We start from the raw sequence: 56,525 nt of genomic DNA, 5'->3' as shown, positions 1-56,525 counted from the left end.
GGGCAGGCGCTGCATTTTAGAGAACAAGTCGTCCCGAATGTCCTTGAGAATGCTTTGGGAGATGTCCACCATCAGCCAGTTGTAGAAAAAGGTGGAGCCCGCCCCCAGCAGGTAGATCAGGCCCATTATGCCAATGGCCCGCAGAAGCCCGGTAAACACTGGGTTCGGGGCAGCCAGCAGGGGGGTAATGTAGTCGTCGATAAGGGTCTCTAAAAACATAGACCCCGCCACGCCCGCCACGGCACTGACTAAAATACACACCAGCACCACGCCCATGCGGACGCGGTTGGGCAGGCTCATGTAGCTAAGCAGGCGTTTGATCACCTTGCCCTGGTCTTTCGCTTTTGGCCGGTCTTTGGCAAAGGCCGCGCCCATTGGTCCTCTAGGAGGCATTCGCGCTCTCTCCCTTCTGCTGCGATTCAAAAACTTCCCGGTAAATGTCACTGCGTGCCAGCAGCTCCTGGTGGCTGCCTATGTCCGCCACCCGGCCGCCGTCCAGCACGACGATCTGGTCCGCGTCTTGGACGCTGGCCACCCGCTGGGCAATGATAATCTTGGTGGTGTCTGGAATCTCCTCTTTAAAAGCCTGGCGTATCAGGGCGTCGGTGTGGGTGTCCACCGCGCTGGTGGAGTCATCCAGAATCAGGATCTTGGGCTTTTTCAGCAGGGCCCGGGCAATGCACAGCCGCTGCTTCTGCCCGCCGGAAACATTGGTGCCGCCCTGCTCAATATAGGTGTCGTACCCTTCTGGAAACTGCTGGATAAAGCTGTCGGCCTGGGCCAGGCGGCAGACCCGCTCTATATCTTCATCCGTGGCGTTCTCGTCGCCCCAGCGCAGATTTTCCTTGATGGTGCCCGAGAACAGCTCGTTCTTTTGCAGCACCATGGCCACCTCTTCCCGCAGGGCCTCTACATTATAGTCCCGCACGTCCTGGCCCCCTACCAGCACCCGGCCTTTTTGCACATCGTAAAGCCGGGGAATCAGCTGCACCAGGCTGCTTTTTCCGCTGCCGGTGCCCCCCAGAATTCCCACGGTCTGGCCCGCCGGAATGCGAAGGTCTATCCCGGAAAGGCAGGTGCGCTCGCTCTTTTGGTAGTTAAAGTCCACATCCTCGAACACAATGGAGCCATCCGCCACTGTTTGCAGGTTTTCTTTGCCATCGGCAATATCGCTTTTCTCGTCCAGAATTTCCACAATGCGCTGGGCAGAGGCCCTGGACATGGTGGTCATAATAAAAATCATGGTCAGCATCATCAGGCTGCTTAGGGCCTGCATGGCATAGCTCATCATGCTCATCAGCTGGCCGGTGGTCATGGTCTGGCTCACGATCATCCGGGCGCCAAACCAAGAGATGAGCAGGATCACCCCGTACATGCAAACCTGCATTAGGGGCGAGGTAAAGGCCAAAATCTTTTCCGCCAGGCTGGAGTCCTTTCGGATCTGTTCCGAGGCCTCTACAAACTTCCCCGTCTCGTAGTCCTCCCGCACAAAGGCTTTCACCACCCGTATTCCCCGCAGGTTTTCCTGCACCACGGTGTTCATCCGGTCGTAATGCTTGAACATCCGCTCAAAAGCCGGGTATGCCCGGGTAGAGATCAGGGCCATCCCCGCCCCCAGCACAGGCATGGCCGCCAAAAAGACCAGCGCGAGCGGGGCGTTTACCATAAAGGCCATGACCATAGAGAATATCAGGGTCATGGGGGCCCGCACGGCAATGCGGATCATCATCTGAAAAGCGTTCTGCACATTACTTACGTCTGTGGTCAGCCGGGTAACGATGCTGCCGGTGGAGAACTTGTCAATGTTGGAAAACGAATATTTCTGCACCGCGTAATACATGTCCTGGCGCAGGTTGCGGGCAAAGCCCGTAGAGGCCCGGGCCCCATAAAAGCCCGAGAGAACCCCGAACGCCAGAGAGATAATGGCACAGCCCACCAGCAGCAGGCCCGTACCCAGGATGACGTCCATATTCCCCTTGTCAATGCCATCGTCAATCAGAGTGGCCATCAGCAGGGGAATCAGCACCTCCATCACCACCTCCAGTGTGGCGGTCAGAGGCGTAAGCAGGGTATCTTTTTTGTATTCCCGGATGCACCGGGAAAGCTTTCGTATCATTCCACTGTCCCTTCTTTCTTCGCTTTATCTTCCGTCTCGCGCTTTTCAATGTGGCTGTACAGCTTTTGGCACAGACGGATAAACAGGGCTTTCTCCTCTGGGGCCAGCCCGGCGTCCAAAAAAGCCTCGGTGCGGCGGATGCCCTCCTCCACCTTCTGGTGGTGGTCCACAGCCTTGGGAGTAAGGCAAATTTTCTTCAGCCGCTGGTCCCATTCCACCGGTTCCCGGGTAATCAAACCGTTTTTCTCCATCAGCTGCAAAATGCCGGTCATGGTAGACCTGCCTACAGAAAACTGCTCTTGCAGGTCCCGCTGGTACAGGTCCCGGTCCTGGTTTACATACAGGTAGCCAATGAGCCAGCCGTGGCCGGCCGGGCTCTCGCTGATCGCGGCGTAGCGGTTCATCAGCCGGCGGGTCAGGTGGTGCAGGCGGCTGATTTGAAAACCTATGTCGTCCTGGTGCTCCGGCGGGGGCAGCCTGGGGGGCCTGGGCGGGCGCTTTTCCTGTTCCCCGTGGTTCATGGTCATCCTTCCTTTTCATTTGCTTCCACAAGCTGTACGTACGCGGACTATTCGCCCTCATACTGTTCGCTACCGAACTGTTCATGTCCTAACAATTATATTTCAGCTTGAAAAAAATGTCAAGAGGGAAAAGAATTTTTTTCAGAAGGGGCTGTCACAGAAAATTCACTTGTTTTTCTTGATTTTGCCACATATACCGTTTAAAATAAGTATGGAGTATTCTAGAGTCTGTTTGAAAACTTCGAAACACGGTCTGTTTTGCCCAGAAACGGCGGCTTTGGCGTCAAAAATTCTCGAAAGGCGCCAGCATTTCTCCCATTTTAAAACAGACTCTAGGGAACCACCCACCGGAGTTACCTAGCGCCTGACGGTTTGACACGCCTCTCGCGCCACCGGAATTAATCCGTGCTTCCATAACATAAAAAACACTGGAGAGGTGCAAACCATGGCTTCTGGAAAAATATTAATCGTGGACGACGATACCAATATTTGCGAACTTTTACGTCTCTATATCGAAAAAGAGGGCTTTGACGCCGCCCTGGCCCACGATGGCGAGAGCGCCCTTAGGAAGTTCGAGTCCTTTTTCCCAGACCTGATCTTGCTGGACATTATGCTGCCCGGTTTAGACGGCTGGCAGGTATGCCGGGAAATCCGCAAGCGCTCTTCCTGCCCCATTATTATGCTCACCGCCAAGGGCGAGGTCTTTGACCGGGTGCTGGGCCTGGAGCTGGGGGCCGACGACTATGTGGTAAAGCCCTTTGAGACCAAAGAGGTCATTGCCCGCATCAACGCTGTGCTGCGCCGCAGCGGCAAAGCGGCCGACCGGCAAAAGGACCAAAAAGAGGTGGTGTACGAAAACCTGCTTATCAACTTAACCAACTATGAGCTAAAGGTAAAGGGCGTGCAGGTGGACACCCCGCCGAAAGAGATGGAGCTGATCTACCACCTGGCCTCTAACCCCAACCGGGTATTTACCCGGGACCAGCTTTTGGACGAGGTGTGGGGCTTCGATTACTATGGCGACAGCCGAACTGTCGATGTGCACATTAAGCGCCTGCGGGAAAAGCTGGAGGGAGTCTCAGAGCAATGGAGCCTAAAGACCGTATGGGGCGTGGGCTATAAGTTCGAGGTCCGGGACTGAGGTGCGGGGCTATGCAGAAAAGTCTTTTTAAACGCTACCTGGGCCAAACCATGCTCATTGTATTCCTCAGCTTCGTCATTTTGGGCGGGGTTATGATGGTGTTTTTCAGCTACTACTGGCGGCAGGAGAAAAAAGAGCTGCTTACCCAAAACGCCACCTCCATTGCCAATATTGCCAGCCGCTTCCTGACCAAAGAGAGCGCCAGCGTGTATAAGCTGCAAGGAGATGCCCTGCAGGGCTTTATCGACAGCTTTTCCGCCAGCATTGACGCGGATATATTTATTACCGAGCTAGACGGCACCGTGCGCCTGGGCAACCCTGTGGGCAGCGGCCTGGAGGACTTGAAAAAGGTGCCCGCCACCTGCGCGGCCCAGGCCGCCCAGGGCCTGTACGAGGGCCGGGGCAGCTTTGGCGGGCTGTATCAAGAAAGCTATTATATCATTGGCGTGCCCATGTACGCCAGCGAGGACGGGCCCTGCGTGGGGGCGGTGTTCGCCGCCACCAGCCCCGCCTCTATGAGCGCCATGCAGCTGGAAGCTTTCAAGATCTTCCTTTTGGCCGCGGTGGCGGCCTTGGCGGTAACCTTCTGTGTAATGGGCGTTTTCGCCTACCGGCTGGTAAAGCCCCTGCGGCAAATGTCCCTGGCCGCCCGCAGCTTTGGAGCAGGGGATTTTTCCGTGCGGGTGCCTGTCACCAGCCAGGACGAGCTGGGCCAGCTTTCCCTCTCTTTCAACCATATGGCGGACTCCCTCTCAAACTCCGAGGGCATGCGCCGCAGTTTTATTGCCAATGTCTCCCACGAGTTAAAAACCCCCATGACCACCATCGCGGGCTTTGTGGACGGCATTTTGGACGGTACCATTCCCGCCGCTGAGGAGAGCAAGTACCTGCACATTGTCTCCGACGAGGTAAAGCGCCTGTCCCGGCTGGTGAAGTCCATGCTGGACCTATCCCGTATTGACAGTGGGGAGATGAAGATACACCCCCGCAGCTTTGACATCACCCATACCAGCGTAGCCACCCTGCTTACCTTTGAGCAAAAAATTAACGAAAAACAGATTGAAATTCATGGCCTGGAAGAGGCCGCCCCGGTTACTGTGTACGGCGACCAGGACCTTTTGCACCAGGTGGTGTATAATCTGGTGGAAAACGCGGTAAAATTTACCAACCAGGGGGGCGGTATTACCCTGCGGATTATAGACAGTATTGACCGGGCCACTGTGATGATTGAAAATACCGGCCCGGGCATTGCCCCCGAGGACCTTCCCATGGTGTTCGACCGCTTTTATAAAGGGGATAAGTCCCGCAGCCGGGACAAAAACGGCATGGGCCTGGGGCTGTATCTGGTGCGCACGATCTTGCAGCTGCACGGGGGGAACATCCAGGTAACGTCTGTGCAGGGACAGTTCTGCCGGTTCGAGTTCTACCTGCCCAAGCCCCAGGAGGCCCCCCGCCTAAAGGAGCCCCAGTCCAAAGAATCTAAAGCGCGGGACACGCGGAACAAAGAGTCCCGGTCCGGCCATCTGCGGCTGAAAAAGCCCAAGACCGAGCCCAACCAAAAGACGGAACCTGAAAGGAGCAAGGAAGATGATGGATAATTTGCGAGACCCAAACGGCCAGGAGGAGAGGGAGCCTCTCCAGCCCGGGGAAGATAGCCAGCCCATGGAGGAAACCCTGGCCCGGGAAGAGGGCTTTGCCCAGCCAGCCGGCCCCGAGACCCCGGAAGAGCTGGAGCCCCTGCCCCCAGAGGACAGCGCCCCGGCAATGCCTCCCCTAGAGGAGGCCCCTGGAGAGGACCCCGCCAGCCCCCAAGAGGCAGCGGCCGACCCCACGGCCCAGCCTGCCCAGCAGGAGCCTGCGCCCAGCGCCCCCGCCGGCGCGCCAGCGCCCCCTTACCCAGCACCGGCCGCCAGCGTCTGGCAGTGGCCCGCCCCTGGATATGATCCGCGGCAAAATCCAGCTCCGCCGCCCCCCTACCCCCAGCCGCTTCCCCAGGGCTATCCATATCCCTACGCCGGGCAGCCGGGCGCAGCGCCTTATCCCGCTCCACCTTACGGGCCTGGGGTGCCTCAGCCCTACGCCGGGGCCCAGCCCTCTCAGCAGCCCCCCGCCTCGCCCTATTACTATGCGCCCCAGCCCCCAGCCCCCCAAAAGCGGAAAAAAATGGGCCTGGGACTAAAGGTTTTTTTGTGGATTATGGGCCTGCTCTCCGCAGGCGCGGTCAGCGGCCTTTGTGTGTACCTGGCCATGGCCCAGCCCAGCGGCGGCTCCCAGTATCCGGGATTTGGCTTTGATTTTTCCACTCCGGAAAGCGGCGCCCTGCCCGAGCCCACCCAGCCCCCTCAAGAACCGGAAGAAGAGGCGGCCCCCACCCCCAATGTGGACGTGACGCCCAATACCGAGGGCATCCACATGAACGAAAAACCCCTAAGCCAGCCCCTGGACGCTGAGAGCGTCTATAGGCAGGTGGCCCCCTCTACGGTAACTGTGGCGGCGGAACTGACCCGGGAGGGCCAAACCGGCGAGAGCACCGGTACGGGCATTATTGCCACCAGCGACGGGTATATTATCACAAACTCCCATGTGGTGCTGAATTCTAAAAGCTCCAGCGTCACGGTGACCACCTACGACGGCCACGAGTATGAAGCCGTGGTGGTGGGCGTGGACCGCACCACCGACCTGGCTGTACTGAAAACCAACGACCACGGCTTTACCCCAGCCCAGTTTGGCGACGCGGCCGAGCTCTCTATGGGCGAGTGGGTGTTGGCCATTGGCAATCCCGGGGGCGCACGGTTTTCCAACTCCCTGACCCGGGGGGTCATCTCCGGCCTGGACCGGGAAGTGGGCAAATACAGTGAAAACGGCATGACCTATATTCAGACCGACGCGGCCATTAACCCCGGAAACTCCGGCGGCCCTCTGGTGAACATGTACGGCCAGGTGGTGGGAATCAATTCTTCCAAAATTATCACCGATGGCTACGAGGGGATGGGCTTTGCCATTCCCGTCAGCCGCGCCCAGCCCATTATTAACGAGCTGCTCTCCGGCGGCTATATCAAGGGCCGCACCCGGCTGGGCATTACCTGCCGGGAGGTAACCAAGACCATCTCCGCCGCCTCCGGCCTGCCCAGAGGCCTACAGATTAGCACGATTGACCCCGAAAGCGGCTTTGCGGGTACACAGGCCCAGGAAGGGGACGTTATTACCGCTATAGAAGGCGAAACCGTAGAAAGCCTGCGGGAAGTTTCCAACCTTCTCCTGCGCTATGCCCCCGGCGACCGGATCAAGGTAACCCTGTACCGCCCTGGCAATAATTTTTCCGGCGGGCAGGAGCTGGAGATTGAAATTGTCCTGCTGGAAGATAAAGGCGAGACCCAGAAATAGACGGAAAAAAATTTTTTTGAAAATTTTGAATGGATTCCTCTTCCTCAATCGTATTCATGATGAAGTCGGAAACGACTCGGCCTTGTTTGAAAATAGAGGAAATGCCGGATTTTTGCTTAAGACGAGGCGGTTTCAAGGAGAAAACCGCCAGGAGCACTTTTCTATTTCAAGAATTTTCGACACAGAAATCCGCCCGTATGGGGCATAAAGACGGTATTTCCGATTTTTCAAACAAGACCTAACAAAAATCATGGAGGAATCGTCATGTATCAAGTATTTTTAGGAGCCCTGGCCACATCCATCGCCCTATCTATGGGCGCCACCAGCACGTTGGCCGCTGATTCCACGGCTAAGGTCTCCCAGTCCTTAGCGCCCGTCTATGCCAATGCGGCCTGCGCCTATGTGGACGCCGACGGCGACGGTATCTGCGACAACTGCGACTTTGCCCATGGCCAGGGCTGGGGCGGAAACTTTGTGGACCAAGACGGCGACGGCGTCTGCGACAACTTTGCCAACGGCCAGGGCTGCGGCCAGGGCAACGGCTTGGGAGCCGGATGCGGTGGAAACTTTGTAGACCAGGATAACGACGGCGTCTGCGATAATTTCGGCAGCGGCCAGGGCCGGGGGTATGGCCGGGGCAATGGTCAGGGCAGGGGCTGCCGGGGTGGACGCTGCTGGTAACACTAAGGGAAAAATTTTATGCGGAGCGAGCAAGAGGTGAACAGGGCCATTGAACAATATTCCGATACGGTTCGGCGGCTCTGCGTGGTACATCTGAAAAACCCTGCCGATGCAGAGGACATATTTCAAACCGTGTTTTTGAAGTATGTCCTTAGCTCTGTTTCCTTTGAAAATGACCAGCATGAAAAAGCCTGGTTTATTCGGGTGACTCTTAACGCCTGCAAGGACCTGCTGAAAAGCTTTTTTCGCAGCCGCACCGTAGCTTTGGACCAGGTGCTGGACCAGCCGGCGGAGATTCCCCCAGACCACCGGGAGGTCTTAGAGGCCGTGCTCTCCCTTCCCCCAAAATATCGAGAGGCCGTCTATCTGCATTATTATGAAGGTTATACCGCTCCGCAAATCAGCCAGATTTTAGGCAAAAACGTGAACACTGTGTATACGCTCCTCACTCGTTCCAAACAAATGCTCAGGGAAAAGCTGGGAGGTGACGCCTATGAGTGACACAATCAAAGAGGCCTTCCAACAAGTGCGGGCTCAGGAAGCGCTAAAAGATAGAACAAAAGCGTTTCTGGCGCAAAAAACCCAGGAATATACCCAGCCCGCCCGGCCTGCCCGGCGCCTTCTGGGCGTTTATGCCGCCGCCTGTGCCTGTCTGTTATTTTTGGTGGCAGGCGGAATCTGGTTTTACTTTGCTCCCACTGTGGAGATCAGCATTGACATAAACCCCTCCATAGAACTTTGCGTCAACCGGTTTGACCAGGTGGTTTCGGTGAATAGCTATAACCAAGACGGGCGGGACCTCTCGAACAGCCTGGATATAAAATTCAAAAACTATGCCGACGCTGTGGAACAGATCATGAACCACGAGCAGGTCGCCGCCCTGCTCTCTCGGGATGCGTTAATGATCATTACCGTCGTAGGGCCGGACGGAGCCCAGGCCTCTAAAATCTTTTCCGATATGGAGGCCTGTGCCGCCCAGCGGAAAAACACCCACTGCCATTCCGCCCAGCCGGAAGAGGCGGCCCTGGCTCATCAGTTGGGTTTATCCTGCGGGAAGTACAGGGCCTTTTTAGAGGTACAGAAGCTGGACCCCAGCGTCTCACCCGAGACTGTTCAAAACATGACCATGCGGGAGATCCGGGAATTGATTATACAGCTGGGGGGCAGTAGCGAAAGCCTCACCGCCACCTATGGCCACGGGAACAAATCCCAAGATCGGGATAGCTGCCCGAACCCTGGGCAATGTCAAAAACACGGCCAGGAAGAGGCGCTAAGCCCAAACTCTAGCCTAGCGCAGAACCAAAGCCAAAAGCACCAAGGCGCGGGCCACGGCCAGGGAAAAGGCCAGGGAAAGCACCAGGGGCGGCAGACGCATTGACAACCTGTCCGGAATGTGCTAAAATTTTTCCATATTAACCGGATTGGAGCGCTTCATCTTATGAAAACCTACAAGATCACTGTTCTAAAGGGTGACGGCATTGGCCCTGAAATCGTAGACCAAGCCATCAAAGTGCTAAATAAAGCCGCAGAGAAATACCATTTTTCTATAGACTATCAATACGCCCTCCTGGGCGGCGCGGCCATCGACGCCACCGGCGCCCCCTTGCCCCAGGCCACTGTGGAGGCCTGCCAGGCAGCGGACTCCGTCCTTCTGGGCGCTGTGGGCGGGCCCAAATGGGACAGCCAACCTGGGGGCAGCCGGCCTGAAGCCGGCCTTCTGGGGATTCGCAAAGCACTGGGCCTTTATGCCAACCTGCGCCCTGCGGTAATTTTCGCCCCCCTGCGGGAGGCCTCGCCGCTAAAGCCTGAAATTATTGGCGACAGCCTGGACATTATGGTGGTCCGGGAGCTGACCGGCGGCATCTATTTTGGCGACCGGGGCACAGAGGAACAGGACGGAGTCCCCACCGCCTATGACACAGAGCGCTATAGTGTGCCCGAGGTGGAACGCATTGCCCGGGTAGCCTTTGATATGGCCCAAAAGCGCGGCGGCAGGCTGTGCAGTGTGGACAAGGCCAATGTTCTGGATAGTTCCCGGCTGTGGCGGGGCGTGGTGGACCGGCTGGCCGCAGAGTATCCAGCAGTACAGGTCAGCCACATGTACGTGGACAACTGCGCCATGCAGCTGGTGCGCAACCCGGGGCAGTTTGACGTGATACTGACCTCCAACATGTTTGGCGACATTCTTTCAGACGAGGCCTCTATGATCAGCGGATCCATTGGGATGCTGGCCTCTGCCAGCCTGGGCCAAGGGGGCCTGGGGCTGTACGAACCCATCCACGGCTCCGCGCCGGACATTGCCGGCCAGGATGCGGCCAACCCCCTGGCCACCATTCTTTCTGCGGCCATGATGCTGCGGTATTCTCTGGACCAGCCGGAGGCCGCCGGGGCCATCGAGGCGGCGGTGGCCAAGAGCCTGGAGCTGGCCCGCACCCAAGACATCTATTCCCAGGGCTGTGGGGCAAAGCTGGTGGGCTGCCAGGAGATGGGCGACACCGTAGCCGGACTGGTGTAAGATTGGCCCATGTAAACAATGCGGAAAGCGTCAGAGTCATGCGCTCTGGCGCTTTTGTGTGGGTATAAATTTTTTCCAGCTTTTCAGCCGTTTCTCATCATTTTACCACTTTTATGGGGGTGCGCTATGCCTTCTCTATTTGATACCGATGTCCGGCGGCTTAAAGGCGTGGGAGAACGCCGCGCCTCTCTTTTTGCCAAGCTGGGCGTAGAGACCCTGGGCGACCTGCTGCGCCTCTATCCCCATAGTTACCAGGAGTGGGCCCCGGTCCTCCCCCTTTCCCAGGCCCCGCCCGACGCGCCCTGCGTGGTCCGCGCGGAGATTACCCGCGCCCCCCAGGAGACCCGTATTCGCGGCGGCCGCCTGCTGTACCGCGCCACCGCCTATGACGGGGAGAGCAGCTTTCAGCTCACCTTTTTCAACAACCGCTACATCCCCTCTCTGCTCCGGCTGGGCCAGACCTACCTCTTCCGGGGCAAGGTGCTTCAGCGTCCCCTGTCCATGGTCTCGCCAGAGTTTCTTCCCCTGGACCGCGCCGCTGGGATTCTTCCCGTCTATCCCGCCACCCAGGGACTCACCAGCCGCAATATTTCCTCGGTCATGAAAAATGCCCTTGCCCTGTTACCCGAGGTTTTGGAGGACCCCCTGCCCGCCCCCCTGCGGGACCAATACAAGCTCTGCCACCTGGGGTTTGCCCTGGAGCGCGTCCACTTTCCCCGGGAGCACGCGGACCTGGAAATTGCCCGGCGGCGCTTGGTGTTCGAGGAATTCCTGGTGCTACAGCTGGGCCTAATGCAGATCAAAAGCGGCCGCCGCCAAGAAAACCCCCACCCCGCCAGCCCCGGCTACCCCGAGGACTTTGCCGCCCTGCTGCCCTTTCGGCTAACAGGCGCCCAGCAGCGGGCTATCTACCAGGGCGTCCAGGACATGGCTGGCTCCAGCCCCATGAACCGTCTGGTGCAGGGCGACGTGGGCAGCGGAAAAACCGCTGTGGCCGCCGCCCTGTGCTGGAAAGTGATACAAGCGGGCTGGCAGGCCGCCCTGATGGCGCCCACAGAGATTTTGGCCGCCCAGCACTACCAGTCTCTCTCTGCCCTGCTGGAGCCCGCCGGGGTGCGCTGCGCTCTTTTTACCGGGGGAGGCTCCGCCCCTGTCCGCCGGGAACAGCGCCGGGCCCTGGCTGCGGGAGAGATTCAGCTAGCCATTGGCACCCACGCCCTTCTCAGCGGTCCGGTGGAATTCCGGGAGCTGGCCCTGGTCATTATCGACGAACAGCACCGCTTTGGGGTGGAGCAGCGGATGGCCCTTACCCAAAAGGCAGCCAGCCCCCATCTGCTGGTAATGAGCGCTACGCCCATTCCCCGCACCCTGGCCCTAATGGCCTACGGCGACCTGGACATCTCTGTACTGGACGAGCTGCCCCCAGGACGGCAGAAAATTGAGACCTATCTGGTGGGTCCAGACAAGCGGGCCCGGGCCTTTCGGTATGTGCAGAAGCATCTGGACCAGGGGCGGCAGGGGTACCTGATCTGCCCCCTCATTGAAGAGGGGGACAGCGGTGTAATGAGCATTGAGGAATACGCCCATCTGGTGCGGGCAGCCTTTCCCCAAACAGCGGTGGGGGTGCTGCACGGCAAGCTGAAAGCCGCTGAAAAGGAGCGGGTGATGGAGGACTTCGCCGCGGGCAGACTACAGCTGCTGGTGGCCACCACGGTGGTGGAGGTGGGGGTGGATGTGCCCAACGCGGCCATTATGCTTATTGAGAGCGCGGAGCGCTACGGCCTCTCTCAGCTGCACCAGCTGCGGGGGCGCATTGGCCGGGGTGAACATCCCTCCACCTGCATTCTCATCACCGGCAGCCAGAACCCGGACACCCTGGAGCGGCTGCGGCTCTTTAAAAGCACCAGCGATGGATTTGCCATAGCGGACGCGGACCTGAAGCTGCGGGGCCCTGGAGACTTCTTTGGCCAGCGCCAGCACGGCCTGCCCCAGCTGAAGATTGCCAATATGCAGATGGACTTAGACGTGCTGCGAGAGGCCCAGAAATGCGCCCGAAAGCTGTTTCATAGCGGAGCGATGGAACAAGAGGCCTACCAGGCCCTGGGCCAGGAGGTACGCCGTCTTTTTGCGAAAACCGGCGGAGACCGGGTGGCCCTATAGCAAAACGGAAGGGCCGCAAAAGAAAATTTCATTCTCAAGCGGCTCTCCCTTTTGCAAAAAATTGACAGTACCCCTTGACAAACCGCCCCGCTGGTGGTATAATCTAACCGTATTCTGATAGCACGAAAATGTACTCACAGTTTCTGTAAGTCGTTGGGCGTCTGATGATTTACACAAGCTGTGAGTTCTCTTTAGTCAGGCAGCACCGTGCACGGGGCACCTGGGCCGGAAAAGTTTTTTCGGCCTGCTAGGCGGATACGAAAAATCTAGGGAGGTGCCGATATGAACGGTACAGTTAAGTGGTTCAATGCAGAGAAGGGCTATGGATTTATTTCCAACGACGAGGGCGGCGAGGACGTTTTCGTGCATTTCTCCGCCATCCAGTCCGAGGGCTTCAAGACCCTGGAAGAGGGCCAGAAGGTGACCTTCGAGACCGAGCCCGACCCCAAGAACAGCGAGAAGCTGCGGGCTGTGAACGTGGTTAAGCTGTAAATTTTTACGCCAAGCCAAAAAAGGCGGCGCGCCGGGGCAGTCCCCTGGGCGTGCCGCTTTTTTGTTTTGCCAATCAATAAGCCCCCGGCTTGTTTTTCGCGGCCGGGGGCAGGGTTTATTCTTCTACACGTTCAGGGTACTGCTGTAGCTTTGCCAGTATTTCTTCGCTTTCCTCTTTCGTGATAAAGCCGCTTTCCAGGTTGGCCTTCATGTTTTCCATCATTTCTTCGTACTCCCAGTTATAGTTTACCGGGTACTCCTGGTCCAGGGCCTCTATTTCCTGGGCAAGGGTCTGTAGGCTGGTCTTTTCGCCGCCGTCCTCGGCCACGGCCATCATGGTTCCGGCGGTTTCTTCTACGGCAAAGACACCCTGGTTGTATCCGACTAGCCAGTAATAATCATCATCTGTTACTAATCCATACCCTGGCATAGGCCGATAGAGGTAAAGAACATATTCTTTGCCTAATTCAAATTCTGGACTACCGCAACAAACGGTTCTCCTGTTTCCTACCTGTCCTCCTTCTTGGCTCAACACCACTTCATCCTTCACTTCACCGCGGTAGGTCTCTTTCACACGAAACACATAATTCGTGTATATTGAATTTCCTCCGTTTTCTGTATCTACCCAAGCCGCAGGTGAAATTTCCGTTAATTCACCTTTAATGACAAGATGTGATTTTTTAATCATGTCCTCAGTGGAAAGCTCTTGGACCAAAAAATCTAATTCTGTTACTAAGACAGGTTTATCATTTGCTTCTATAGTTGCTGATTGACTAAATGCTTCCAAGTCCAGCCGTTCCGCATCGTCCGCACTAGCTTGTACTGACATTGAAAACCAAACCCCGCAAACTGCCAAAACAATGACACCAATCACAACCACAATTGCAAGTCGGTTTATACCTTTTTTACTGATCATTACTATTCCTCCAATCTATATTTTATTTATATATATCTTTCAAAACTTTCTGTTCCGTTAGCGTTATCGACCTTTTCTCTGTCCCGGTTGTGATTTGCGCACACATAACAGCCTGATTATAGGCAACGGGGTCCATATCATTAAAACCAAATATGTGTCCCGCCTCATGTAGGAAAACTGACCACACGTCAACATGGTCTTTTATTCCACTATTAGCAAATTTGTAGTATGTATTCATACATACATCTGCTTCGAACACAATATTCTTTTCAAAAGGCATACCATCTATAATATAATATACTCTCCGTGTCACAGCAACCTTGTCATCATATGAACCAAGATTCTGCCGATATATAAGGCTTTTCCCATCATTTTCACTTTCTGCTCTGATATGATAATTTGATAAACTGTGACGCAATGTTGGCTCACGCTTTACTCCATGCACCCCACTAGGCAAATACTTGTTCCATTCATACAGTGCATTATTCATATGGGCAATGGTTGTAGCTCCAAAATCTTTATGAGGGGTTAACATAAAATCATATGTACCTTTTATTCTCTTGCCACTCTTCCAGCTCTCATAAAGCGCCGTAGCATAGTTTGAAAACGTCCCACAGGTAAACAAAGCTACCGCCAGACTGGCGCACAGCAGCTTTTTCCATCCTCGTGCTTTGACAAATTTTTTCTTCATTGTATGGCTCTCCTTTCGTTTCCAAAACAGCCATGGCATTTTGCTTGATTCTATTATACAACCAAGAAAGCAATTTGTCAATATAAACGGTTATTTTTTATGGGTCGCAAACCATTTTTTATTTAGCGCTATCTTTGCCCCATAGCGACTGCAAAACTCTCCTACCATACTATTTTAATCGGCCTGGATCAGTTCCTGATCCCTTTCCCACCCGGGCCTCTTCCAGGCATATCGCTAGGCGTATCGCCTTGTGATACGCCTTGTGTACCGCCTTTAGGACAAGGCCACCCAGACTTTTGGGCTTAGCTACAGCCCGATTCCCCTTGCTCTCCTCCACAAGCCCCATCCCGGCAGGTTCTTTCCTTTCCGCACCGGCCGGCAGCCGCGGGCTCTTCCCCGCAGATTATGTCAAAAGTGTAGCTGTCCAGCTCCTGGCGGACGTCCTGCGAAACCTTCTCATAGATGCTGTGCAGGCGGCAGTGCTCCCGGCCGCAGCTGTACTCTTCCTTTTGGCAGCGGCTTAGCATATAGGGGCCCTCCACGCTTTCGATGACCTGCAGCAGGGTGATCTCCCCCGCGGGCCGGGCCAAACTGTAGCCCCCCTTTGCCCCTTTAAAAGAGCAGACCATGCCTGCCTGCACCAGGCCCCGCAAAATCTTTAGGCAAAACCGCATGGGCACCTGCATCCCCTCCGAAACGGTTTTGGCGTCCCAGCGGCCGGGGTTTTTCGTCAAATATTCTACGATGCGCACGGCGTAGTCCGCCTCTAACGTCATTACCATGTTACATCTCCCAGCTGCCCTTAAGGTCGCGAGACGCTGTCTCGCGCTCTGCAAGCTTTTGAAAAAGCTTGAGCAAAACTTTTTTTATTCGACTTTTTCCGATTCCGTATGGCAAAGCCCTGCCGCGATGCCGTAAGCGACATAAAACTTCAACCCCTTCGGGAAAGGGCCTTTACAGGCCCCACGCGCCCAGCGGGGTGGGCGAAGCTTCGGCAGCACGCTGGCAGCCCGTTGCCCCACCTAAAAAATCCCCGCTACGGGCAGGGCGGCGCTTGGCTGGTCAGTCCAGAAAATCCTTCAGCTTCTTGCTGCGGCTGGGGTGGCGCAGCTTGCGCAGGGCCTTGGCCTCAATCTGCCGGATACGCTCCCGGGTCACGTTGAACTCCTTGCCCACTTCTTCCAGGGTGCGGCTGCGGCCATCCTCCAGGCCAAAACGCAGGCGCAGTACCTTCTCCTCCCGGGGGGTCAGGGTGTCCAGCACATTGCCCAGGGTCTCCTTCAGCAGGGTGTGGCTGGCCGCGTCCTGGGGGGCGGGGGCGTCCGCGTCCTCTATAAAGTCTCCCAGGTGGCTGTCCTCCTCCTCGCCAATAGGCGTCTCCATAGAGACCGGCTCCTGGGCCACCCGCATAATCTCCCGCACCTTTTCCACGGGCATTTCCAGCTCTTCGGCCACTTCCTCGGCGCTGGGCTCCCGGCCGTTGACATGCAGCAGCTGGCTGTTGGCTTTTTTCACCTTGTTGATGGTCTCCACCATATGCACTGGAATGCGGATGGTCCGGGCCTGGTCCGCAATGGCCCGGGTAATCGCCTGACGGATCCACCAGGTGGCATAGGTGGAAAACTTAAACCCCTTGGTATAGTCAAACTTTTCCACTGCCTTAATAAGCCCCAGGTTGCCCTCTTGAATCAAGTCCAAAAACTGCATGCCCCGGCCCAGATACCGCTTGGCAATACTCACCACCAGACGCAGGTTGGCCTCGGAAAGGCGCTTTTTGGCGGCGGAGTCCCCATTTGTAATGCGTACCGCCAGGTCCACCTCTTCCTCTGGGGTCAGCAAGGGCACCCGACCAATCTCCTTCAGGTACACCTTCACGGGGTCGTCAATGGCAATCCCTTCCGTGCCACCGCCGCCCTCCATCTCCGCCGCCTCACCGGCTTTCACCAGTTCCACGTCGTCCAGCTGCATTTCGTCAAAGTCCTCCACAATCTCTACCCCCTGGGTCTCCAGGGTGTCGTAGAACTTTTCTATGTGTTCAGGGTCAAAATCCAGCTCGCCCAAAGCGTCCAAAATTTCCTTTGTGCTTAGCTGGCCCTTGGCCTTGCCAATTTCCACCAAATCTTTAATCACTGTTTTTTTATCCGGCTGTGCGCTCATTTTTATTACCATTCCTTTCTATTTCCCTGTGCCGCGTTTTCTATTCCCCGGGTAAAATCCTTTATAAATTTTCTTTGGGCCTCCAGCGGTTCAAAGCTGGCCCTGCCAGCCCTTGGCGTCCCGTCGGCTAAGACCAGAAGGCCGCCCCGGTTTGTCCCCTTTTGCCTTTAGGGCTTGTTTGAAAAATCGCAAACACCGTCTTTTTGCCCTGTCCGGGCGGATTTGTGTGTGGAAAATCCTCGTAATACGAACATATTCCTTGCGGTTTTCTTCGTCAAACCGCGCCCGCCAGGGCAAAAATCCGGCGCTTTCTCTATTTTCAAACAAGCCCTAAAAACGATACCGTTCGTCCCTTCTCACTGCTTATTCCTTTTCAGCTCCTCCATATATTCCTTCATCTCGCCGTCACTGGCGGTTTTCATCCAATCAGCGCCTCCCCGGGCGCTCTCGCCCCGCAAAATCTTTATATACTCCTTGGCGTCCGCACCGCTGGGGGGCGCCTCCCGGTGTTGGGCCAGCATCCTGCTTAGGTCAGACATCTCTTCTCCCGTCAGCTCCCCGGCAAGGTCCGCTAGGACGGCCGTGCCATGTATAGTCTTTCCCAATAAGGAAGCATATACTCTGCGGTTCCAGGCCGTCACGAATTTTTCCGGGGGCAGCAGCTCCTTTAGGGCCCCAGCCTTGTCCTGGTGCAGAAAAAGATAGGCGATGAGCCCCTCCTCGGCCAAAGCGGCCCGCAAGTGGTCCTTTTTCTCCGGATTGGCTCCGGCTTCCACAGCAGCCACCTCCATCTGGGACCGCACCAGCTGCCTCTGCTCCTTCCGGCGCTCCCGGCCCGCCAGCCGTCCTACAGTCTCAAGAATACGCCGCTTGTCCACCCCTGTCTCTTGAGAGAGCCGACCCGCGTACACCTCCTGCTCCATAGGGTCCGAAAGCTTTGAGAGCACCTGCTCCGCCGCCTCCCCCAGATACCGCACCCGGCCCTGGTCTGTGGATAGGTCGAACCGCTCCCGCAGCTTTTCCAGCCGGTACTCCACGTCGCTGCCGCCGCCCTCCAGCAGCTGTTTAAACCGCAGGGGGCCGTCTTTACCATAGTTGCGCATAAACTCGTCCGGGTCCTTGCCCCCGGGCACGGTGACTACCTTTACCCGCAGGCCGGCGTTTTTCAAGATAGGGATGGCCCGCTGGGTGGCCTTCTGCCCCGCCTGGTCCGAGTCGTAGCAGATCACCGCCTCGTCGGCATAGCGCTTGATAACGCGGGCCTGCTCCTCGGTAAGGGAAGTCCCCAAAGAGGCAATGGCGTTCTCAAAGCCCGCCCGGTGCAGGGCAATGACGTCCATGTACCCCTCTGCCAAAATCAGCTGGCGGCTGCCCGTGTTCTTTGCCAGGTTCATGGCAAACAGCCCGCCGCTTTTGTGGTACACAGGGGTATCGCTGGTATTGATATACTTGGGTTTCTCGTCGGTAAGCACCCGGCCCCCAAAGGCCACTACATTGCCCCTAAGGTCGAAAATGGGGAACATGACCCGGCCCCGGTAGCGGTCAAAGGGCTTGCCCTTTTTCGAGAGCCGCGCTACGTCCGCCTGAACCATCTCGTCCACCGTATAGCCCTTGCTCCGCAGGTGGTTCACCAGGCCATACCAGTCCTCTGGGGCATAGCCCAGGCCAAAGCGCTTAATGGCAGCCGCGTCCAGCCCCCGGCCCCGAAAATAATCCAGCCCCGCCTGGCCCTGTGGGGACATAAGGGTCTTGTAAAAGAAACGCCCGGCCTCCCGGTTGATCTCCATAATCCGCATCCGCAGCCGGGACATACTGCTGTCCATGCCCTCCTGGGGCAACTGTAGGCCCGCCCGCTGGGCCAGCCACTTCACCGCGTCCTGAAAATCCAGGTGCTCGATCTCCATGACAAAGTTGATAACCCCGCCGCCCTTTCCACAGCCGAAGCAGTAGTAGGAATTATTTCCTGGGTAAAGGTTAAAGGAGGGGGTCTTTTCGTTGTGGAACGGACATAGCCCCAAAAGGTTTTTCCCCCGGCGCTTTAGATTTACATATTTGCCGGCAATGTCCTCAATGCGGCAGCGGTCCTCAAGCTCCCGGAGGAATTCGGGGGGAAAGGGCATGGAAGCCGCCTCCTTCGCAATAATTTTCTAGGGCCCCAGCGAACGACACATAGCGCGGTGAAGGGGCGTTAGGCCCCTTCCGACGGGGTGTGGGGGCGAGAAGCCCCCACTACCTTGCCGCAGGGCGCGCCCTTTGCGCCCGGAGGCCTTCTAGTGCTTCAGCACATTATGAGCATTTTCTTTGAAAATGCTCATGCGCCCTTCGGGCGTTTTAGTGGGTGAGGGCCTACGGCAAGGCCGTGGGGGCTCCTCGCCCCCACACCCCGCCAGGGCGCTGCCCTGGACCCGCAAGGGGAAACCAGTTTCCCCTTGACCCCTACCGCGTCCCGCGGCGTTTTACTCCGCTAGTTATTCCACGCCTTGGGGATAAACAGCTCCCGGTACACTGCCACCGCGTAGCGGTCGCTCATGCCTGCCACAAAGTCGCAGGCGGCGGTGTCCTCCCCCTCCTCTTCGGCAATCCTTCTCATGTACTCCGGCAGATTCTCCGGCTTTCGGTAGTGTTCATAGAGGCTCTCCAGAATATGGGGCACCTTGCGCTCCTCGCTTTTGGCATACTCGTTGCGGTACACCGCGTCGTACATAAACTGGTGCAGGGCCTGGTAGGCCTCAAAAGAGGCGGCGTCCATGCGCGGCTGGCCCTCTTGGCTCTCCCGCACCAGGGACATAATCAGCGCGGTAATCCGCCGGGTCTTGTTATCCCCCAGCTGGGCAGTGATTTCCCTGGGGATGTCCCCCTTGGTAAGCACCCCGGCCCGTATGGCGTCATCTATGTCATGGTTGATGTAGGCAATCCGGTCTGCCCAGCGCACCACCCGGCCCTCGGCGGTGGCGGCCTCCTGGCCCTCTGTGTGGCAGAGAACGCCGTTTTTCACTTCCCAGCTAAGGTTCAGGCCCTGGCCCTCCTTTTCCAGGCGCTCCACCACCCGCACGCTCTGGCGGTAGTGGCGGAAGCCTCCAGGGACCAGCTGGTCCAGGGCCCGCTCCCCCGCGTGGCCAAAGGGCGTGTGCCCCAGGTCGTGGGCCAGGGCAATGGCCTCGGTCAGGTCCTCGTTCAGGCGCAGGGCCCGGGCAATGGTCCGGGCAATCTGAGAGACCTCCAGGGTGTGGGTCAGCCGGGTGCGGTAGTGGTCCCCCTCTGGGGCCAGGAACACCTGGGTTTTGTGCTTCAGCCTGCGAAAGGATTTGCAGTGAATCACCCGGTCCCGGTCCCGCTGAAAGATCGTACGCAGGGGGCACTCTTCCTCTGGCCGGCCGCGGCCCTTGCTTTGGGCCGAAAGGGCGGCCCAGGGGGCCAGGGTCTGTTCTTCCAGGCGCTGATATTCTTCACGAACTGTCACAGCACGCACCTCTCTCCTCAATTTTGGAACTTTTGGCCTCGCTGGAAAACTTTTTAAAAAAGGTTTCCAAAACTTCGTTCATCACCCATTTGGATTCTCGCCGGCGGACCGGGGATTTCCGTAGGCTTTCACAAGCTTTCATTTATATATACCCGCCTGGCCGCGAAAATACTTTTTCCCCCTGGAATTTCCCGGAAAAAATCCTCGGATTTTTTCAAAGGGAATAGGGAAAGTACGCTTCCCCCCGCTCCGCCAAACTTACACGCCCTGCCGTGGCGTCAGCCAGGCGGCGCTCCAGCCCGGCCCGCCGCTGTGGCTCCAGATGAAAGCACAGGGTCACCCGCTCTAAAAAAACCGTGTCGTCCACCACGCCGCCGCACTCGGGCACAAGCAACTGTACCCGGCCGTAGTCCTCATATCCACAAGCGGCCTCCAGCAGCAGGCAGGGCTTCATGCGCACCTTCTCCGCCGCGGCCAGGGCAATGCTGGCGGTGTGAGAATAGGCCCGTATCAGCCCGCCGCCCCCCAACAGGATTCCCCCAAAGTACCGGGTGGCCACCACCACCGCGTCGGTCACCCCCGCCTTTTTTAGGGTGTCGATCACTGGAATGCCCGCTGTGCCCTGGGGCTCGCCGTCGTCCGAAAAGCGCTGGACGCCCCCTTCCCGCAAAATATAGGCATACACATTGTGAGAGGCGTCCCAGTGCTCCGTCTTTTTTTTTGCAATAAAGGCCAGGGCCTCCTCCTCTGTGCTCACCGGGCGGCAGGCCCCCATAAACCGGGACTTTTTTTCCACAAACTGGTCCGCGCCCTCTTGGCGCACTGTAATGTACTCCATTGCCGCGCCTCCTTTTTTCCAAAATCTATCCTTCCATCAATCGCGGAATTGGGCGGCAAAGGCGGCGCACCTCTGCGTTGTCCTTTCACACTCCCGTTTTCTCCGCTGTTTTACGCTTTTCCGGCTTGCCGGTTCCTTCTACAAAGAAGCGGCAAACTTATCCGTATGGAAAAAAGACGGCGCATTCCACGCCGTCTTAAATCGCTACAAAAAAATTTCTTTTTGGGGCGCGTCCGCCGCCAGCCGGTAGGCCTTTCCATAGGAGTCCCGGTCCAAAAAGCGCCAGTCGCAAAGCGTCCGCCGCAGGGTGGCCGGGTCGCCAAAGCTGTGCCACTGGTTCAGCAGCCGGTTCACCTCTTTTTCGGTGTACTCTTGCCCGGTCTGGAACTTTTCCGCCAAATAACAAAGGGCCTCCCACTGCATGGGGCGCTTGGCGGGAAACTTTAACAGCCTGCCGTTCTCGTCTAAAAAATTTTTCAGCTGCTTCATCCGTGTTTATTTCAGGCCGTAGCGCTTCTTGAACATATCCACGCGGCCGCTGGTGTCCACCAGCTTCTGCTTGCCCGTAAAGAACGGGTGGCATTTGGAACATATTTCGACTTTGATGTTCTTCCTTGTGGAGCGGGTGTGGATCACATTGCCGCAGGCACAGGTAATGGTGGTGTCCTGGTAGTCGGGATGTATATTCTCTTTCATCGTTCGCTTTCACCTCTTTGTGGTCAAATATATAGGTATTATACCACGCCGCACCGCAAAATGCAAGAGAAAATATTCACGGCAGGCCAAGAGGCCGCGGCTCAATTTTTCTGGAAAAGCTATGGAAAAACCAGGCTAGAGATGCTATAATATAAAAATGAAAAGCTCTTGGCTCCGTACCGCTCTCTATTCGGGCCCAAAGGTCTTATCATCTTCGCCCCTTCATCCACAGCAAAACCCTAACAAAAGGAATGTGATCTTCTATGCCAACAAAACCCTCATGGCTCACCCGTCAGGCCGGCATTCTGCTGCCGGTGAGCGCCCTGCCCTCCAAATACGGCATGGGCAGCTTTGGCAAAGCGGCCCGCGAATGGGTAGACTTTCTCTTTGCCGCCCATCAAAGCTGCTGGCAGGTGCTGCCCCTGGGCCCCACCAGCTTTGGCAACAGCCCCTACCAGAGCTACTCCGCCTTTGCCGGCGACCCCCTCTATATCGACCTGGACCTGCTGTGTAAAGCGGACCTGATCAAAGAAAAACGCTGCAAAAAACCCAGCTGGGGCCAGAACCCCGCCTGGGTGGACTATGACCTGGTCCGCAAAGAGCGGGAGCCTATTTTGCGCAAGGCCTTTGAGAATTTCAAAAAAGCCAAGGCCCTTACCCGTTTTCGCAAGCAAAACGCCGCCTGGGTGGAGGACTATGCCCTGTTTATGGCCCTGAAAGCCCAGAATGACGGCCGCCCCTGGTACCAGTGGGACCAGGCCCTGCGCCTGCGCCGGCCAGAAGCCCTAAAACAGGCCCGCGCCCAGCTGAAGGACGACATTGACTACCATGTGTTTACCCAGTTCCTGTTTTTTGAGCAGTGGCAGGACCTAAAAAAGTATGCCAACAAGAAGGGCGTCTCCATCATCGGCGACGCGCCCATTTACGTGTCTGGCGACAGTGCCGATGTGTGGGCCAACCCCGGGCTCTTTCAGCTGGACGAAAACAACCTGCCCACCCAGGTGGCCGGCTGCCCGCCAGACGCCTTTTCCGCCGACGGCCAGCTGTGGGGCAACCCCATCTACCGCTGGGACGTGATGGAAGAGAACGGCTTCGCCTGGTGGATCGACCGGATTAAGGCCAACCTGGAGATGTTCGACATGCTGCGCATCGACCACTTCAGAGGCTTCGAAAGCTACTGGTCCGTGCCCTATGGGGACGAGACCGCCCGGGGCGGCAAATGGGTCAAGGGCCCGGGCTACAAATTTGTGGAGGCTGTCAATAAGGCTGTGCCCGGCGCGCCCATTATTGCAGAGGACCTGGGCTTTTTGACCCCCGCTGTGAAAACCCTGCTTAAGCGCAGCGGCTACCCGGGCATGAAGGTCTTGCAGTTTGCCTTTACCTCTTGGGAGGACAGCAGCTACCTGCCCCACAACTACCCGAACCACTGCGTGGTGTACACCGGCACCCACGACAATGACACCACCCTGGGCTGGCTGCGGGGCGCGCCCCAGGAGGACCGGGAGATGGCCCAGGACTACCTGGGCTTTACCCACGAGCTGGACGGCCTATGGGCCATGATCCGGGCGGCTTTGACCAGCGTGGGCAATCTGGCGGTGATTCCCATGCAGGACTATTTGGGGCTGGGCAGCCAGGCCCGCATGAACACGCCCTCTACCGTGGGGCCCCAGAACTGGAGCTGGCGCATGGAACCGGGCGCCTATGACCAAGGGCTGGCGGCAAAAATCGCCCGGCTCACCGATATTACCGCCCGAACCGCGGTGGCGCCGGAGACACCCAAGAAGAAAAAGAAGAAAAAAGACGGCGCTTCGGAGAAATGATGATAAAACTTATATTATTTTACCGAAAGGAATGTTCCCTATGAAAGAAATCCTTGAGCAAAAGCTAAACAACAAGACCCTGGAGGCCGCTACCAACGCCGAAATTTACCAGGCCCTTCTCCAGCTGACCCAAGAACGCCTGGCTGCCGCGCCCCGCATTACCGGCGACAAAAAGCTGTACTATGTCTCCGCCGAGTTTTTGGTGGGCAAGCTGCTCTCTAACAACCTCATCAACCTGGGGCTCTTTGATGAGGTTCGGGAGACCCTGAAGGCGGCTGGAAAGGACCTGGGCGAGATTGAGGAAATCGAGCCCGAACCCGCCCTGGGCAACGGCGGCCTGGGCCGGCTGGCGGCCTGCTACCTGGACTCTGCCGCCACCCTGAACCTTCCCGCCGACGGCGTGGGCCTCTTGTACCACTTCGGTCTGTTCCGCCAGAGTTTTTGGGAAAACAAGCAGTACGAGAAACCCGACCGCTGGCTGGCAGAAAAAGGCGGGCCCCAGGGCTGGCTGGAAAAGACCGGTGTGGGCTTTTCCGTGCCCTTCCCGGGCGGGGCGGTGAAGTCCGTGATGTACGACCTGGTGGTCTCTGGCTTTGAGGGCGGCTGCAACCGCCTGCATCTCTTCGACCTGGAGACGGTGGACGAGAGCCTGGTCAAGGACGGCATTGATTTTGACAAAAAGGACGTGGCCCACAACCTAACCCTGTTCCTATACCCAGACGACAGCGACGACGCGGGCCGGCTGCTGCGGGTGTATCAGCAGTACTTTATGGTAAGCAACGCCGCCCAGCTGATTATCAAAGAGCTCTCCGCCAAAGGCTATGCCCTGCGGGACCTGTGGAAGCACGCGGTGATTCAGATTAACGACACCCACCCCTCCATGATCATCCCCGAGCTCATCCGGCTCATGCAAAAGGACGGCATCCACATGGACGAAGCCATCTCCATTGTGGAAAAGACCTGCGCCTATACCAACCACACCATCCTGGCCGAAGCCCTGGAGAAGTGGCCCCTGCACTATCTGCAAAAGGCCGTGCCGGACCTGGTGCCCATTATTGAGGAGCTGGACCGCCGAGTGCGCAAAAAGTACCCCGCCCCCCAGGGCCTGGCAAAGGATGAAGAAAACCCCAACGAGAACCTCTATATCATTGACAAAAACGGCCTGGCCCATATGGCCAGCATGGACATCCACTACGGTTTCTCTGTCAACGGCGTGGCCGCCCTGCACACAGACATCTTGAAAGAGGCCGAGCTGCGGCATTTTGCCAATATTTACCCGGAAAAGTTTAACAACAAGACCAATGGCATTACCTTCCGCCGCTGGCTGATGCACTGCAACCCAGAGCTAAGCGCCTTTATCACCGAAAAAATCGGCCCGGGCTGGAAAAAGGACGCCGCCGGGCTGGAAAAGCTGCTGGATTTCCAGGACGACCCCGCCACCCTGGACCGCCTGCTTTCCATTAAACAAAACAATAAAAAGGCCCTTTGCGAATATGTGGAGCAAAAAAGCGGCGCGGCCCTGGACCAGGACTCCATTTTCGACATCCAGATTAAGCGCCTGCACGAGTATAAGCGCCAGCAGATGAACGCCCTGTATATCATCTGGAAATATATGCGGATTAAGGCCGGCCGCAAGCCCGCCCGCAAGCTGACCCTGCTCTTTGGGGCCAAAGCCGCGCCGGCGTATATTATCGCCAAGGACATCATCCATCTGATCCTCTGCCTGCGGGAGTTCATTGCCAAGGACCCAGAGGTCAGCCCCTGGCTGGAAGTGGTGATGGTGGAGAACTACAACGTCACCTGGGCCGAAAAACTGATTCCCGCCTGCGACATTTCCGAGCAGATCTCCCTGGCTTCCAAGGAGGCCAGCGGCACCGGCAACATGAAGTTTATGCTAAACGGCGCGGTAACCCTGGGCACCGAGGACGGGGCCAATGTGGAAATCCACCAGCTGGTGGGGGACGAGAACATCTGTATCTTTGGCAAGAGCAGCGAAGCGGTGATCGACCTGTATAAAGAGGGTCCCGGCCGGTATAACCCGGCGGAATATTATCCCGCGGATGAGGAGATTGCCCAGCTGATGGACTTTATCATCAGCCCGGCCATGATGCGCCTGGGCGACCCGGAAAACCTGGGCCGGCTCTATAAGGATATGACCCGCAAAGACTGGTTTATGGCGCTGCTGGACGTGAAAGACTATATCGCGGCCAAAGAGCGGCTGCTGGCGGAGTATGAGGACCGGCGGACCTGGGCCAAAAAGATGCTGGTGAACATTGCCAAGGCCGGATTCTTCTCCTCCGACCGGGCCATTGCCCAGTATAACGAGGACGTTTGGCATCTGCGGTAAATGTTTGTCAAGAGGAGGGGCCTTCCCAGGCGGGGGGTCCCTTTTTATAAAGAGGCTTGGGATTATATCTATCCCCAGCTGTTGGCAATAAAAAAGCCCCTCCCCACCGGGAAGGGCTTTTTCTTTACGCGTCACACCGCCTTGCGGACGGCTTCTTTCAAAATTTCCAGCCCCCGGCGCAGGGTGGCCTCGTCTATAAGCAGCGCGGGCATAACCTTTACCACCGAGTTGCCCCGGCCCACCCGCTCTACAATCAGGCCGTTCTGAAAGCTCTCGTCCAGCACCTTCTTGCTGGCGGAGCCCGGCGCGTTCCCGTCGCAGCGGGCCAGGTCCACGCCCCACACAAAGCCAATGCCCCGGGTCTCCACCTTTCCTGGCGCCAGGGCCCGAATCTCCTCCATATACTGGGCAATGATCCGCTCCTTCTGGCGCACCTGCTCCTCCACCCGCTCTTCCAGCATCAGCTCCAGCCCGGCCTTGGCCGCCACCATGGACAGCTGATAGCCCCGGAAAGTGCCGTTATGCTCCCCGGGCTCCCACAGGTCCAGCTCGGGCTTCATAAGCACCAGGGCAAAGGGCATGCCGTAGCCGCCAATGGACTTGGACTGGGTGACAATATCCGGCACAATGCCCGCCCGCTCAAAAGAGAAAAACCAGCCTGTTCGGGCGCAGCCCACCTGCACGTCGTCCACAATCATTAGAATATCGTGGCGGTCGCACAGGGCCCGCAGGCCCTTTAACCATTCCACTGGGAAGGGATAGATGCCGCCGTCGGCCTGGACTGTCTCCAGGATGATGGCGGCGGGCTTCTCCACGCCCGAGTGGTCGTCCGTAAGCAGGGTCTCTATATAGTTCAGAGTGTCCAGCTCCGGGAACATATACGGGGCCGGCACATGGGTCACGTTGTTCAGGGGAACCCCCGCCCCCGCCCGGCTGGCCGCGTCGGTGGTCAGGGCAATGGAGCCCAGGGTCATGCCGTGGAAAGCCCCCATCATGGCAAAAATCCCCGGCCGCTTTTTCACTTTTCTTGCCAGCTTCAGGGCAGCTTCCACCGCGTTGGTGCCAGTGGGGCCGGGAAACTGGAGCTTGTAGTTCAAGCCCCGGGGCTTCAAAATTTTTTCTTCGTAATACTGGATGAACTCTCGTTTGGGCTGGGTGTACATGTCCAGGGCGTGCATCACCCCGTCTTTTTGCAGGTAGTCCACCAGCCGGTCCCGAATAAGGTCCGGGTTGTGGCCATAGTTTAGGGCCCCGGCGCCGCAGAAAAAGTCCACGTACTCCTTTCCGTCCTCGTCATAGAGGAAGGGACCCTTGGCCCGGGTGAACACTGCCGGGAAGTTCCGGCAGTAAGAGCGCACTTCGGACTCGTACTGTTCAAACGCCTGTGTGTTTGTACTCATATTTTACCATCCTTTCTACCACGGGAGCTGCCCGTGATTCAGCGATCAACGCCCAGAAAAACCCCGGGCGGGGCTGTTCGCTCCTTCCACCAATAAGACGGGATGAAAGAAGCCAGCGGCAAGCGGCCAATGAAAAGTTTTGTTAAATTTTGGCCTTATGTAGTATTCTACCACAAAGAGTGGGAAAAAGGAAGATGGTTACAAAAAATTTACAACTTCTTTCGGGTGTCAAATAAAAACACATCCCCCGGCGTACCGTCTGGATATGCCACATCCGGGCGGCTTTCCAGCCGGTAGCTGCCGCTGGTGTAGCCGCTCACCACTTTGTCCCAAAAGCCCACGGAGGGCAGGTTCTTTGGGTGGCGTTTCAGCTGCCAGGTTCCCTGGAACCGGTCGAACAGCTGCCACGCGGCCCACCTGCCCAGGCCGCAGCGGCGGTACTTAACCATCACAAAAAACTCCGACATACAGTAGTCGGTCTTACCGGCCTCGGGGTAGTCGTTGACCATGGCAAAGCCCGCCAGCTTTCCGTCCACTTTCAGGAAGAAAGCCCAGCGGTTTTGCTCGGTCCAGTAGTTGTCCAGGTAGGAGTAGCCGAACAGGCCCAGGGGGTTTACGTCGGTTTGGTCGTACTGGGAGAACTCGTAGTTGTATTTTTCCAGCAGGTTGCGGAGGATTTCTTTTTGGTCCTCGGCCACTGGAACTAGCTCAAAATTCATGGCGGGCACCTTTCTATATTCTTTTTTGCGGTCTATATCCTTTTTGTCCGTTATATTTTTTCTGTTTCTTCTAGGGCTTGTTTGAAAAATCGAAAACGTCGTCTTTTTTGCCATAAGAGGCCACTTTCTACGTCGAAAATCCTCGTCAATCGCCAGAGTGACGTAGTTAGCGCAGCTAACTACAGCGGTTCTTCTCCTTGAAATTGTCCCCTTCTGGCCCAAAATTCGTCATTTCCTCTATTTTCAAACAAGCCCTAACCTTTTTGTTTTTGGCGAGTTTTAGGTGCGTGGTTCTTGGGCTGGCGCTGTGGGGGCCTTGTGGGTTTCGGGGGGCTTTGACCCGCACAGTGGGAAGATGCGGCGGGTGGGCCGCTGCCGGGAAAATTTGCTTCGCGCATTTTCCCAGGACGCTATGTTTTGGGCGGCGCGGAAGATTTTGCTCCCTCTTTTTTTGGGGGGAGTTTTTGGCTGGCTTCCCTTTTTTGGCTTGCCGCGCCGCTTTAAGACCTTGAGGCGCTGCCCCAAAACCTGCCAGGGCTCCTGGCCCTGGACCTCGGCAGGAGCTTTGCCCCTGCACTCTTCTTCGCTGCGCTGCTGTCTTTTTGGCTCTTAGTCTTGGCTTTCTGCTTCCGCTTTCTCCAGTTCTTCCGAGAGCTCGGTCCAGTCTGCCAGCAGCTTTTCTCCCAGCTTTTCCAGCTCCCCAATCTCCCCAGAAATGCTGGTGACAGCCTCATAGTCCGCGGCCACTTCCGGCAGCGTGAGCTTTGCTTCCAGCTCCCCGCGCTTTTCCTCCGCCGCCTCAATCTCCCGCTCCAGGCGCTCCAGCCCAGTCCGCATTTTTCGCAGGGCGGCCTCCCGCTCTTTGCGCAGCTTATAAAGGTTCACCTTGGGCGGGGCTTTCTGCTCTTCCCGGGCCTGTTCCGCCTCCCGGCGCTCCAAATAGTAGTCGTAGTTGCCATGGTACAGAACCGCCCCCTCTGGCCCCAGTACATACACCTGGTCGGCCAGCTTATTGATAAGATACCGGTCGTGGGACACCACAAACAGGGTTCCGTCATACCCGGAAAGGGCTTCTTCCAAAGCCTCGCAGGAGCCAATGTCCAAATGGTTGGTGGGCTCGTCCAGCAGCAGAAAGTTGGCCCGGGAGAGCATTAATTTTAACAGGAGAATGCGGGCCCGCTCGCCGCCGCTAAGGGCTCCCACGGGTTTAAACACGTCCTCCCCTTTAAAAAGGAACACCGCCAGGGCGTTGCGCACCTCGGTCTGGGTCATGCGGGGGTGCAGGTCCCATATCTCGTCAATCACCTCTTTTTCGTCGTGCAGGCTTAGCTGGGACTGCTCGTAGTAGCCCAGGTCCACCCCCGCGCCCATGCGCACAAAGCCTGTGTCCGGCTGGTACTGGCCCAAGAGGATCTTAAACAGGCTGGTCTTGCCGCAGCCGTTGGGGCCAATGAGGAAAACCTTCTGCCCCCGCTTAATTTCCAGGTCCACATTGCGGAACAGGGGCTCTCCCCCAAAGGACAGGCTAAGCACCTCTGCGGTCAGCACATCGTCGCCGCTTCTCCGGCTGGCGCGAAACTGAAACTGGATGGACTCCGGGTCGTCCTCGGGCTTTTCCAGGGTGGCCTCCAGCCGGTCAATGGACTTTTGCTTGTTGGCAATGGTCACGTAGTTGCGCTCCTGGTTCCAGCGGCGCTGCTGCTCGATAATGCCCTCAATCCGGGCAATCTCCTTTTTGGTATTCTCATACACCCGCTCCATGGCCAGGCGCTTTTCGGCCCGCAGCTCCAAAGACCGGCTGTAGTTGCCCTTGTAAGAGTCCAGGCCCCGGCCGTGCATCTCCAGGGTGCGGGTGGTCACCTTGTCCAGAAAGTACCGGTCATGAGAGATGACTATGTACGCGCCCGTATAGTTTAGCAAAAAGCCCTCCAGCCACTCCACGGAAGGGATGTCCAAATGGTTGGTGGGCTCGTCCAGCAGCAGCAGGTTGGCCCCGCTTAGCAGCATTTTTGCCAGCTGAAGCTTGGCTTTCTGCCCGCCGCTAAGCACGCCCACTGGGTTCTGGGTCTGCTCCTGGGTAAAGCCCAGGCCCAAAAGGGCGCTGCGGGCCCGGGACCGGCAGGTAAGCCCGCCCCCGTCCACAAACTGGTCGTTCAGCCGGGTCTGCTGGTCAATCAAGCTTTCCAGCTGGGGCCCCTGGGGGGTTTCGCTTAGGCGCACGGTCAGCTCTTCCAGCGTTTGCTCCATCTCCAAAAGCGGGGCAAACACCGTCATAACCTCTTCTAACGCGGTCTTTTCAAAGTCCCTGCACACGTGCTGCTCCATATAGCCGGGGCTGGTCTCTTTTGAAAAAGTAACCGTGCCCGTGTCTGGGGTATACTCCCCGGTAAGGGTTTTAAACAGGCTGGTCTTTCCGCTGCCGTTCACCCCCACCAGGCCCACGCGCTCGCCCTTTTGGATCTCAAAGGAAATGTTTTCCAGTATCTTCTCCTCGCCAAAGCTAAGGGAAATATTATGTACCGTTAAAATAGCCATGATTTTTTACCTTTACTGAATGTTTGAAACCAAATGTGAATTATGTAAACAGTCCTTGGGCCTAAAAGGCAACCCCCCGGGCCTATGGCCCGAAGCGCCGCACAAAATAATATGTAAAGCAATTTTCGTAAAACGCCTTGATTTTGCGGGTGCTTTCGTGTATAATCGAACAATATCGACTAAAGGGGGATGTACTAGCCGTGAAATGTCCGTATTGTGGTTATACCGAAAGCAAAGTGGTGGACTCCCGCCCAACCGACGAGAGCGAACGCATCCGGCGCCGTCGGGAGTGCCTAAAGTGCGGCAAGCGCTTTACCACCTACGAGGTCATTGAAAACGTGCCCATTGTGGTTATTAAAAAGGACCGCTCTCGGGAGGCCTTTGACCGAAACAAGCTTTTAAACGGCCTGCTGCGGGCCTGTGAAAAGCGCCCGGTATCCGTGGATACCCTGGAGCATATTGTAAACGAGATTGAAACCCTGCTGCAAAACTCCTTGGACAAAGAGGTCTCCTCCCAGCGCATTGGCACCTACGCCATGGAAAAGCTGAAAACCACCGACGAGGTGGCCTACGTGCGGTTTGCCTCTGTATACAGGCAGTTCAAGGACATCAACAGCTTTATGGAAGAGCTAAGCAAGATTATCAGCAGCAAACAGCGCATGGAGGAGCTGGGCGGCGGTAAATAGGGCTCAAGCTTTCAGAAAAATCAGGCGCGCCGGGTTTCGGCGTGCCTTCTTTTTTTAGCAGTGATGGCCCCTGAAGGGGGCCGGTCTTACCCGCCGCTGGGCCGCGCGGTGTCTTTGCCCCCGAAAACGCCCCAGGAATTCCGCCTTGGCGGCCGCCCGCCACTGCGCAAAGCCTACAAATTTTGGGCCAGCTCCTTTAAATAGGCCCGAAACGCTTCTCCAATCTCCGGGTGGTCCAGGGCAATCTCCACCCCTGCCTGCATAACCCCCAGCTTGCTGCCCATGTCATAGCGCTTGCCGGTAAAGTCCACGGCCACCATGCCGTCCCGCCGGGCCAGGGTTTTCATGGCGTCTGTCAGCTGAATCTCTCCGCCTGCGCCTGGCTGGGTGGCGTCCAGAATTTCAAAAATCTCCGGCGGCAGTACGCAGCGCCCCAAAATGGAGTACAAAGAAAGCTCCTGCCCTGGCAGGGGCTTTTCCACCATGTCCGTGCACTGAAAGTAGTTATCCCGCAGGGGCTCCACCTTTAGGGACGAGTATTTCCGGATGGCCTCCTGGCTCACCTCTTTCACGCCCACCACCCCCAGGCCGTACTCCTCATAGGCCCGAACCAGCTGGCCGCAGGCCGGGTCTTTGCCAATAATCACATCGTCGCCGTACAGCACCGCAAAGGGCTCTCCGTCCACAAAGCCCCGGGCGCAGTTCACCGCGTGGCCCAGGCCCTTGGTCTCCTTTTGGCGCACATACCAGATGTTTGCCAGCCGGGAAATATCCACCACCTGGCGCAGCACCCCGGCCTTGCCGGGCTGGGCGGAAAGGTGGCTTTCCAGCTCGGGGGCCCGGTCAAAGTGGTCCTCCAGCAGGCCCTTGCCCCGGTTGGTAATAATGAGGATGTCCTCAATGCCAGCGGCGGCGGCTTCTTCCACTATATATTGTATGGCAGGCTTGTCCACTATGGGCAGCATCTCCTTGGGCATGGCCTTGGTGGCGGGCAGCACCCGGGTCCCCAGGCCAGCGGCGGGAATAACTGCTTTGCGTACCTTTTTCATTGCTGCAACTCCTTTTATAATAGTTAGCATACTTCTCATATCTCCAGCAGCGCTTGCATAGAACGCCTGTGTGTTATGGTGTTGCGATGTGTTTGGGTATTTTATAAACTCCTATACAGAGAGTAATTGTTATAGCTATAGGTATGTGCCACAACACACCATAACACACCCAGCCAGCGCAAGCGCTGGACCGTTAGTCGCAGGGGCGTTCGCTTCCGGCTCACTCGCCAGTGCGAACCATCAGCATAGCCAGCGCGTTCTTCTACCCGCTTCCGATCCTATCCGCGCTGGCCCGGCTGGAAGCTGCCACCGGCAAGGAAGCCTAAGGAAACACTGCCGGGGCCAAAGGGAGGGGGCCCGTATTGGCTAAAGCAAAAAAGAACGAGTCACGCCGGAAGCACCCAAAAGAATGCGCTGGCTAAGCCCGCGGTTTACACCGGCAAGTGAGCCGGAGCGAACGCCCCCGCGACATTGGATGCAACGTCACGTTGCCCGCGACGAATGGTCCAGCGCTTGCGCTGGCTGGCTAGAGGAGTAGGGGGACTACATTGACCAGGATGAAATAGCACACAAACATGCACGCCGCAATGGAGGGGTTCACCCCGCCTTTGACGTTTAGGGTCATGTTGGGATTTTCCGCCACATTGGCCCGCTTTACCTCCCGCACGGTGCGGACGCAGTGGTTCATATACATTTTGTTGCCCCGCACGCCCACAAAAATCATTACGGCTAAAATCAATAAAAGACATAGCATGGGCAGACTGATGCGCAGGTACAGCTCTGGGCTTTCTGTCAGAAGATTGGTAATAATAATCATCTGCTCGCTGGTGGGAGAAAACCCCCGGGTTAGGTCCATGCCCGCCTGCTCCATAAGCTGCAAAAGGGTGGGCGTGGCAACAAACACAGAGGCCGCCAGGTACATAAGATAAATGACAAACATCAGCCCTGTGACAATGGCCCCGTGCTTGTACTGCTTGCGGTACAGCATCCACGCCCCTGAAAACAGGAAGGCCGAAAAGTTGAACTTGTTCCGCCCGGTATTCTTGATGTACCGGAACACCGGCATATAATAGGCCGTGTTCTGGCGCACCAGCTTGGAGGCGTCCCCAAAACTAACCCCCTCGGCCAGCTTCTCCCCTGGGTTTACTCCGCCCATAGGGTCCATGCCAAAGGGCACCGCCCCTGGATAGGGCGGCGGCACATAGGGCCCGGCGGGGGCCTGGCTGGGCCGGGGGCCTGTGTCCGCGTTAGCGTGGCGGTGGGGCTGGCCCATCAGCGGTGCGCCGCACCGGTTGCAAAACAGCGCGCTGTGGGCGTTTAGGCAGCCACAGGCAGAGCACTCCTGGTCCTTTATTTCTGTGGAAGCCTCTGGGGCCTGCGGCGGCGCGGGGGGAACCCATTCCTTCCCTTCCTCGTGCAGGTCCTGAAAAACGCACTGGCCCTCTTTATGGTAGCAGTCCCGATGATAGGGCGCACCGCACTGTGGGCACACCACAATGTCATCGTCCTTGATAAAGGGGTCCCCGCACACGGGGCAGTTGACGCCTTTGTAATCAATCATAGCCAAACGCCATTCCTTTTCTTATCTATAATAATGTATTATTGTACACGATTTTTTCGAAAAGTGCAACCGTACCGCCACAATTTTTCATTCTGTTAACAAATCCGGCGGCGCAGGGGGGGCGGCTGCTTCAAGGTTCTCGCCCTAATAGAGCATTTGCCCCCTGCCAGGACCCTTTGCCGGCTCCTCCACTTAGTTGGACGCCCCCTATAAAGAGCGGGGGGATTTACATTTGCCAAAAGATTCGGTATAATAGAAAAACACCCAATCGGAATCATCATGGAAAGTGAGTGAAAATAGATGCTGCAATTTGAAGAACTGAAGCACCAGCTGGAAGAACGGCAGGCCGCCCTCTCCGCCCTGCGGGACAACCTGGGCCTGGAGCGGCTGCGGGAAGAGGTGGACATGCTGGAGCACAAAACCGCCGAGCCCGGCTTTTGGGACAACATGCAGGAAGCCCAGAAGATTACCCAGCGGCTGGCCTCTTTAAAGGCCAAGGACGAGAACTACCAGAAGCTGTGCGCCCGCTGCGAGGACACCGCCGCCCTGATTGAGCTGGGAGACGAGGCCGAGGACCTTAGCCTGCTGCCGGAGATTCAGGCCGAGATCGACGGCGTGGCAAAGGTGATTGAGGACATGCGCCTTTCCACCCTGCTGACCGGCGAGTACGACGGCCACAACGCCATTCTTACCTTCCACGCGGGCTCGGGCGGCACCGAGGCCCAGGACTGGGCGGAGATGCTCTTTCGCATGTACAACCGCTGGGCCGAGCGCAGGGGCTTTAAGGTAACCACCCTGGACTATCTGGACGGGGACGAGGCCGGGCTGAAAAGCGCCTCTATCCTGGTGGAGGGGGAAAACGCCTATGGCTACCTGAAAAGCGAGGCCGGGGTGCACCGGCTGGTGCGGGTCTCCCCCTTTGACGCGGCGGGGCGGCGGCACACCTCGTTCTCCTCTTTGGAGGTCATGCCGGAAATTGACGAGGACAACAGTGTGGAAATAAACCCCGACGACATTAAAATGGAGGTCTACCGGGCCAGCGGTGCGGGAGGCCAGAAGGTAAACAAAACCTCTTCTGCCGTGCGGCTCATCCACATTCCCACCGGCATTGTGGTCAGCTGCCAGGTGGAGCGCAGCCAGTACCAGAACCGGGACGTGGCCATGAAGATGCTGATTTCCAAGCTGGTGGAGATTAAGGAGCGGGAGAACCTGGAAAAAATCAGCGACATCAAAGGGGAGCAGAAAGAGATCACCTGGGGCAGCCAGATCCGCTCCTATGTGTTCATGCCGTATACCATGGTAAAGGACCATCGTACCGGGCACGAGACCGGCAATGTAAACGGGGTGATGGACGGGGACCTAGACGGGTTCATTAACGCGTATCTCACGGCCCAAAGCCAGAACACCCTGGGCCAAGACATCGAGTAAGCGTCAAAAAGGAAAAACGCCGCAGAATGCGGCAGGGGGACGGGGGTGCGGGGCAGAGCCCTGCGGCCTTATCCCTTTGGGTCCCACGGCCGGCGCTGGTCTCCAGCGCCCTTAGCGGCGCGGCAACAAGCACCCGTGGGGCGCGGCCACCCCCCCCCTAAGCCCGGGCAGGCCCACCAGCTCCCGCACCGCCGAAACAGCGGACCGCTCCCTCCCGCTTTCCGGTGTGGCTGGGCCCGTATTGGCAAAGAAAAAACATTTTGGGCCGATACGGGCTCCTTCTGGGGGGCTGGGTGCTAACGGGCCGCTCTTGCAAAAATCTCGCTTCGCTGATTTTTGCAAATCGCTGCGTTTTGGCGGCGCTGGTCTCCAGCGCCGGCCGCGAGACCAAGGGACAGGCCGCCTCCGGCGGCAAGGGGCGCTGCCCCCTTGACCCCTGCCAGGAGAAACAAGTTTCCCCTGGACTCCTTTCTGTTTCCCTCTTTTTTGCCCTCATCTTATTTTTTGCCCTCATCTTATTTTGGGAGGTCCCCCATGAAAGTCAAATTCATTACCCTGGGCTGCAAGGTCAACCAATACGAGAGCCAGGCCATGCTGGAACAGCTGCTGGGCCAGGGCTTTCAGCCCGCGGGCAACGGCCCCGCCGACCTGGTGGTGGTGAACTCCTGCACGGTCACCGCCCAAAGCGACCAAAAGGCCCGCCAGGCCCTGCGCCGCCTAAAGCGCCAGAACCCCGGGGCCATCGGCGTACTCACCGGCTGCTGGCCCCAGGCCTTTCCCAAAGAGGCCGGGGCTTTTTCAGACGCAGACATCGTTCTGGGCAACGCCAACCGGGCCGCCCTGGGCCAGCGGGTGATGGAGTACCTTTCTACCAAACAGCGCGTGGTGGACATTGCCCCCCATGAAAAGGGCGAGGCCTTTGAGCCCATGCGTATCAGCGGAATGCAGGGCCACACCCGGGCCTTTTTAAAGATTGAGGACGGCTGCGAGCGCTTCTGCGCCTACTGCATCATCCCCTACGCCCGGGGCAGGGTGCGCTCCAAACCCGTGGAGCAGATCCTGGCCGAGACAGAGAGCCTGGCCGCCGCCGGGTACCGGGAGGTGGTGCTCACGGGCATCAACCTGCCCGCCTATGGCCAGGACCTGGGCCTTAGCCTCTGCGATGCGGTGGAGGCCGCCTGCGCCATAGGGGGCGTCTGCCGGGTGCGGCTGGGCTCTTTGGAGCCGGAACGCCTAACCCCGCCGGTCATCGCCCGGATGCAGGCCCAGCCCAAGCTCTGCCCCCAGTTCCACCTCTCCCTGCAAAGCGGCTGCGGCGCCACCCTAAAGCGCATGAACCGCCACTACACCCCCCAGGAGTACATGGGCATTGTACAGGACCTGCGGGGGGCTTTCCCGGGCTGCGCCATCACTACAGACGTGATGGTGGGCTTTCCCGGAGAGACCGAGGAGGAGTTCGCCCAGAATTTGGCCTTTGTAGCGGCTGTGGGCTTTGCCAAGGCCCATGTGTTCGCCTACTCCCGCCGCCCGGGCACGGTGGCGGACCAAGCCCCGGACCAAGTGCCCGCCCCAGTGAAGGAAGCCCGCAGCCGCCGGATGATAGAAGCGGCAGAGGCGGGGCGGCAGGCCTTTTTCTTGTCCCAGATAGGCCGGCGGGCCCAGGTGCTCTTTGAGCGGGAGGCAAGGCCCGGGGTGTGGGAGGGCTTCACCCCCAACTACACCCCGGTGCTGGCGAAAAGCGCCGGAAACTTGGCCGGAGAGCTGCGGGAGGCGGCCCTCTCCGGGATAGAGGGGGACGCCATGACCGGGGAGCTGCTGGCAAAAGATAATCCATAAAAAATGCCAAATGCCGCAGAAGCTTCCATAACCTCTGCGGCGTTTGTTAGATATTTACCTTACCTCTACGTAACCATTCTTAGAGCGATACACGCGAAGGGTGGAATGCCCAGGTGTATCATAAGTACTTGCGCGAACGGCCACTCTACAGTTTGTCCACAGGTCCGTATAACTGCGTTTCGTTAGTACAGCCTCATTCCTTCCAATTCTTGAGGCATATCCTAATGAAGCTCCTGTATTCGCGTCGGCAAGGCCAATATTACAGGTTTTACTGGCAGTCAGCAAAGAAGCATATGCCATTCCGAAGTTATGCTCTTTATCTAAATTGAAATAGCCAAAGGGAGTCGTATTTACACCTGTTTTTGGATTTTCCAAATATACTCCTTTTGAGAATAGAAACTCGTAGCCTCTGAGGTCTACCGCACGCGTAGAGTTCTCTGTAGGGTCAAAAGTTTCCGCTGAGTCCGTAACCACCGCTTCAACAGGTACTTCCCAATCTTCGGGAAAGACTTCATGGAATTCAGGCAGTTCCCGCACGGTCTCCCCGGTTTCTACATTTATCACCCTGCCTTCGTAACCGTCTGCAACCCATCCGGGGTGGTCCATGATAATTTCTTCACGAGCATCCAAAATAGCCTCTTGAAGCTCTGGCGCGGCGCTGTCATAGTTCATGTGGGCGAATGTTTGGACTTTTTGTGCCTCATAAGTTACTGATTCATCAATTGCTGGCATACGCTGGAAATGTGCAAAGAGCAGCCAGGCAGGCGGCGAGAAAGGCACTTAACATTCGTTTCATTTGGGAAATCTCCAATAAAAAACTTAGTAGCATCCAGTGGCCAACAATCGCTTCAGCAATTTAAGAGTCTTTTCGCTAGTTTGTGGTCATGAGTACTTCTGGCAGAGATTGGTAGAGCAACTGTACGGGAACGACGGTCTCCTCTGCCAAAGATGACTCCTCTTCTTCTGGCTCAACTTCCAGCTCGGACTTGGGCTCGGGCTCCTGTTCCGGCACGGGCCCGCTCATTTCCTCTTTGGGAATTTCCCAGTCCCGGGGAAAGAGATCGTAAAAGTCCGGGAGCCTGCGAATCACTTCGCCGGTCTCCAGGTCTATTACGGCGCATTCCCATCCATTGGCGGACCAGCCGGGGCAATAGCGGTAGATCATTTCATTCCTGGCCGCCAGAATCTTTTCTTTCAGGTGTTCCGGCGCACTTTCCAAATCCATGTAGGCATAGCGCTCGGCTTCCCGGCGAGCGGCGATCTCCGCCTCCGCTTCCAGGGGGACAGCGGCAAAACCGGATAGGCCGATTCCCAAAAGGACGGAAAGGGCGGCGAAAAGGAATAGCATTAGGCTGTTTTTCATTGGCTTCACCTCTAGGACAAGTGCGGTGAGACGCTTTTTTGCCGAAGGGACTGTTTTGGCCCCTGGCTGCTACTGTTTTTAGTATAGAACTATTTTTTCGGTTTGTCAATAACAAATATTCATATTTGGAAACTGTGTAAGGACTAGGGCTTGTTGGAACATAGAGGAAATGACGGATTTTTGACCCAAAGTGGTCAGCTTCCAGGAGAAAACCGCAAGGAATCCTTGCGGTTTTACGAGGATTTTCGACGCGGAAGAGGGCCGCTTCTGGGTAAAAAGACGGCGTTTTCCATGTTTCAAACAAGCCCTAATAGGTTTCTATAGGAAATACCGCATAATTCTAAGTGCTGTATTGCGCAGTCAGATTTTTCGCCAGCGTGCACAGATAAAACGCCGCCAATCAGGCCTTTGATGGTCTTGCGATTCTGGCCAAGCGAAAGCTGTGTGCCAGGACGGAAAAATTGCAAGCAAGACAGCGTTTAAGGCGTTAGCCGCGAATTCTGCGGTATTGCCTATAAAGTATGTGAAAGGACGTGACTTCCATGCTCATCCGCCCCATGAGCCCAGAGGACCTGCCAGCGCTGCGGCTTTTATATGAAAAGAGCTGGCGCTGGGCCTACCGGGATTTGATCCCCCAGAGCTTTTTGGACGGCGTGCCCAAGGAGGCCTGGGCCGGAGGCGTGACGAAAGAGGGCCGCCAAAACCTGGTGCTGGAAGAGGCCGGGGCCCTGCTGGGCACCGTGAGCTTTTGCCCCTCCCGGTGGTGGAAGTATCCGGACTACGGGGAGATTGTGGCCCTGTACCTGCTGCCGGAGCATACCGGCCAGGGCTGGGGCCGGCTTCTGCTGGACCGGGCTGTGGCGGCCCTGGGGGACCTGGGCCTGGAAAAGGTCCTGCTGTGGGTGCTAAAGGACAACCGCCGGGCCCGGGCCTTTTATGAGAAATACGGCTTTGTCCCCAAGGGGGACTACCAGGAGAGCACCTATGACGGCCAAGCTGTGGGGGAAGTGCTGTATACTTATGGGGACGAGCCCCCGGGGGCTGGGCTGTACAGGCGGCTGTGGTAGCCCGAAATCTCCTTCCGCCAATTTTAAAACGCCTGGCTAGGGCCGAAAATCCCCCTCTTGTCCTGGCCAAAAAGCAGGTGGGCCCAAAGGCCTTGCAATAGGACCCGCCCTTGGGTATACTGAATATGCCGGCAGAAAAAGAATATAGAAAACGCGTGGTTCATCGCTTTTGCGCCGCGTTAACGATCCATAAGAGTCTGTTCTTATAGAAGGAATCGCGCCCGTCTTTTCCATGGATTTTGACGGTTTCCCTGTTAAAAAAGGCTTGAAATTTTCCAGAGCTGTCCATGCCTTTTTCCTTAAACCCGCCCAAAATCCCCTTCAAAATCTGAACATTCCCCTTGTGGGAACAGGCTCTTGGAAAGGGGGAGTTAAAATGAACATTACCATTCAAGAGGACCCCGCCCTGGAAGAAACCCAGGTGGTCATCCGCTGCAAGCAGGCCGACGCGCCGGTGCTGGAGATGATAGCCGCGCTGCGGTCCTTTGACCAGAACTTTGACCAAAAGCTTACCGGCCTGCGGGAGGGGCAGACCTTTTTGCTGGACTTCCACCAGGTGCTGTATATCGACACAGCGGACGGCCGGACCTTTCTCTATACCAAGGAGCAGGTTTACGAAACGTCCCTGCGGCTGTATGAGCTGGAAGAGCGGCTTTCTGGGCGGCAGTTTTTGCGGGCCAGCAAATCGACGCTGGTAAACTTTAACGCCATACGCTCTTTGCGGCCGGACCTGGGCGGGCGGCTGCGGCTGACCATGCGGGGCGGAGAGGCTTTGTACGTATCACGGCAGTACGCCCCGGCATTCCGGAAGCGGCTGGGGCTGTAGGCCGGGAACACAGCAAGAAAGGAGCGCTTATCATGAAAAAATTTCTAAAATTTGTAGGAGAGTTCAAGTCTTGGGGCTGCCTAAGCTTTACCGGGGCGCTGTGCATCTATTCCTTTATAGACGCAATGTGCGGCAACCAAACCATGCGCCACACCCTTATCTGGCAGATGCTGGCCATGTGCGGCGTGATTACCCTGCTGCAATATATCTTCTTTTCCGGCCAGGTGTTAAAAAAGCCCAGCTACGCCCTGCGCTTGGGCGTGTTCTGCGCCCTGGTCTTTGGGGTTTGCGCGGGCTTTGCCTGGGTCTGCGGGTGGTTCCCCATGGAAGACCCCGGGGCCTGGGTCAGCTTTATGGTTGTATTCTTTGTAATCTTCCTGGTGCTCTGCCTGGGGTTTGAGATCCACTTCCGAATCATGGGAAAAAAGTACGACGCCCTGCTGGGCCGGCGGCAGAAAGAAAACCCGGAAGAATAAACCCACGCCAAAAGCGGCCTGTCTCCTTCCACAAAAAAATGCGCAAAGAGGGGGCTTGACAAGCCCGGGGGTTGGGGCTATAATAGTCATGTTGTATTGCACATTTACGACGCAAACCCCTGCCTTTTCGGCGGATGGGAGGGATATTGGATGGCTGAGATACGGCTCAAAGAAAATGAATCTTTGGATAGCGCCCTGCGGCGGTTTAAGAAACAATGCGCCCGCGCCGGCGTGATTCAAGAGGTACGCAAACGCGAGGCTTACGAAAAGCCCTCGGTAAAGCGGAAGAAAAAGTCAGAAGCGGCCCGCAAGCGTAAGTATAAGTAAGCAGGGCTAGGTTTGGGAATGGAGCGGCGTACGGCGGGCATTTCCCCGGCGCGCCGGGGAAAGCCTTTGGGTGTTCATTGGGGGAAAGGGCCCGTCCTTTTCTCCTTTTGGATATAGTTCACACAGTTTAAAAGAGGTATATCTCTTTTAAACCAGGCGGCAGTGCCGCCCAGCTTGAAAATTGGTATCCCGCCGGCTTTCAAGTGTGTTTACTATAAGCTTCGCTACAAACCTGAAAAAAGCGGGCCAAGCGCCCGCTTTTTTGTTCCCGAATGGAGAATCAGTAAATTTATGGGTATTTTTTCACCAACCGCGGTCCGGCGGCGGGTGACGGACCTAAGCCCCCAGTTTCTCTCTTCGCTGGGGGTGGGGGCCGTGCTGCTGGACGTGGACAACACCATAGCCACCTACACCTCTCACACCCCCATTCCTGGGGCCATTGAATGGGCCCGCCGGCTGGTGGAAGAGGGCTTTCGGGTGGTGATTGTGTCTAACAACTACAAAAAACGGGTGGGCCCTTTCGCGGCCCGGTTTGGGCTGGATTTTATTAGCTTTGCCTTAAAGCCCCTGCCCTTTGGCTACCTAAAGGCCCGGAAAAAACTGAAAATGAAGTGCCGCGACTGCGTGATTATCGGCGACCAAATTTTTACCGACGTGGTGGGGGCCAACCTGTGCGGCATGCGCAGCGTGCTTTTGACCCCCATTGAGCCCGAGGAGGGCCTAAGCTTTAAGATTCGCCGGTATTTTGAGCGGGGCCTGCGGGCAAAATATGAAAAGCGAAAGGATGTATTGCAATGAAAAATCCTGTGGAGCGTATTTCTGAAAAGCTTATCGCCGGCGACAGCCAAAAGGCAATTATGGTCTATTCTGAGCGGAACCGCCGGTATTTTACCGAGTTTCCCTCTGACGCGGGCGCACTGCTCATCACGGCGGAGGAGGCCTATCTGCTTCAGGACTTCCGGTATGAGGAGGCCGCCCGCTACACCGCCAAAAACTGCACGGTGGTGGGATTTAAGGACTTTAAAGAGAAAATCTGCGAACTGTTGGAAAAACACGGCGTAAAGCAGGTATACATGGAGATCAACAAGCTCTCGGTGGCAGATTCCCGGACCTTTGAGAAGCTGTTCCAGGAGCACGGCATGGAAGCCGTGCTGGACGACACCCTGGACAAGGCCATTAAGGACCAGCGGATGATTAAATCTCCCGAAGAGGTGAAGAAGATTGAGGACGCCCAGGCCATTACCGACGCGGCGTTCCAGCATATTCTGCCCTTTATCAAGGAGGGGGTTACCGAGCGGGACCTGGCCCTGGAAATCGAGTTCTTCATGCGGAAAAACGGGGCCGAAAACGTGGCCTTTGACCTGATTGTGGCCGCGGGCAAAAACGGCTCTCAGTGCCACGCGGTGCCCAGCGGCAACACTGTGAAGCCCGGGGACTTTATCACTATGGACACCGGCGCCATGCTGGACGGCTACCACAGCGACATGACCCGCACCGTGGCCTTTGGCAAGGTGAGCGACGAGCAGCGCAAAGTGTATGAAACCGTGCTGCGGGCCCAGCTGGCGGTGATCGACGCGGTAAAGCCCGGGGCCCTGTGCTGCGACATGGACAAGATAGCCCGGGATATCATCGAAAAGGACTACCCCGGCACCTTTGGCCACGGCCTGGGCCATGGAGTAGGCTTTGAGATTCACGAATGGCCGGCCTTCTCCTCCAAAGATAAGACCCCCTGCGCCGAGGGCATGGTGATCACCGACGAGCCGGGCATCTACCTGCCGGCCCAGTACGGGGTGCGGATAGAGGACATGCTGCTGGTGACCGCCGACGGCTGCCGCAGCCTGACCAAGAGCCCCAAGGAGCTTATCGAGCTGTAGCCAAAAAAGAGCGCCGCGCAGCGAGAATAGGGGGACGGGGGGAAACAAGTTTCCCCCAGCAGAGCGCGAGACAGCGTCTCGCGGCCTTATCCCTTGACCTTGCCCTAAAAGGCGGCGCGCAAAACAATCAATAGAGCCACAAACTCCGCCAATAGCAGCCAGCAAAAAGAGAGGGGCCCGGCTAAGCGCCGCCCAAAGGCAGCAAACTGAAAAAATCAGCGAAGCGAGATTTTTTCAGGAGCGGCCCCCCAGCACCCCGCTCTCCAAGAGGCAGCGCCCGTATCGGCAGACGAAAAACTCCGCCCCCCTGGCACGGCCCGCAGATAAATTGCCAAAAAAAGGCCGCTTCCCCTTGAATTTGGCCGCAAGATATTATAAAATAAGCACAGACTACTATTTGGGAGGTTTTTTATGGTAACCGCAGGCGATTTTAGAAACGGCGTAACCTTTGAGATGGACGGCGCTGTGTACTCTATCATCGAGTTTCAGCATGTAAAGCCCGGCAAGGGCGCCGCTTTTGTGCGCACCAAGATCCGCAACGTGATCTCTGGCGCCGTGACAGAGCGCACTTTTAACCCCAACGACAAGTTCCCCACCGCTTTTATTGAGCGTAAGGACATGCAGTATCTGTACAGCGACGGCGACCTGTACTACTTTATGGACACCGAGAGCTACGAGCAGATTCCCATCAATGGCAATGTTCTCGCAGACAACTTCAAGTTTGTCAAGGAAAACATGGAGTGCAAGGTGTTGTCCTACAAGGGCAACGTGTTTGGGGTGGAGCCCCCCAACTTTGTGGAGCTGGAGATTACCAAGACCGAGCCCGGCATTAAGGGCGATACGGCCACCAACACCCTGAAGCCCGCCACGGTGGAAACCGGCGCGGAAATCCGCGTACCGCTGTTTATCAACGAGGGAGAGCGCATTCGCATTGATACCCGTACTGGAGAGTATATGGAAAGAGCATAATTTAATAAAATCTTTGATTTTATTAAATTAGCTCCCAAGTTCCGCTTTCGGTCCCAAGGACCGAATTCCGCTGGCGCGGAACCGCGAACTTTTCGAGCCTGGGGCTTTGCCTGTTTAGCTCCCAAGTTCCGCTTTCGGTCCCAAGGACCGAATTCCGCTGGCGCGGAACCGCGAACTTTTCGAGCCTGGGGCTTTGCCTGTTTAGCTCCCAAGTTCCGCTTGCGGTCCCAAGGACCGAATTCCGCTGGCGCGGAACCGCGAACTTATTTCTGGCCCCTCTTTATGAAGTGTTCCAAATTCTTTAAGAAGGGATTATACCAAGAAAGGAATATCATCTTATGAGTGCTATGACCAATTCCCAGCGCGCGTCCTACATCCGTGGCCTGATGGACGGCTTGGAGCTGGACCCTGCTGACAAGAACACAAAGATCTTTAACGCCATGGTGGAGCTTCTGGAGGACCTAAGCACCTCTGTGGAAGAGCTGGAGGACCAGTACGACGCCTTTTCCCAGCAACTGGACGAGGTGGACGAGGACCTGGGAACTTTAGAAGCGGAGTACTATGGTCTGGATGAGGACGACTGCGGCTGCGGCTGTGGCTGCCACCACCATGACGGGGCGGACCCGGAGTTTGAGGTGACCTGCCCCAGCTGCGGAGACACCATTGAGCTGACCGACGACCTGCTGGCCGAGGGCTCTATTGTCTGCCCTGGCTGCGGCGAGACCCTGGAGTTTGACCTCGACGAAGAAGAGGACGAGGATGAAGAGGCCCCCAGCGAGGACAAATAAGCATTGCGAAAAAGTAAAGGAGCTGCGCCCACACGGCGCGGCTCCTTTTTATGCTCTTAAGGCCACCCTGGGTCCATGGAGAAGCAGGGCAGGCTTGGGGGGTGGCGTCCCCGCGTATACTATACCTCCCGGGATCTTTCCCCAGGCACTTACATCCAAAATTTTTACGGCCTGCGCTCTGGCAGAATGTCCTTCTGGTCCACGCTATGGGCCACCAGACCCTTGCCGTCGGGGGAATTGTCCGGAACTGCCAGGTTCAAAATAATGCCTACAATAATTCCCAGGCCAATATTGGAAAAGCTGAATGTGGCGTTTCCAATCACCGCTCCGCCAATGGCCAATACCAGCATCACGGCGGCAATGCAGAGGTTGCGGTTTTTGGTAAAGTCCACGTGGTTCTCCACCAGCGTGCGCAGGCCCACCGAAGCGATCATGCCGTACAGCACAATGCAGGCCCCGCCCAGCACGCAGCTGGGCACTGACTGGATGACCCCAATGCCTTTGCCGAAAAAACTGACCAGAATGGCGATAAGGGCCGCCACCCGCAGGGAAGCGGGGTTATAGTTGCCAGTGGCCGCCAGCACGGCGGTGTTCTCGCTGTAGGTGGTGTTGGGCGGTCCACCCACAAAGCCCGCAAACACGGTGGCCAGGCCATCGCCCATCAGGGTGCGGTGCAGGCCGGGCTTTTCGGTAAACCGCTTATTCACCACCGCGCCGTTGGCATACACATCGCCTACATGCTCTACGCAGGTGACAATGGCGATGGGTGCGATCATGCCCACGGCCGTGATATTAAAGCTGGGAAGCACAAAGTGGGGGGCCTGTATCCAGCCATAGGAGCCAATGACGCTGGTGTCCATCAGGGCGGCGGGGGCCAGGCCCGTCTTAGTAACAATCAGCGTTAGCACATAGCCGGAAACCAGGGCAATGACAATGGAGGACATCTTTACCATGCCCTTTCCGCAGCTGGAAAGCACCACGGCCAGCAGGCACACCACCCCGGCCAGCACCCACGCCCACACATAGGCGGACATATCATATCCTTCGCCAAATATCGCCAGGGCGCCGCCATCGGGGCCATACTGGGTTTGAATATTATTGATCGCGGAGGAAGCCAGGTTTAGGCCAATGAGCGTGATGCCCACCCCCCGCACCACCGGGGGGAAGAGCTTGTCTATCAACCCCTTGCCGAACACCTTGATCACCAGGGCCAGGATAAGGTAAAACACCCCCGAGGCAATGATGCCCCCCATGGCCGCGGCCACCTGTTCGTCCCTGGTGGCGCCAAAGGCCGTGTTTCCGACGACCCCGCACAGGGCGGAGATAAAGGCAAAGGAGCTGCCCAAAAAGGTGGGCATCCGTCCGCCGGTGCACAGGTGGAAAATAATGGTTCCGCAGCCGGCGCAGAACAGGGCCACGCCCACGTCCAGCCCTGTGAGCAGAGGCACCAAAATGGTGGCACAGCTCATGGCAAAAGCGTGCTGAAAGCCCAGTGCCAGGCTCTTCTTTACGCCCAGCTTTTCATATTCCGCCGCACAGGGGAACAGAAAGCCATTGATCTTTTTGAAAAATCCCAAACTTACCAGCCTCCTCAAATTTTTTCCCCGCAAAAAACATAAAAATAGCGGCCCAAGGCCGGAGAAAAAAGGATTCCGGCGGCCTGGACCGCGCCTGAAGGCTGGGACGCGGGAGCCCAGCCCCACGCGCGTTCGGCGTATTATACCACTTGGAAAGAAAAATGTCAATGGGGAATTTTTTAGGCGTCCCTGTTCACAGATTCCCCCTTTCTTTTTTGGGGGGAAGGTTGTATAATAGTGCTGTAGATGACGGAACCTTTGGGGAGGGACAGACCCTTGGCAAGACGCAGACAAAAGCAATATCTTATTGGCAATACCAGCCGCTCCGGCCTGGGCCTGGGGCGGCGCAGCATGTTTGTTTCCCAAGAAAAGCAGGCCCAGCACCAGGCTGCCCGCCGGCTGAAAATATGGTCCCGGGTGGTGGCTGCCACCCTGATTTTGGCCCTGGTGGGGCTGGCGGCGTTTTTTATCCGGTTCTATCTGCTGCCCTATTTCCATCAAGAAATTTTCTCTGGCCAGAGCCAGAACGGCGACCCCAACGCCTCTATGGAGCCCTTGCCGGACTATGACGACATGGGCCTGCCCGCCTATGAAAACTCCATCAGCCTGTTTCTCATCAATGAAAACAACCCGGCGGACCCGGAATATGAGCCAAAGCTGGCCCAGATAGAAAACATTATGGTGGATGCGCACATCGTGGACGCCCTGCGGCAAATGACCGCCGCGGCGGAAGAAGACGGCTATGTGTTGATTTTTAGCGAGGGATATGTCTCTTATGAAGAACAGGGCAAGCGCTTTCAGGCCAAGGTAGAGGAGCTGATGGAGGGAGACGAACCCCTTAGTGCCGTGATGGCCAAAACCACTGCCCGGACTATTGTCCCTATGGCCGGGGAAAGCGACTTTCAAACCGGCATGTGCCTGCGGCTGGCAGTGGATAAGGAGAGCTTTGAGCAGTCCAAGTCTTACATCTGGCTAAAAGCCAACATGGGCCGGTATGGCTTTGTGTTCCGCTATCCCCAAGGCAAAGACGACTATACCGGCATCTCCCCCGACCCCACTGTGCTGCGCTATGTGGGCGGCGCCAACGCGGCGTCTATGCAGCAGCGCTCGATGTGTTTAGAGGAGTATATTGACTATTTGGACCTGTAGTGTAAAAACGCGCGCCGTGGCTCCTTCCTTTTCGGGAGGGGCCGCCCTTTGCGGCGACAGGCCCTCCGGCGGCCGCTCCACAACAGGTCTTGACTTTCCCCTGCCGGAATAATATAATAAGAAAACTTAAGGCAAGGAGTGTTTTTCAATGGGCCTTCTTGAGCTCTTCATCCTGGCCGTAGGCCTTTCTATGGACGCTTTCGCTGTGGCGGTCTGCAAGGGTCTGGCTCTTAAAAAGACGGGCCCCAGGCACATGGTGCTGGTGGGCCTTTGGTTTGGCGGTTTTCAGGCCCTGATGCCTGTTCTGGGCTACCTGGTGGGCGTGCAGTTTAAAGAGGCTATTACCGCGATTGACCACTGGATCGCCTTTGGCCTGCTGGCTGTCATTGGCGGAAACATGGTCCGCGAGGCCCTCTCCGGCCAGGAGGAAAAGGAGGACGCGTCCTTATCCCCTAAAAATATGCTGCTCTTGGCCCTGGCCACCAGCATTGACGCGCTGGCGGTGGGGGTGGGCTTTGCCTTTTTGGATGTAAACATTGGCGCCGCGGCGGGCTTTATTGGCGCGGTCACCTTTCTGCTCTCTGGGGCGGGGGTCAAGGTGGGCAGTGTATTTGGCGCACGATACAAGAGCCGGGCCGAGCTGGCCGGGGGCGTGATTCTTATCCTTCTGGGCACAAAAATTCTGCTGGAGCACCTGGGGCTGCTGCCCTTTTAGGAGGAAAAATCTATGGAGCTTTGGGATCTATATACTGCCAACAGGGCCCCTCTGGGCCGCACCCACCGGCGGGGGGAGCCCCTGCCCCCAGGGGGCTTTCACCTGGTGGTCCATGTGTGGCTGCGGGATAGCGGGGGCCGGTACCTGCTTAGCCAGCGGGCGGCGGACCGCCCTACTTTTCCGCTGATGTGGGAGACCACCGGCGGCTCGGTGCTGGCCGGAGAGGACAGTTTGGCCGGGGCCCTGCGGGAGGCCTGGGAAGAGCTGGGCGTACGCCTGGACCCGGAAAAGGGCCGGGTGGTGCTTAGCCAGGTCCGAGACTGGGTGGATGGCCGGCGGTTTGGAGACATTCTGGACGTGTGGCAGTTTGAATACAGCGGAGAGGCCCACCTGGAGGAGGCCGACGGCGAGGTGAAGCAAGCCCAGTGGCTAAGCCTGGAGGAAGCACGGGCGCTGTACCGTTCTGGTCAGATGGTGGGCACCCTGGGGTACTTCTTCACCCCTGGCAAGCAAGAGCTTTTCGCCCCTGGGCCTTGAGGAAGGGCCTCACGCCTTGACCCTGGGGACAAGCTGTGGTATAATGTGTTCTAACGAACACAAAGAGAAGTCCTGAAGCGTGAAACGCTTCTCTTTTGCGTTGCAAAAGCACCGGCCTTCTCCAATCGGATTTATGGCATAATGTGTTTTGACAAACACAGGGAGAAGGCCTTAGCACAGGACTTCCCCAAGCGGATTTTTATGCTATAATACTTCGCGGAAGTAAGGTAATTTGCTAAGTAAGCCATTTTGCATAGGAGGAGTTTATGGGACTGTTCGATCAAAAAAAGCATCTCCTGGTGCTCTTCGGCTCTCCCAACAGCCATGGGAACACCCGCATGCTGCTGGAGAGTTTTTTGGATGTTTTTAAGGAGCAAAAGGGCTGGGCCATTGACGAAATAGATACATATGTCCTGAACGCCCACCCCTGCACTGGCTGCCGGGCCTGCGCCAAAAAAGAGGGCTGCCAGTTCAGCGACCTGGACGGTTTTGACAAAGCCCTGCGCCGGGCGGACCTGCTGGTGGTGGCTTCGCCGGTGTATAACGACTCCTTCCCCGCCCCCCTCAAGGCCGTGCTGGACCGCACCCAGCGGTATTTTGAGGCCCGGTTTTCTCTTGGGATGCGCACGCCCATTAAGAAGCGGCGGCAGGCCGTTCTTTTGCTGGCCATGGGCCAGGAGGAGGACTTTCCGGTGGAGGTAACCGTACACCAACTGGAGCGTGCCTTCAGCGTAATGAATACCCAGCTATGCGGCTGCGCGGTGTGGGGCGGCACAGACCGCGGCAGGCAGAACCAGGGCCCCGCCCAGCAAAAAGCCCGGGCCCTAGCCCTTGAAATGCTGGGGCAGATATGATATGATAAGAGAGGCTGGGGCCCCATTCCCTGGTTTATTCCAAAGTAACTGGCGGCCAGTGGCTTCTGTCGGCGGCCGCCCTGCACAGGCCCCGGCCATTGGTAGGGCCCGTGGCTAAAAACTTGGCAAAACAACAAATATTATAAATAATATAAAGTAAGGCGGTTTTACTATGTCTGGACATTCAAAATGGAACAACATTAAACGGAAAAAGGAAAAGGCCGACGGCGCAAAGGCCAAGATCTTCACTAAGATTGGCCGTGAGCTGGCCGTGGCTGTGAAAGAGGGCGGCAGCCCGGACCCCGCGGCAAACTCACGGCTCAAGGACTGCATTGCCAAAGCCAAGGCGGCCAATGTGCCCAACGACAACATTGAACGCATTATTAAGCGCGCCGCAGGCGAGGGCAGCGGGGACAACTATGAAAACGTTACCTACGAGGGCTACGGCCCCTGCGGCGTAGCGGTGATTGTGGAGGCCCTGACGGACAACCGCAACCGTACCGCTGCCGACGTGCGCCATGCCTTTGACAAATTTGGCGGAAACCTGGGCACCACAGGCTGCGTTAGCTTTATGTTCAAAGAGAAGGGCGTGATTGTGATAGAGCGGGAGGACCAGGATGAGGACACGGTGATGGCCGACGCCCTGGAGGCAGGCGCTTCCGACTTCGCGGCGGACGAGGACGTGTTTGAGATCTCCACCGAGCCCAGCGACTTCAGTGGGGTGCGGGAGGACCTGGAGAAGAAGGGCTACCAGTTTGTCTCTGCCGAAGTGGAGATGGTGCCCGATACCTACACAGCCATTGCGGACGAAGAAACCGTTATTAAGATGCAGAAGATGCTGGACCTTTTGGAGGACAACGACGACGTGCAGAATGTCTGGCACAACTGGGACGCCCCCGAGGACCAGGAGTAAAGCCCCCCTGGCCACCCACTAAAATGAAAAGCCCCGAGAGCCTGTGGCAAGACCACGGTGCCCTTGGGGCTTTTGTTATGGAAAAAATCATCGCTGGGGGATGCTGGGGGGCGATGATTTTTCTCGCTGGACAAGGAGATTTTTCAAGGAACCCGACGCGGCATGACGCGAAAAGGAGGGGACAGGCAGCGTTCCAGGGGTTGCGAATGCAGGTTCTTAGTCCAGCCGCTCCCCTTCATTGGTATAGCACTCGCTGAACCGCCCCGCAAAGGCAGGGGGCTCCTGGTGGGCGTACAGGTGGGAGATGTCCCCAAAGGAGCTCATGCGAAAGTAGGCATAGCCCTGGCGGCGCTCTTCAGTCACCACCGTGGTCACAGAAGTGGGGGCGGCCATTGTTCCATGCCACAGCAGCATGGGCGGTATGTTCAATAGGCGGCTTAGCATCACGCATTCTACGCCGAAATGGCAGAAAAACACCAGGGTATCGTTATTGGGCCGTACCGCCCGGTACAGCTGGCCCTCCCGCCGGTACCCGCGGCGTTCCAGCAGCTGGTCCAGGTTCTCTATTACCCACTGGTATTGCTCCGCCACGCTGCCCGCCGCCATATTCTCCTGGGCCAGCCATTGGTCTTGCTGATAAAACCTGGGATCCGGCGTCCAGTCTGTGGGAAGCCAGTCCCAACAAATGGACTCCTTATCCCCTCTGTCCGGGCGGCGGATCATGCCCCGGAATTCCCGCAGCCAGGGGCATTCTTCCGCGGTGCGGTCCAGCCTCTTCAGGGTCAGGCTGGCGGTGTCCTTGGCCCTGCCCAAAGGGGAACAGTAGTAAGCGGCGGCAGGGGCTTTCTCCAGCCGCTGGGCCAAAAATTCCGCCTCACGCCAGCCTTTTTCCGTCAGGGAATCTATGGAGTAATCCGGGTCGCCGTGGCGCACAATCAATAGTTTCACACTTACATCGTCCTTTCTCTTTTTCTGTTGATTATTATACACCCTAATGTGGCAAAAGGCAAATTTTCAGCGGGGATTTCCCGCGCGCCTGGCGCATCCTTTCAACGCTTTGGCCCGGAGTCCTTGACCTGGAAAAGACCTCCTTTCGCCGAAAAACACTGGCTTTTTGCACTAAGAATTCTGGAAGGACGCCGGCTTTTCTTGGTTTTTTCTCGAATCGATCTGGTTTTTGATGAAAAGCCTAAATTTTCTCCTAGGGCCTGTTTGAAACATGGAAAACGCCGTCTTTTTAGCCAGAAGCGGCCCTCTTCCGCGTCGAAAATCCTCGTAATACCGCAAGGATTCCTTGCGGTTTTCTCCTGGAAGCTGACCTCTTCGGGGCAAAAATCCGTCATTTCCTCTATGTTCCAACAAGCCCTAACCATTTGATTCCGATCAATATTTTTTCCAGAAATACCTTGACAGCCGAAGTATCATGTGATATAGTATCCACAGAAAGGAGGGAGTGCCATGTCCATTGCGTCGGACGTGATCAGAGGCCATACCGATACCATTATCTTGGCCCAGCTGATGCAGGGCGACAGCTATGGCTATAAAATCAACCGGGCTATTCAGGAAAAAACCGGCGGCCAGTATGAGCTAAAGGAGGCCACCCTATACACCGCTTTCCGGCGGCTGGAGCAGATGGGGTGCATCGCCTCGTACTGGGGCGATGAAAATACCGGGGCCCGCCGCCGGTACTACTCCATCACCCCAGCCGGGGTGGAGGCCTATTACCGCATGGCCGCCGAGTGGGAACAGAGCAAGCAGCTGCTTCAGCAGCTTATTACCCCATAGAAATTTATTTTGGACGAATACGGGGCTTTCGGGGCAAAGGCCGCCCCTTTAGCAAGACCGTGGGACTCTGTCCCACCCCCTGCCAGGGAACAAGTTCCCTGGACCCATTCTCGCTTCGCGTTCCGTTCATGCTGCCTGATTCTATATTTTAAAAAGGAGACTTCTTCAATGGAATACAAGATCCGCGAGTACATGGACCAGCTTTTTGAAAGCGCCCCCCACACCCAGCGGGCCTATGAGCTGAAAATTGAGCTGACCCAAAACCTCATCGAAAAATACTATAATCTGGTCAACGAGGGAAAATCCCCAGAGGAGGCCTACAACCTAACCGTTATGAGCATTGGCGACGTGCGGGAGCTCTTTGCCCAGCTGGAGGACGACGAAAACGGCCGGCCCGTGCCCCCGCCTGTGTACTACCCCCAGCCCCAGCCAGACCACCGGCGGGCCCTGGTGCGGGCCGCGGCTGTGATGCTGTTTGTACTTAGCGTGGTGCCGTCCATCATTATGTGCGAGTTTTTTGGCGGCGCTTTCCTTTTTATGGGGGCCATCGGTATGTTTTTGATGATTGCCCTGGGCGCCGGCCTTTTGGTCTACGACCACTTTACCCACCCGAAAACGGTACAGCCCGTCCCTGGCAGCGTGGTAGAGGACTTTCGCCAGTGGCAGCAGGGGAAAGTGCGGAAAAAGCACTGGCGCGCCGCCTTTAATGGGGCTTTCTGGCCTCTGGTGGTAGCTTTCTACTTCCTGGTAAGCTTTGGCACTGGCAAATGGTACATCACCTGGGTGATCTTCCTCATTGCTCCGGCGGTATGCGTTGTGGTCAACACTGTTTTGGGCGCTGTGAACCGCAAGGACCTATAAGGAGGGCATCAACGTGAAGAAATCACAAATTTTCACCATCGTGGCCTGTTCCGCGGCGGCGCTGCTCCTTACCGGCGTACTGGCCGTGGGGCTTTCCACAGACAGCTTCTCCCTGGGAGACCCGAACCCCCAGAAAGCCAAAACCCACCGCCGCCAGGTAGACTTCCATTTGGAAGAGAGCCCGGTGGAAAGCCTGGACATTTACTGGGTGGATGGAAAAGTGGAAATCACCCAGAGCCCAGACAGCCAGATCCATATTATCGAATCTTCCGAAAAGGAGCTGGCGCCAGAGGACCAGATGGAGGCCACGGTTTCTGGCGGCACCTTGAACATAAAGTGGGACGGACAATGGTATAATAAGTTTACCAAATGGATCAGTTTTGGCTGGTTTCAGTATGGGGGCAAAGAGCTTACCGTACAGCTGCCCCCCGCTGTGGCGGCTGAGCTGGACGCCCTGAAGGTATCTACTACCGCGGGGGACGTGGACCTGAACATCCCCTGCCAGACAGAAGAGGCCTCTTTCTCCACCACCAGCGGCCAGCTGCGCCTGCCCGGCCTGACCGTGGCGGAGGCGCTTTCCATCAGCAGTGTTTCTGGCAATATTATTTTGGAAACCGCCCAGTGCCAGACCCTGCACGTGTCTACTACCAGTGGCCAGCTGGCCCTGAACCAGCTGGCGGCAGAGGAAGCGGATATCTCCAGCACCTCTGGCGACTGCGGCTATACAGGCACCGCCGGGGACCTGCACATGAACACGGTATCCGGCTGTATGCAGGCAGGGCTGACAGCCTGTCCGGAAAAAGCGGAGATGAGCTCAGTTTCTGGGCATCTGACCTTAGCCCTGCCGGAAAACCCAGGCTTCACGGTGGAATATTCCACGGTGTCCGGGGCTTTTAGCAGTGATTTCCCTGTTACCCACCTGGGCAAGGAACACCACATGAGCTATGGCAACGGTCAGGGGGTGCTGAATTTTCACACAACCTCGGGGGATATCTTCATTGAAAAAGGGGCATAAGCTATTTTGAGGGTTAAAAAGAGTTTCTCCGTCTTTTTTGAGCAGCCGTGTGGCCGCATCCTTAAAAACTGACAAAACCCGATTTTTTCCAGTGGGTTTTCTGTGGAATATTTCTTAGGAAAAAAGCACGGTCTGTGAGATCGTGCTTTTTTCTTGCTCCATGCTTTATTTTCTTGGTCTTAGGCGGTATCTGCCCTAGCCTTCGCCATAACCCTCTTTTGGGCCCGCCTTATAATTTTGCCACCGTTCCAATCAGGGCGTCCAGCTCCGCCTTTGTGGTAAACACCGAGGGAGACACCCGCACCGTTCCGGTCTCCAATGTGCCCATCTTTTGGTGGGCCGCTGGGGCGCAGTGCAGCCCGCACCGCACCGCGATGCCCGCCTGGGCCAGCCGCTTCCCCGCATCCTCGCTCTGCATTCCCTCTATATTAAAGGAGAGTACCGGCATGGCAGGCTGAATATACATCTTTACCCGAGACAGCTTTGTCAACCGGCTGTACAAATAGGTGACCTTGCTCATCTCTTCGCTGTAAATTCGCTGTATCCCCCGGCCTTTCACAAACTCCATTCCCGCCCGCAGGGCCACAATGCCCGGCACATTTTGGGTCCCGGGCTCATAGCGCTCCGGCGGATCATCAGGCTGCGCGAAGTTGCGAGACAGGGTCCCTGTTCCCCCTTCCACCAGAGTGGCCAACTTGTCCTGTGGGTCGCGGAAAATTAACAGCCCGGTGCCCATCAGTCCGTACAGTCCTTTGTGGCCCGCACAGCACAGGTAGTCAATGCCGCTTTCCGACAGGTTGATCTCCACCACCCCTGCGGACTGGGCCGCATCTACACAAATTTTGGCCCCATACTGGTGGCAAAGCGCCGCCAGCCGCTCCACCGGCACCCGCACCCCGAACACGTTGGAGGCCTGGGTGCATACCAGCAGCTTGGTGTTTGGGCGCATGGCCTTACGGAACGCGTCCAAGGTCCCGTCGTTGTCCCCAGGGACCACAGCGGCCTGGGTGTAAGACACGCCTTTCTCCGCCAATGCAACCAGGGGCCGCATCACCGCGTTGTGCTCTATGTCAGAGACCACCACGTGGTCGCCAGGGGCCAGCAGGCCTTTCATTACCAGGTTCAGGGCCTGGGTGCAGCTGGGCTGAAACACCACACACTCGGGCCCGGCCGCCCCAAAAAGCTCTGCCGCGCGGGCCCGGCAGTCATACACCGCCTGGCCTGTGCGCACGCTCATGGGAAAGCCCCCCCGGCCTGGGTTTGCCCCCAGTTCTGAAAGAGCCTGGGCCGAAGCCTGGCGCACTGCCAGGGGCTTGGGGTAGGTGGTTGCGCTATTGTCCAAATAGATCATTCGCTGACGATTCATCGGATTCACCGGCCCTCATCCCGTTCTGCCCGGCCCAGTATTTTTATATGGTTCTCCCGCAAAATTTGTTCCGCCTCATCCGCTCCATAAGGAACGTACACCCCATATCCGCAGCCAGAGGCCGCCGTGGGGGGAATGCGCTCTACATAGGCTTTGACGCCCCGTTTGAAGAGGATATCCCGGCTCTTCATGGCATAGGTGACAGAGCTTACCAATATCAAGGGCTTGCCCAACAAAAGGACCACTTCCTTTCCGCAAACGCGAACATGGTGTTTTTCGCGGCCAACTGCCGCTACCCCATCTTATGCGCCTGTCCAAAAAAGGTGAAAAGCACCGGCCCCAAACCGGGACCGGCGCTTTTCGTTTCAACATGCACCTAAAATTTTATGGACCATACCATTTATGGCCGTTATTTATCCTGCTCGTCAGCGAATTCGCTGGGGAAGATAAATCCGTATGTGTTATGGAAATAATTTTCATGGCTGTGGAACGCCTCGGCGTAGTTGCCGAAGAAGAAGATCTTGCACTCTGCCACTCTTCGCCATAGCAGCCCAGACACGTGCTGGCCGCCGGCCACATTCCAGTTCAAATACTCATGGGCCAGGGCGGTTGAATCCGCATAGGCCAAGTCATGCTCCAGGGTGTCGTCGTTCAAGCTTACCAGGCTGGCGGCGATCCAACCCGTTTTGCCATCATAGCGGATCTTATACCAGACCTCCTGCTGCATATCATTGCGTTTAACCTCCACGTCGACCACGTCCACGCCAGCGCCCTTTGGCACCACGCCGGCCCGTCCGCTATCCACGCTGGGGGAATTATACAGCACCCCGGCGAAAATATTTAGCACGCCCCGGTAGGGGTTGCTCTCGCTGGCGTTGGGGGGCACTACCGTGTTGGGAATCAGATAATTGGCA

At 57.0% G+C, this 56,525-nt stretch carries 54 protein-coding genes (2 of these 54 cut by a window edge); 30 read left to right on the top strand and 24 right to left on the bottom strand.

The features are described from left to right. The 3 genes in view from U8U68_RS01290 to U8U68_RS01280 are tightly spaced (each overlapping or abutting the next) and all read right to left on the bottom strand, a layout consistent with a single transcriptional unit that may run on beyond the window. Positions 1-393: the start of an ABC transporter ATP-binding protein gene (locus tag U8U68_RS01290; protein WP_437124409.1), read on the bottom strand. It extends 1,515 nt beyond the left edge of the window; the window shows 393 of its 1,908 coding nt (coding positions 1-393); it begins with the start codon at positions 391-393; its stop codon lies off the left edge, out of view. Continuing rightward, positions 383-2,116, bottom strand: a complete 1,734-nt coding sequence (locus U8U68_RS01285) for an ABC transporter ATP-binding protein (RefSeq protein WP_322199049.1) — start codon at positions 2,114-2,116, stop codon at positions 383-385. The genes U8U68_RS01290 and U8U68_RS01285 overlap by 11 nt, the downstream gene beginning before the upstream one ends. Beyond that, positions 2,113-2,637 (bottom strand): MarR family winged helix-turn-helix transcriptional regulator, encoded by a 525-nt coding sequence (locus tag U8U68_RS01280; RefSeq protein WP_322199048.1) that lies wholly within the window; start codon positions 2,635-2,637, stop codon positions 2,113-2,115. Before U8U68_RS01280 ends, U8U68_RS01285 begins: the two co-directional genes overlap by 4 nt. A 445-nt stretch (positions 2,638-3,082) precedes the next feature. Between U8U68_RS01280 and U8U68_RS01275 the strand changes: the two genes are divergently transcribed. The 9 genes from U8U68_RS01275 to U8U68_RS01235 all read left to right on the top strand — a co-directional run bounded on the left by U8U68_RS01275 (position 3,083) and on the right by U8U68_RS01235 (position 13,010). Further along, the gene (locus tag U8U68_RS01275; RefSeq protein ID WP_322199047.1) at positions 3,083-3,778 is read left to right on the top strand and encodes a response regulator transcription factor; all 696 of its coding nucleotides are present in this window, start codon (positions 3,083-3,085) and stop codon (positions 3,776-3,778) included. An 11-nt stretch (positions 3,779-3,789) separates the two neighbouring features. After that, complete coding sequence (locus tag U8U68_RS01270; RefSeq protein ID WP_322199046.1) at positions 3,790-5,376, top strand: HAMP domain-containing sensor histidine kinase; 1,587 nt, start codon at positions 3,790-3,792, stop codon at positions 5,374-5,376. Next, positions 5,366-7,162, top strand: coding sequence for a S1C family serine protease (locus tag U8U68_RS01265; protein WP_322199045.1), 1,797 nt, complete (start codon positions 5,366-5,368; stop codon positions 7,160-7,162). Before U8U68_RS01270 ends, U8U68_RS01265 begins: the two co-directional genes overlap by 11 nt. A 264-nt stretch (positions 7,163-7,426) precedes the next feature. Further along, the gene (locus U8U68_RS01260) at positions 7,427-7,843 is read left to right on the top strand and encodes a hypothetical protein (protein WP_322199044.1); all 417 of its coding nucleotides are present in this window, start codon (positions 7,427-7,429) and stop codon (positions 7,841-7,843) included. An 18-nt stretch (positions 7,844-7,861) separates the two neighbouring features. Next, a complete protein-coding gene (locus U8U68_RS01255) occupies positions 7,862-8,344 on the top strand; it encodes an RNA polymerase sigma factor (RefSeq protein ID WP_322199043.1) in 483 nt (160 codons plus the stop codon). Then, positions 8,337-9,221 (top strand): anti-sigma-I factor RsgI family protein, encoded by an 885-nt coding sequence (locus tag U8U68_RS01250; protein ID WP_322199042.1) that lies wholly within the window; start codon positions 8,337-8,339, stop codon positions 9,219-9,221. Before U8U68_RS01255 ends, U8U68_RS01250 begins: the two co-directional genes overlap by 8 nt. A 60-nt stretch (positions 9,222-9,281) precedes the next feature. Then, entirely contained in the window at positions 9,282-10,358 is a 1,077-nt protein-coding gene (gene leuB / locus U8U68_RS01245; protein WP_322199041.1) for a 3-isopropylmalate dehydrogenase, read from the top strand. A gap of 126 nt (positions 10,359-10,484) precedes the next feature. Beyond that, the gene (gene recG / locus U8U68_RS01240) at positions 10,485-12,518 is read left to right on the top strand and encodes an ATP-dependent DNA helicase RecG (protein WP_322199040.1); all 2,034 of its coding nucleotides are present in this window, start codon (positions 10,485-10,487) and stop codon (positions 12,516-12,518) included. A gap of 282 nt (positions 12,519-12,800) precedes the next feature. Beyond that, positions 12,801-13,010, top strand: coding sequence for a cold-shock protein (locus U8U68_RS01235; protein WP_160579514.1), 210 nt, complete (start codon positions 12,801-12,803; stop codon positions 13,008-13,010). 115 nt (positions 13,011-13,125) lie between these two features. On the opposite strand, the gene U8U68_RS01230 is transcribed toward U8U68_RS01235, so the two are convergent. From U8U68_RS01230 to rpmE, 9 genes are all read right to left on the bottom strand, one after another. Beyond that, positions 13,126-13,926: a hypothetical protein gene (locus U8U68_RS01230; RefSeq protein WP_322199039.1), complete on the bottom strand. Its 801-nt coding sequence runs from the start codon at positions 13,924-13,926 to the stop codon at positions 13,126-13,128. 22 nt (positions 13,927-13,948) lie between these two features. Continuing rightward, the gene (locus U8U68_RS01225; RefSeq protein ID WP_322199038.1) at positions 13,949-14,617 is read right to left on the bottom strand and encodes a zinc metalloprotease; all 669 of its coding nucleotides are present in this window, start codon (positions 14,615-14,617) and stop codon (positions 13,949-13,951) included. Positions 14,618-14,919: 302 nt separating this feature from the next. Further along, entirely contained in the window at positions 14,920-15,399 is a 480-nt protein-coding gene (locus U8U68_RS01220; protein ID WP_322199037.1) for an RrF2 family transcriptional regulator, read from the bottom strand. 280 nt (positions 15,400-15,679) lie between these two features. Next, complete coding sequence (rpoD, locus tag U8U68_RS01215) at positions 15,680-16,774, bottom strand: RNA polymerase sigma factor RpoD (RefSeq protein ID WP_322199036.1); 1,095 nt, start codon at positions 16,772-16,774, stop codon at positions 15,680-15,682. A gap of 356 nt (positions 16,775-17,130) precedes the next feature. Then, positions 17,131-18,894 (bottom strand): DNA primase, encoded by a 1,764-nt coding sequence (dnaG, locus tag U8U68_RS01210; protein WP_322199035.1) that lies wholly within the window; start codon positions 18,892-18,894, stop codon positions 17,131-17,133. A 344-nt stretch (positions 18,895-19,238) separates the two neighbouring features. Further along, complete coding sequence (locus U8U68_RS01205) at positions 19,239-20,234, bottom strand: deoxyguanosinetriphosphate triphosphohydrolase (RefSeq protein WP_322199034.1); 996 nt, start codon at positions 20,232-20,234, stop codon at positions 19,239-19,241. Positions 20,235-20,448: 214 nt separating this feature from the next. Continuing rightward, positions 20,449-21,072 (bottom strand): IMPACT family protein, encoded by a 624-nt coding sequence (locus U8U68_RS01200; protein ID WP_322199033.1) that lies wholly within the window; start codon positions 21,070-21,072, stop codon positions 20,449-20,451. A gap of 204 nt (positions 21,073-21,276) precedes the next feature. Continuing rightward, entirely contained in the window at positions 21,277-21,561 is a 285-nt protein-coding gene (locus U8U68_RS01195) for a DUF2087 domain-containing protein (protein ID WP_322199032.1), read from the bottom strand. 6 nt (positions 21,562-21,567) lie between these two features. Then, positions 21,568-21,768, bottom strand: a complete 201-nt coding sequence (rpmE, locus tag U8U68_RS01190) for a 50S ribosomal protein L31 (RefSeq protein ID WP_322199031.1) — start codon at positions 21,766-21,768, stop codon at positions 21,568-21,570. A gap of 263 nt (positions 21,769-22,031) precedes the next feature. On the opposite strand from rpmE, the gene malQ reads away from it, so the two are divergent. Both malQ and U8U68_RS01180 read left to right on the top strand, forming a co-directional pair. Next, positions 22,032-23,588, top strand: a complete 1,557-nt coding sequence (gene malQ / locus U8U68_RS01185) for a 4-alpha-glucanotransferase (RefSeq protein ID WP_322199030.1) — start codon at positions 22,032-22,034, stop codon at positions 23,586-23,588. A gap of 31 nt (positions 23,589-23,619) precedes the next feature. Beyond that, on the top strand, positions 23,620-25,935 hold the full coding sequence (locus U8U68_RS01180) for a glycogen/starch/alpha-glucan phosphorylase (protein WP_367575774.1): 2,316 nt from the start codon (positions 23,620-23,622) through the stop codon (positions 25,933-25,935). Positions 25,936-26,066: 131 nt separating this feature from the next. Here U8U68_RS01180 and ectB read toward each other — a convergent pair whose 3' ends face one another. From ectB to abc-f, 3 genes are all read right to left on the bottom strand, one after another. Further along, complete coding sequence (gene ectB, locus U8U68_RS01175) at positions 26,067-27,335, bottom strand: diaminobutyrate--2-oxoglutarate transaminase (RefSeq protein ID WP_322199028.1); 1,269 nt, start codon at positions 27,333-27,335, stop codon at positions 26,067-26,069. A 209-nt stretch (positions 27,336-27,544) separates the two neighbouring features. Then, positions 27,545-28,054: a GNAT family N-acetyltransferase gene (locus tag U8U68_RS01170; RefSeq protein ID WP_322199027.1), complete on the bottom strand. Its 510-nt coding sequence runs from the start codon at positions 28,052-28,054 to the stop codon at positions 27,545-27,547. A 609-nt stretch (positions 28,055-28,663) separates the two neighbouring features. Then, positions 28,664-30,589, bottom strand: coding sequence for a ribosomal protection-like ABC-F family protein (abc-f, locus tag U8U68_RS01165; RefSeq protein WP_322199026.1), 1,926 nt, complete (start codon positions 30,587-30,589; stop codon positions 28,664-28,666). A gap of 200 nt (positions 30,590-30,789) precedes the next feature. On the opposite strand from abc-f, the gene nrdR reads away from it, so the two are divergent. Beyond that, entirely contained in the window at positions 30,790-31,275 is a 486-nt protein-coding gene (nrdR, locus tag U8U68_RS01160) for a transcriptional regulator NrdR (protein ID WP_322199025.1), read from the top strand. 173 nt (positions 31,276-31,448) lie between these two features. On the opposite strand, the gene U8U68_RS01155 is transcribed toward nrdR, so the two are convergent. Both U8U68_RS01155 and U8U68_RS01150 read right to left on the bottom strand, forming a co-directional pair. Next, positions 31,449-32,324 carry a UTP--glucose-1-phosphate uridylyltransferase gene (locus tag U8U68_RS01155; protein WP_322199024.1) on the bottom strand — a complete coding sequence of 292 codons (876 nt, stop codon included), beginning with the start codon at positions 32,322-32,324 and terminating at the stop codon, positions 31,449-31,451. 526 nt (positions 32,325-32,850) lie between these two features. Further along, positions 32,851-33,885 (bottom strand): RING finger protein, encoded by a 1,035-nt coding sequence (locus U8U68_RS01150; protein WP_322199023.1) that lies wholly within the window; start codon positions 33,883-33,885, stop codon positions 32,851-32,853. Positions 33,886-34,185: 300 nt separating this feature from the next. Between U8U68_RS01150 and prfB the strand changes: the two genes are divergently transcribed. Continuing rightward, positions 34,186-35,313 carry a peptide chain release factor 2 gene (gene prfB / locus U8U68_RS01145; RefSeq protein WP_322199022.1) on the top strand — a complete coding sequence of 376 codons (1,128 nt, stop codon included), beginning with the start codon at positions 34,186-34,188 and terminating at the stop codon, positions 35,311-35,313. A gap of 534 nt (positions 35,314-35,847) precedes the next feature. Then, positions 35,848-37,149, top strand: coding sequence for a tRNA (N(6)-L-threonylcarbamoyladenosine(37)-C(2))-methylthiotransferase MtaB (gene mtaB / locus U8U68_RS01140; protein ID WP_322199021.1), 1,302 nt, complete (start codon positions 35,848-35,850; stop codon positions 37,147-37,149). A 54-nt stretch (positions 37,150-37,203) separates the two neighbouring features. Here mtaB and U8U68_RS01135 read toward each other — a convergent pair whose 3' ends face one another. Then, positions 37,204-37,881, bottom strand: a complete 678-nt coding sequence (locus tag U8U68_RS01135; protein WP_322199020.1) for a hypothetical protein — start codon at positions 37,879-37,881, stop codon at positions 37,204-37,206. Positions 37,882-38,020: 139 nt separating this feature from the next. Continuing rightward, positions 38,021-38,512, bottom strand: coding sequence for a hypothetical protein (locus U8U68_RS01130; protein WP_322199019.1), 492 nt, complete (start codon positions 38,510-38,512; stop codon positions 38,021-38,023). Positions 38,513-39,054: 542 nt separating this feature from the next. Between U8U68_RS01130 and U8U68_RS01125 the strand changes: the two genes are divergently transcribed. The 8 genes from U8U68_RS01125 to U8U68_RS01090 all read left to right on the top strand — a co-directional run bounded on the left by U8U68_RS01125 (position 39,055) and on the right by U8U68_RS01090 (position 44,839). Further along, on the top strand, positions 39,055-39,579 hold the full coding sequence (locus tag U8U68_RS01125) for a GNAT family N-acetyltransferase (RefSeq protein ID WP_322199018.1): 525 nt from the start codon (positions 39,055-39,057) through the stop codon (positions 39,577-39,579). Between the two features lie 376 nt (positions 39,580-39,955). Beyond that, positions 39,956-40,405 (top strand): LytTR family DNA-binding domain-containing protein, encoded by a 450-nt coding sequence (locus U8U68_RS01120; protein WP_322199017.1) that lies wholly within the window; start codon positions 39,956-39,958, stop codon positions 40,403-40,405. A 32-nt stretch (positions 40,406-40,437) separates the two neighbouring features. Continuing rightward, entirely contained in the window at positions 40,438-40,881 is a 444-nt protein-coding gene (locus tag U8U68_RS01115; RefSeq protein ID WP_322199016.1) for a DUF3021 family protein, read from the top strand. A 150-nt stretch (positions 40,882-41,031) separates the two neighbouring features. Continuing rightward, positions 41,032-41,208, top strand: a complete 177-nt coding sequence (rpsU, locus tag U8U68_RS01110; protein WP_016404966.1) for a 30S ribosomal protein S21 — start codon at positions 41,032-41,034, stop codon at positions 41,206-41,208. A 291-nt stretch (positions 41,209-41,499) separates the two neighbouring features. Further along, positions 41,500-42,006, top strand: a complete 507-nt coding sequence (locus U8U68_RS01105; protein WP_322199015.1) for a YqeG family HAD IIIA-type phosphatase — start codon at positions 41,500-41,502, stop codon at positions 42,004-42,006. Then, positions 42,003-43,082 (top strand): M24 family metallopeptidase, encoded by a 1,080-nt coding sequence (locus U8U68_RS01100; protein ID WP_322199014.1) that lies wholly within the window; start codon positions 42,003-42,005, stop codon positions 43,080-43,082. The genes U8U68_RS01105 and U8U68_RS01100 overlap by 4 nt, the downstream gene beginning before the upstream one ends. Before the next feature lie 411 nt (positions 43,083-43,493). Next, on the top strand, positions 43,494-44,051 hold the full coding sequence (gene efp, locus U8U68_RS01095; RefSeq protein WP_322199013.1) for an elongation factor P: 558 nt from the start codon (positions 43,494-43,496) through the stop codon (positions 44,049-44,051). A 338-nt stretch (positions 44,052-44,389) separates the two neighbouring features. Beyond that, entirely contained in the window at positions 44,390-44,839 is a 450-nt protein-coding gene (locus U8U68_RS01090; protein ID WP_322199012.1) for a CD1247 N-terminal domain-containing protein, read from the top strand. Between the two features lie 164 nt (positions 44,840-45,003). On the opposite strand, the gene U8U68_RS01085 is transcribed toward U8U68_RS01090, so the two are convergent. Then, on the bottom strand, positions 45,004-46,416 hold the full coding sequence (locus U8U68_RS01085; protein WP_322199011.1) for a uracil-xanthine permease family protein: 1,413 nt from the start codon (positions 46,414-46,416) through the stop codon (positions 45,004-45,006). 276 nt (positions 46,417-46,692) lie between these two features. Between U8U68_RS01085 and U8U68_RS01080 the strand changes: the two genes are divergently transcribed. The 5 genes from U8U68_RS01080 (at position 46,693) to U8U68_RS01060 (ending at position 50,584) form a co-directional block, all read left to right on the top strand. Continuing rightward, positions 46,693-47,565: a M15 family metallopeptidase gene (locus U8U68_RS01080; RefSeq protein WP_322199010.1), complete on the top strand. Its 873-nt coding sequence runs from the start codon at positions 46,693-46,695 to the stop codon at positions 47,563-47,565. Between the two features lie 148 nt (positions 47,566-47,713). Next, a complete protein-coding gene (locus U8U68_RS01075; RefSeq protein ID WP_322199009.1) occupies positions 47,714-48,280 on the top strand; it encodes a manganese efflux pump MntP in 567 nt (188 codons plus the stop codon). A gap of 12 nt (positions 48,281-48,292) precedes the next feature. Further along, on the top strand, positions 48,293-48,817 hold the full coding sequence (locus tag U8U68_RS01070) for an NUDIX hydrolase (RefSeq protein WP_322199008.1): 525 nt from the start codon (positions 48,293-48,295) through the stop codon (positions 48,815-48,817). A 266-nt stretch (positions 48,818-49,083) separates the two neighbouring features. Next, positions 49,084-49,671, top strand: a complete 588-nt coding sequence (locus tag U8U68_RS01065; protein WP_322199007.1) for a flavodoxin family protein — start codon at positions 49,084-49,086, stop codon at positions 49,669-49,671. 172 nt (positions 49,672-49,843) lie between these two features. Then, positions 49,844-50,584, top strand: a complete 741-nt coding sequence (locus U8U68_RS01060) for a YebC/PmpR family DNA-binding transcriptional regulator (RefSeq protein ID WP_322199006.1) — start codon at positions 49,844-49,846, stop codon at positions 50,582-50,584. A gap of 216 nt (positions 50,585-50,800) precedes the next feature. On the opposite strand, the gene U8U68_RS01055 is transcribed toward U8U68_RS01060, so the two are convergent. Continuing rightward, the gene (locus tag U8U68_RS01055) at positions 50,801-51,532 is read right to left on the bottom strand and encodes a histidine phosphatase family protein (protein ID WP_322199005.1); all 732 of its coding nucleotides are present in this window, start codon (positions 51,530-51,532) and stop codon (positions 50,801-50,803) included. Between the two features lie 510 nt (positions 51,533-52,042). On the opposite strand from U8U68_RS01055, the gene U8U68_RS01050 reads away from it, so the two are divergent. The 3 genes from U8U68_RS01050 (at position 52,043) to U8U68_RS01040 (ending at position 54,245) form a co-directional block, all read left to right on the top strand. Then, positions 52,043-52,369, top strand: a complete 327-nt coding sequence (locus U8U68_RS01050) for a PadR family transcriptional regulator (protein ID WP_322199004.1) — start codon at positions 52,043-52,045, stop codon at positions 52,367-52,369. Positions 52,370-52,537: 168 nt separating this feature from the next. Further along, positions 52,538-53,230 carry a permease prefix domain 1-containing protein gene (locus U8U68_RS01045; protein WP_322199003.1) on the top strand — a complete coding sequence of 231 codons (693 nt, stop codon included), beginning with the start codon at positions 52,538-52,540 and terminating at the stop codon, positions 53,228-53,230. 13 nt (positions 53,231-53,243) lie between these two features. Continuing rightward, complete coding sequence (locus U8U68_RS01040) at positions 53,244-54,245, top strand: DUF4097 family beta strand repeat-containing protein (RefSeq protein ID WP_322199002.1); 1,002 nt, start codon at positions 53,244-53,246, stop codon at positions 54,243-54,245. A gap of 229 nt (positions 54,246-54,474) precedes the next feature. Here the strand turns inward: U8U68_RS01040 and U8U68_RS01035 are convergent, their stop codons facing one another. The 3 genes from U8U68_RS01035 to U8U68_RS01025 all read right to left on the bottom strand — a co-directional run. Then, on the bottom strand, positions 54,475-55,611 hold the full coding sequence (locus U8U68_RS01035) for an aminotransferase class V-fold PLP-dependent enzyme (protein WP_322199001.1): 1,137 nt from the start codon (positions 55,609-55,611) through the stop codon (positions 54,475-54,477). 5 nt (positions 55,612-55,616) lie between these two features. Beyond that, positions 55,617-55,856 carry a putative Se/S carrier protein gene (locus U8U68_RS01030; protein ID WP_322199000.1) on the bottom strand — a complete coding sequence of 80 codons (240 nt, stop codon included), beginning with the start codon at positions 55,854-55,856 and terminating at the stop codon, positions 55,617-55,619. A 164-nt stretch (positions 55,857-56,020) separates the two neighbouring features. Next, positions 56,021-56,525: the final stretch of an S-layer homology domain-containing protein gene (locus U8U68_RS01025; protein ID WP_322198999.1), read on the bottom strand. It continues 2,174 nt past the right edge of the window; the window shows 505 of its 2,679 coding nt (coding positions 2,175-2,679); its start codon lies off the right edge, out of view; its stop codon occupies positions 56,021-56,023.

The sequence above is a fragment of the Acutalibacter intestini genome (assembly GCF_034334985.1).
Lineage (GTDB): Bacteria > Bacillota > Clostridia > Oscillospirales > Acutalibacteraceae > Acutalibacter > Acutalibacter intestini.
The sequence above is the reverse complement of the archived record's forward strand: the minus strand, read 5'-3'. Positions and strand labels throughout refer to the sequence as shown.

What these genes read in the sequence shown, in the direction of transcription:
- U8U68_RS01285 (WP_322199049.1), bottom strand. Translation starts at nt 2,116, where the DNA reads ATGATACGAAAGCTTTCCCGGTGCATCCGGGAATACAAAAAAGATACC.
- U8U68_RS01280 (WP_322199048.1), bottom strand. Translation starts at nt 2,637, where the DNA reads ATGAACCACGGGGAACAGGAAAAGCGCCCGCCCAGGCCCCCCAGGCTG.
- U8U68_RS01275 (WP_322199047.1), top strand. Translation starts at nt 3,083, where the DNA reads ATGGCTTCTGGAAAAATATTAATCGTGGACGACGATACCAATATTTGC.
- U8U68_RS01270 (WP_322199046.1), top strand. Translation starts at nt 3,790, where the DNA reads ATGCAGAAAAGTCTTTTTAAACGCTACCTGGGCCAAACCATGCTCATT.
- U8U68_RS01265 (WP_322199045.1), top strand. Translation starts at nt 5,366, where the DNA reads ATGATGGATAATTTGCGAGACCCAAACGGCCAGGAGGAGAGGGAGCCT.
- U8U68_RS01260 (WP_322199044.1), top strand. Translation starts at nt 7,427, where the DNA reads ATGTATCAAGTATTTTTAGGAGCCCTGGCCACATCCATCGCCCTATCT.
- U8U68_RS01255 (WP_322199043.1), top strand. Translation starts at nt 7,862, where the DNA reads ATGCGGAGCGAGCAAGAGGTGAACAGGGCCATTGAACAATATTCCGAT.
- U8U68_RS01250 (WP_322199042.1), top strand. Translation starts at nt 8,337, where the DNA reads ATGAGTGACACAATCAAAGAGGCCTTCCAACAAGTGCGGGCTCAGGAA.
- leuB (WP_322199041.1), top strand. Translation starts at nt 9,282, where the DNA reads ATGAAAACCTACAAGATCACTGTTCTAAAGGGTGACGGCATTGGCCCT.
- recG (WP_322199040.1), top strand. Translation starts at nt 10,485, where the DNA reads ATGCCTTCTCTATTTGATACCGATGTCCGGCGGCTTAAAGGCGTGGGA.
- U8U68_RS01235 (WP_160579514.1), top strand. Translation starts at nt 12,801, where the DNA reads ATGAACGGTACAGTTAAGTGGTTCAATGCAGAGAAGGGCTATGGATTT.
- U8U68_RS01230 (WP_322199039.1), bottom strand. Translation starts at nt 13,926, where the DNA reads ATGATCAGTAAAAAAGGTATAAACCGACTTGCAATTGTGGTTGTGATT.
- U8U68_RS01225 (WP_322199038.1), bottom strand. Translation starts at nt 14,617, where the DNA reads ATGAAGAAAAAATTTGTCAAAGCACGAGGATGGAAAAAGCTGCTGTGC.
- U8U68_RS01220 (WP_322199037.1), bottom strand. Translation starts at nt 15,399, where the DNA reads ATGGTAATGACGTTAGAGGCGGACTACGCCGTGCGCATCGTAGAATAT.
- rpoD (WP_322199036.1), bottom strand. Translation starts at nt 16,774, where the DNA reads ATGAGCGCACAGCCGGATAAAAAAACAGTGATTAAAGATTTGGTGGAA.
- dnaG (WP_322199035.1), bottom strand. Translation starts at nt 18,894, where the DNA reads ATGCCCTTTCCCCCCGAATTCCTCCGGGAGCTTGAGGACCGCTGCCGC.
- U8U68_RS01200 (WP_322199033.1), bottom strand. Translation starts at nt 21,072, where the DNA reads ATGGAGTACATTACAGTGCGCCAAGAGGGCGCGGACCAGTTTGTGGAA.
- U8U68_RS01195 (WP_322199032.1), bottom strand. Translation starts at nt 21,561, where the DNA reads ATGAAGCAGCTGAAAAATTTTTTAGACGAGAACGGCAGGCTGTTAAAG.
- rpmE (WP_322199031.1), bottom strand. Translation starts at nt 21,768, where the DNA reads ATGAAAGAGAATATACATCCCGACTACCAGGACACCACCATTACCTGT.
- malQ (WP_322199030.1), top strand. Translation starts at nt 22,032, where the DNA reads ATGCCAACAAAACCCTCATGGCTCACCCGTCAGGCCGGCATTCTGCTG.
- U8U68_RS01180 (WP_367575774.1), top strand. Translation starts at nt 23,620, where the DNA reads ATGTTCCCTATGAAAGAAATCCTTGAGCAAAAGCTAAACAACAAGACC.
- ectB (WP_322199028.1), bottom strand. Translation starts at nt 27,335, where the DNA reads ATGAGTACAAACACACAGGCGTTTGAACAGTACGAGTCCGAAGTGCGC.
- U8U68_RS01170 (WP_322199027.1), bottom strand. Translation starts at nt 28,054, where the DNA reads ATGAATTTTGAGCTAGTTCCAGTGGCCGAGGACCAAAAAGAAATCCTC.
- abc-f (WP_322199026.1), bottom strand. Translation starts at nt 30,589, where the DNA reads ATGGCTATTTTAACGGTACATAATATTTCCCTTAGCTTTGGCGAGGAG.
- U8U68_RS01155 (WP_322199024.1), bottom strand. Translation starts at nt 32,324, where the DNA reads ATGAAAAAGGTACGCAAAGCAGTTATTCCCGCCGCTGGCCTGGGGACC.
- U8U68_RS01150 (WP_322199023.1), bottom strand. Translation starts at nt 33,885, where the DNA reads ATGATTGATTACAAAGGCGTCAACTGCCCCGTGTGCGGGGACCCCTTT.
- prfB (WP_322199022.1), top strand. Translation starts at nt 34,186, where the DNA reads ATGCTGCAATTTGAAGAACTGAAGCACCAGCTGGAAGAACGGCAGGCC.
- mtaB (WP_322199021.1), top strand. Translation starts at nt 35,848, where the DNA reads ATGAAAGTCAAATTCATTACCCTGGGCTGCAAGGTCAACCAATACGAG.
- U8U68_RS01135 (WP_322199020.1), bottom strand. Translation starts at nt 37,881, where the DNA reads ATGCCAGCAATTGATGAATCAGTAACTTATGAGGCACAAAAAGTCCAA.
- U8U68_RS01130 (WP_322199019.1), bottom strand. Translation starts at nt 38,512, where the DNA reads ATGAAAAACAGCCTAATGCTATTCCTTTTCGCCGCCCTTTCCGTCCTT.
- U8U68_RS01125 (WP_322199018.1), top strand. Translation starts at nt 39,055, where the DNA reads ATGCTCATCCGCCCCATGAGCCCAGAGGACCTGCCAGCGCTGCGGCTT.
- U8U68_RS01120 (WP_322199017.1), top strand. Translation starts at nt 39,956, where the DNA reads ATGAACATTACCATTCAAGAGGACCCCGCCCTGGAAGAAACCCAGGTG.
- U8U68_RS01115 (WP_322199016.1), top strand. Translation starts at nt 40,438, where the DNA reads ATGAAAAAATTTCTAAAATTTGTAGGAGAGTTCAAGTCTTGGGGCTGC.
- rpsU (WP_016404966.1), top strand. Translation starts at nt 41,032, where the DNA reads ATGGCTGAGATACGGCTCAAAGAAAATGAATCTTTGGATAGCGCCCTG.
- U8U68_RS01105 (WP_322199015.1), top strand. Translation starts at nt 41,500, where the DNA reads ATGGGTATTTTTTCACCAACCGCGGTCCGGCGGCGGGTGACGGACCTA.
- U8U68_RS01100 (WP_322199014.1), top strand. Translation starts at nt 42,003, where the DNA reads ATGAAAAATCCTGTGGAGCGTATTTCTGAAAAGCTTATCGCCGGCGAC.
- efp (WP_322199013.1), top strand. Translation starts at nt 43,494, where the DNA reads ATGGTAACCGCAGGCGATTTTAGAAACGGCGTAACCTTTGAGATGGAC.
- U8U68_RS01090 (WP_322199012.1), top strand. Translation starts at nt 44,390, where the DNA reads ATGAGTGCTATGACCAATTCCCAGCGCGCGTCCTACATCCGTGGCCTG.
- U8U68_RS01075 (WP_322199009.1), top strand. Translation starts at nt 47,714, where the DNA reads ATGGGCCTTCTTGAGCTCTTCATCCTGGCCGTAGGCCTTTCTATGGAC.
- U8U68_RS01070 (WP_322199008.1), top strand. Translation starts at nt 48,293, where the DNA reads ATGGAGCTTTGGGATCTATATACTGCCAACAGGGCCCCTCTGGGCCGC.
- U8U68_RS01065 (WP_322199007.1), top strand. Translation starts at nt 49,084, where the DNA reads ATGGGACTGTTCGATCAAAAAAAGCATCTCCTGGTGCTCTTCGGCTCT.
- U8U68_RS01060 (WP_322199006.1), top strand. Translation starts at nt 49,844, where the DNA reads ATGTCTGGACATTCAAAATGGAACAACATTAAACGGAAAAAGGAAAAG.
- U8U68_RS01050 (WP_322199004.1), top strand. Translation starts at nt 52,043, where the DNA reads ATGTCCATTGCGTCGGACGTGATCAGAGGCCATACCGATACCATTATC.
- U8U68_RS01045 (WP_322199003.1), top strand. Translation starts at nt 52,538, where the DNA reads ATGGAATACAAGATCCGCGAGTACATGGACCAGCTTTTTGAAAGCGCC.
- U8U68_RS01035 (WP_322199001.1), bottom strand. Translation starts at nt 55,611, where the DNA reads ATGAATCGTCAGCGAATGATCTATTTGGACAATAGCGCAACCACCTAC.